The organism is Micromonospora sp. NPDC023966, from assembly GCF_040639095.1.
In the GTDB taxonomy this organism is placed as follows: Bacteria; Actinomycetota; Actinomycetes; order Mycobacteriales; family Micromonosporaceae; genus Micromonospora.
The window spans coordinates 1-55,908 of the sequence record NZ_JBEZZJ010000041.1 but is presented as its reverse complement, the minus strand read 5'-3'; the positions used below and the strand labels follow the sequence as shown (position 1 = coordinate 55,908).

Sequence of the window (55,908 nt, the reverse complement as noted above, 5' to 3'; positions counted from 1 at the left end):
GCGTGACGGCGACGGAGGCGGGCAGCCAGTGCCGGGGTAGCCCGGGCGGGATCACGACGCGCCGGCCGCGGAGGATCGGGTCGAGAACGTCCGGGAGTTGCGGGGCGGAGCAGTGATGCACGGTGGCGCGGTAGTCGGTGAGCCGGTCCGTCAGCAGATCGAGGTCGACGGTGGCGGTGCCCGGGCGGTGCTCGGGGTGCGCCGTGGCGGGGGTCGGCGGATGGTCGCCGAGGGCGGCGCGGAGCCGGCCGAGGATGAGCTCGCGTCCGGTCATCGCTCGGCCCACCACTGGCGGAAGCTCTGCGGTGGCGGCTCCGGCAGGTCACGGCTCGCGGTCCAGCCGCTCAGCGGCGGGGGCAGGCCCCGGCCGCGACGGCCGGCGAGCCGGCTCAGCTTCGCGGCGCGCTGCGCGGCCGCGTACAGGGCCGGGTGGTCCATGGTGTACGCGGCCGCGGCCATCGCCGCCGCCTCGGCGCGCGGATGCGGCACCTCGGCGCGCAGGTGGACCAGGATCGACGGGATGTCGATCATCACGGGGCAGGCGTCGTAGCAGGCCCCGCAGAGCGACGACGCGTACGGCAGGGAGGCGTTGTCGGCTGATCGCCCCCCCGGCTCGTACCGGACGAGGCGCCGGGTCTCCCGCAGGAAGGCCCGCGGTGCCGGCAGGACGCCACCGACGACGCCGGCGGCCCGGGCCTGCACCAGGATGTTACCGAGCATGGCGGCCCTCGACCGGCCCGGCGATCACCGGCAGCCCGCAGGCGCCGGCGGAGCAGGTCGTTGCGGGCGCCGTCGATCACGCGCACGGGCCGGACAGCTGCTGGGCCGGGCGGACGGCCCGCCGGTGGGACCGGGCTGTCGGGTGATGGCGCGAACCGTGGTGGCGCCTAGCCCTCGAAGGTCTGCCTGGCCACCGCGATGGCGGACATGGCCCGGGGCCACCCGGCGTAGAACGCCAGGTGGGTGATGGCCTCGACGATCTCGGCCTGGGTGAGGCCGTTCTGCTTGCCGAGGTTCAGGTGGAACGGCAACTGTTCGCTGTTGCCGCCGGCGACCAGGGCCGCGATGGTGGTCAGGCTACGGTCGCGCGGCGCGAGGTCGGCGCGTTCCCAGACGTCGGCGAAGAGCACGTCGTCGGTGAGGGAGACGAGCTTGGGCGCGAAGTTCCCGAGCATCTTCTGGGCGGGGCTCTGCTGCGCGGTTCCGGACATGTCGTACTCCTTCTCGTGATCCGTGGGTGGGCCGCCGGCCGCGCGATGACGCGACCGGCGGCCGGTTGGTCATGCGGGCTGGCGGTACTCGTCGTCGGTCACGTGCTCGCCCCACTCCGTTTCCGGCCCGTCCTGCCCAGGGGTGAGGCCGTCCCAGATGGCCAGATGGGTCATGAAGTGGTCGGGGGCGGCGCCGTGCCAGTGCCACTCTCCGGGCGGACACCAGACGGCGTCGCCGGGGCGGATGACGACGACCTCGCCGCCGCGCGACTGGGTCAGCCCGACGCCCTCGGTGACGTGCAGCAGCTGGCCGTTGGCGTGCCGGTGCCAGGCGGTGCGGGCGCCGGGGGCGAAGTGCACGGCGTTGCACCGGCCGATGGACGGTCCGGTCATGGGAACGATCTGGTCGAACCAGACGTCGCCGGTGAACCAGTCGGCCGGTCCCTTGACCGACGGCTGCGTGGTCAGGATCTCCAACGTCTCCTCCTGTGCGGTTCGCCCTGTGCTGGATGCAGCAGCTTGTTGTCGGATCCGGTCGGGCGGACGCGGCCCTCTCCGGGCGGCGCCGGCCGTCAGGGCTTGAGAAGGGCCTTGATGGCCCGGCGTTCGTCCATGGCCCGGTAGCCCTCGGCGGCCTGCTCGAGCGGGAGGGTGAGGTCGAAGACCTTGCCGGGGTCGATCTGCCGGTTGCAGATCAGGTCGATCAGCTCGGGCAGGAAGCGCCGCACCGGGGCGGGGCCACCGTGCAGGTGCACGTGGGAGAAGAACAACTCGTCGCCGGGCAGTTCGACGCCGTGGGCGACGCCGACGTAGCCGACGTGACCGCCGGCCCGGGTGGAGCGGATGGCCTGCATCATCGACTCCTGGGTGCCGACGGCCTCGATCACCGAGTGCGCGCCGAGGCCGTCGGTGAGGTCCTTGATCTTCGCGACGCCCTCGTCGCCGCGCTCGGTGACGATCTCCGTCGCACCGTAGTGGGCCGCCAATTTCTGGCGGGGCTCGTGCCGGCTGACCGCGATGATGCGTTCCGCCCCGAACTGCTTCGCCGCCAGCACGGCGAGCAGACCGACCGCGCCGTCGCCGACGACCGCGACGGTCTTGCCCGGCCCGACCTCGGCGGCCACGGCCCCGAACCAGCCGGTGCCGAGCACGTCGGAGGCCGCGAGCAGGTCCGGGACCAGGTCCTCCGAGGGGATCTCGGGCGTTGCGACCAGGGTGCCGTCGGCCAGCGGGACGCGCAGGTACTCGGCCTGGGCGCCCAGTCCACCGACCGGTTCCCGATGGATGCACGAGCTCTGGTAGCCGGCGCGGCAGATGGGGCAGGTGTTGTCGGAGGCGAAGAAGGAGCCGACGACGAACTGGCCGGGCTTGATGTTCCTGACCTCGCCGCCGACCTCCTGGACGACGCCGACATACTCGTGGCCCATCGGAGACGGCCCCTTGACCGCCTCGATGCCGCGATACGGCCACAGGTCCGAACCACAGACGCAGGTGGCGGACAGGCGGATGATCGCGTCGGTCGGGAGGAGGATCCGCGGATCCTCGCGCTCCTCCACCCGGACGTCGCCGGGGGCGTGCAGGACTGCACCACGCATGAGGTTCTTCCTTTCAAAGGTCCGGCCGCGACCCGACGGCCACCCGCCCGCATACCCAGCCAGGGCGAGGGAGTACGGCCATCCGGGAAACAACCCGCCAGGGACGACGACGATCGCCCACCGGGCGGCGGCGGCCAGCGGTTCCGTTCATCGCCGTCCAGCAAACCCCGGCGGTGCCTGTTCGGGGAGTTTCTGCTGGAAGGTGTACTGACAGGGCACCCCTCCGACGAGCCGTGACACGTACGGTCGAGGCGTGGACAACCGCACCGAGGTCCGCGAGTTCCTCGTCTCGCGCCGCGCCAAGATCAGCCCGGAACAGGCGGGCCTGCCCGCCGGCAGGAACCGCCGGGTCCCCGGACTGCGCCGCAGCGAGGTCGCGGCACTGGCCGGGGTGAGCATCGAGTACTACTCGAAGCTCGAACGAGGCGCCCTCGCCGGCGTGTCGCCCTCGGTGCTGAACGCCATCGCCCGGGCGCTTCAGCTCGACGACGCCGAGCGGGCGCACCTGCTCGACCTCGCACGGGCGGCGGACGGCAGCAGCGCGCTGATGCGGCCCCGCCGCCGCACGGCGAGGCAGTGGTCCCCGCGCGCCAGCCTGCAATGGACCCTCGAGGCGGTCACCCAGGGCCCCGCGTTCGTGCGCAACGGCCGCATGGACCTGCTCGCCGCGAACCGGCTCGCCCGAGCGTTCTACGCCGACGTGTACGCCGACCCGCAGCGCCCCGCCAACATCGCCCGGTTCACGTTCCTCGACGAGAAGGCGCACCGCTTCTACCCGGAGTGGGACCTCGCCGCCGACGTCTGCGTCGCGATCCTCCGCACCGAAGCCGGCCGCGACCCCCACGACAAGGATCTCCACGACCTCGTGGGCGAACTCTCGACCCGCAGCGATGAGTTCCGGAAACGGTGGGGAGCCCACAACGTCCGACACCACGGCACCGGCGTCAAGAACTACCACCACCACGTCGTCGGCGACCTCACCCTGGCCTACGAAGGGCTGGAGATGGCGGCGGAACCGGGGCTCACTCTCACGATCTACACCGCAGAGCCCGGCTCGCCCTCCGAGGACGCGCTTCGCCTGCTCGCCTCGTGGGCCGCCTCCCAGGAAACAGACGCCGACGCACAAACCGCCTGAACGGAGTGACGCGGCTCGAGCGGCGCGGACCGGCTCACCAGCCCGGTGTTGTGCCACTGAGCTGCGGTGGGACACGCGACCATAGGGGGCATGGGGCATCCCGACGGCCAGGATCTGCTGCAACGACGCCAGGAGATCCGGCAGGCGAACTTCCTGGAGCTGTTCGTCGACCTGGTGCTGGTGTTCGCCCTGTCCGGGGTGGTGAACCGGGTCGTACGCGACATGATCGGAGCGGACAGCGGTGTCCGCTGGCTGTCGCTCGCCTACCTGCTGGTGCTGTCGTTACCGCTGATCTGGTTGTGGATCACCACCGCCCACATCACCAGCTGGTTCAACCCCCGTCGCCGCAAGATCCAGTGGATCGTGCTGGCCAGCGCCTTCGGCCTGATGGTGATGTCGTCGTCAGTTCCCTACGCCTTCGTCGGGCGGGGGTGGGCGTTCGTGCTGCCGTACCTGATCCTGAACTGCCTGCGGCCGCTGATCCTCCTGCCGAGCGTGCGCCGGCACTCGCTGGGGAATCTCTATGTCAGGTCGGTGCTCTGGTGCCTCGCCACGGCCGGCGTCTGGTTGGCCGGCGCGGCGGTGAGCGGCGGGGCCCGCGCTGCGCTCTGGGCGGGCGCCGTAACGGTGGACGTCGTCGTCGCGCAGCTACGCTGGCCCGTTCCCGGCATGGCCAGACCGCCGGTCAGCGCCTGGGCGATGGACAGTGGCCACCACCTACCCGAGCGTTATCAGCAGCTGCTGCTGATCGCCCTCGGTGAGACCGTGCTCGCCGCCGGCGTCACATTCACCAACCATCCGGTCACCCTGTCGACCTCGGCGGCGCTGGTCGTGGCGTTCCTGTCCATGGTTCTGCTGTGGCGGATCTACTTCTACCGCTCGGGACAGGTTCTCGCCGAGGCCGTCGCCGTCGCCGGTGACCGGCTCGCCGCCGGACGCGCCACAGGCATCGCCCACGTCGTCATGGTGGTGGGCATCGTCGCCACCGCTGTCGGCTTCGAGGTCGTCCTCACCCACCCGGGCGGTCACCCCGAGCCGCCGTGGCTGGCGATGATCCTCGGCGGCCCCGCCCTGTTCCTCTACGGTCGTATCCGCCTGGAACGAGTCGTGTTCGACCGGCTTTCCCTGCGGCGGGTGATTGCCATCGCCGCTCTGGCCGCCCTGGCATTGCCCCTGTCCACTGCCCCGCCGCTGACCGCCGCGCTCGGGGCCGGGTTCGTGCTGCTGGGCGTGGCCCTGGCCGACGCCCGCCACGCCGCCCAGCGGCCGCCGGAGGCCCCCACCCCGGCCCACTGATCTGATCCGGGCTCATGGACCCGGCCCCGACCACCGTGCGTGCCCGGTCAGCGCAGCCCGGCGAACAGATCGTCCTCGCGCGACGGCGCACCGGTGGTGTCGCGGACCCGGACGAAGGTCTCCACGCCCATCAGCTCGGTGAACCGCTCCTGACCCAATTGCAGGAAGAAGATGTTCTCGGCCTGGCTGGCGTGGGCGGCCAACGATTCGAACTTCTGGGCGCCGTAGGCGCTCGTGTCGACCCAGGTGGTGATCTCGTCGTCGGGCAGCCCGAGCTGGGGCATCTCCTCCGACACGTCGGGCTCGGGAAACTCGACGCCGATCTCCTTCATGATGCGGCCGAAGTCTTCGAAGACGCTGCGCGGCACAGTGGTCCAGTAGACCTTCGCGGGGATGTCCGTCCGCTCGACCGCGGCCATGGTGATGCGGTGCGCCTGAATGTGGTCCGGATGGCCGTAGAAGCCGTTCTCGTCATAGGTGACGACGACGTCGGGCCGGTAGCGCCGGATCAACTCGGCCAGCCGGTCGGCCGCCTCCGTCACCGGGGTGTTCCAGAACGCGCCGGGCATGTCGTTGGTCGCCCAGCCCATCATCCCGGAGTCGGCATAGTCGAGCGTCTCCAGGTGGGTGACCTTCAACGCCTCGCAACTGGCCGCCAACTCGGCCCGGCGCATCGCCACCACGGCCTCCGGGTCGTGCCCCGGGTCGCCCGGCTTGACCCCGCCGGGCCCGTCGCCGCACCGCCCGTCCGTGCAGGTCACGAGCACCGTCGTGATGCCCTCTGCCGCGTACCGGGCGAGGATGCCGCCGGTGCTCGTCGCCTCGTCGTCGGGGTGCGCGTGCACGGCCATCAAGGTCAGAGATCGCTCAGCCATCCCACCACCATACGAGGGACGTCCGACGCACTAGCATTGCCGCGGCCCGGAACGGCTTGCGGAAACGAGGCGACATGCGGTGGCTCCGGCAGTTGATGGGTGGCAGGCGGGTCCAACTCGACCCGGAGCGGCAGCAGGCGCTGCTGCGGGACGTCCGGTACCGGTTCGGCGCCCGCGCTCAGGTGCGGTTCTCCGAACAGGTCGAGGCCGTCACCCAGATGCTGGACGGCGACGACGGCCTGGTGGTGGCGGCCCGGATCGTGAGCGAGGTGGCCGACGAAGCGCACGCGGACCTACAGGCCCAGGCCCACGACGTACATCGACGGACCGGTCGGCGGCTCCTGGTGCACCGCCGGAACTACCGGCCCCTGTGGAAGGAGGCCGGCCCGGCGCTGCGGTGGCCGCTGTTCGCGCTGCCGTGCGGACTCCACCCGTACGCGCAGGTGGCCGCCGCCGTCGCGGTGCTCGGCAGCCGGGCACCCCGACTCGACCGGGTGACCGACCCGAATCCGCTCGTGACCCGCGTGTTCGAGGTGCTCGACCTCACCACCGCCGGCTGGGAGTACGGCCGGGTGCGGGTGGACACCGACGCCGCCGCCCTGGCGGATCGACTCATCTCGACCGCCGGCCAGATCCTCGCCACCATGGACGACCCGCCCCGGCTGCCACCTTCGGTCCGCGAACTGATGCGCCGCAACAACACCATCGACGTTCACGACCCGACCGGTCCTCGGGTCGTCGGCCGGATCAACCTGGGCGCACGGATGCGGGAGAAGTTCCTGGTCTGAGGCGTCGCGGCGGAGCAGGGTCAACCAGCCGTGAGGGCGGCTCGGGTGGCGGCGAAGAGGCGGGCGCAGCGTTCGGCCATGGCGTCCGGAGACTGGTCGGGATGGTTGATCCACCACCGGACCAGCGCGGTGACCATGCCGCGCCAGGCGTACTTGAGGGCGTCAGCGTCGAGGGGGTCGGCGGAGCCGGCGGCGCGGAGCACGCCGGCGCTACCGGTTGCCGCGAGCCGATCGATGGCGGTCCGGTAGTGCGCCGCCCGCCGGGCGGGTTCCGTGTCGGCGGGCAGCGACGGGTCGTAGAGCACGAACCATGCTTCCCGCCGGCCCTCCAGTGCGGTGAACAGCGCGTGGAGAACCAGCAGGGGCGTGCGCGGGGCAGTGATCTCGCCTTGGCCCATCGCGGCGCGAATCGCGTCCAGCAGTTGGTCGCCCACCGGGGTCAGGCAGGCGAGATAGAGGTTCTCCTTGGAACCGAAGTACTGGTGCAGCAGCGCCTTGGTGACCCCGACCCGTGTGGCGACAGCTGCCAGGGAGGTCGCCTCGTAGCCGTGGCGGCCGAACTCCTCGGTGGCGGCGGCGAGGATCTGCTGTTCGCGGACGGCACGGGGAACGCCCTTGGTGCCGGCTCGGGAGCGGGAGGACGTTGCCACGCCCGCGATATTACCCTACGGTAAATTACCGCTAGGTTAATTCGGCGGATCGGATGGATACGGACATGGCGACAGCCCACGCTGCGACCTCCCCCCGCGCTGCCCGCGCCCGTTCCTGGTGGGGCTGGGGATGGGCGGACGAACACCCCGACGACGCCGAATGCGAAGCGATGGGCGCGCTGCTCCCCGGCACGCTCCCGCGCCCGCTACCCGTCCCGCAGGTCGCCGACCTGCGCATCGGCCGGCCCGCCGTCGAGCCGCCGCCGAGTCTCGCGCATCTGGTCACCGCCGACCCGGAAGCCCGCGCCGCACACGCCATGGGCAAGGCGTACCGGGATGTCATCCGCGCCCTGCGCGGCCGGCCCGGGCGGATACCCGATCTGGTCGCCAGGCCGGCGGACGACCAGGACGTGGCCGACCTTCTTGAGTGGGCCGGCGACCACGGCGTGGCGGTGATCCCCTACGGCGGCGGCTCCTCGGTGACCGGGGGCGTGGAATACCGCGGCGAGGCGCACCGAGCGGTGCTGTCCCTCGACCTGACCGCGATGGGCCGGGTTCTGGACATCGACACCGACAGCCGGGCCGCCCGTATCCAGGCCGGCGCCCTCGGCCCGGCACTGGAGAACCAGCTCAGGCCGCACGGCTTGACGCTGCGCCACTTCCCGCAGAGTTTCGAGTTCTCCACCCTCGGCGGCTGGCTCGCCACCCGCGCGGGCGGTCACTACGCCACCGTCCACACGCACATCGACGACTTCGTCCAGTCCCTGCGGGTGATCACCCCGGCGGGCGCCGGCACCTCGTGGCAGGTGCCCGCGTCCGGCGCCGGACCGTCTCCCGACCGGCTGTTCCTCGGCTCCGAAGGCGCCCTGGGCGTCATCACCGAGGGGTGGATGCGTCTGCAGGACCGCCCCCACCACAAGGCTTCCGCCTCGGTCGTCTTCGCCGACTTCCGCGCCGCGCTGGGCGCGGTGCGGGCGATCGCCCAGTCCGGCCTCTCCCCCGCCAACTGCCGCCTGCTCGACCCCGGCGAGGCCGCCTTGTCCGGCGCCGCCCGAAACGGTTCGTCGATACTCGTCCTCGGCTTCGAGTCGGCCGCCGTACCCGTCGACACCGTTCTCGCCCAGGCACTCGACCTGGCCCGCGCGCACGGCGGCTCGCCCTCCGTCAGCTCCGGCGGCCGGGGCGACGAGGCCGTCGGCGCCTGGCGCTCGGCGTTCCTCCGGATGCCGTACCTGCGCGACGGCCTCGCCCGGATGGGTGCCGTCGTCGAGACCTTCGAGACGGCCACCACGTGGAACCGCCTTCCCGCCCTGATCGACGCCGTCCGCGACGAGGTCGGCGCCGCCGCACGCGAAGCCACCGGGCATCCCGCCACCGTCAACTGCCGCCTGACGCACATCTATCCCGACGGAGCGGCGCCCTACTTCACCCTGCTGGCGGCAGGCCGGCCGGGCGACGAGGTCGCCGTCTGGGACCACCTCAAAGACGTCGCGACCGACGTCCTGCACCGCCACCACGCCACCATCACCCACCACCACGCCGTCGGGCGGGACCACCGCCCCGGCTACGACCGCCAGCGTCCCGAACCGTTCGCCCTGGCGCTGCGCGCCGCCAAGACCGCCCTCGATCCCCACGGGATCCTCAACCCCGGCGTACTCGTCGACTGAACCGCTCCCGGTCCAGACGAGTCGGCCGACACGATGGGCAGGGCCCGGCTCCTGAAGGAGGCGATCAGCGGCCACGTCGACCGCGAGGTGATCAGGAATCGAGAAGCGCCAGGTTGCGGTCGGGCCTAGCCTTCTCACCAGGTAGCCGGCGTCACGCCGAGCCTTGAACGGCGAAAAAGGAGCTCGAACAATGTCCGCGAAGACCTCCACCGTGTCCGACGGCTTCAGCGCTGAGGAGCGTGCCGCGATGAAGGAGCGCGCCGCCGAGCTGCGCGCCGAGGGCAAGAAGGGCGCCAAGAAGGCCGACGGGCTGGAAGCCGTCCTCGACCGGATCGCCCAGATGGCGCCGGAAGATCGTGAGCTCGCCGAGCGCGTCCACGTGACCGTGACCACCGCCGCCCCGGAACTGACGCCGAAGACCTGGTACGGGATGCCCGCCTACGCGAACGCCGCCGACAAGATCGTCGTCTTCTTCCAGGACTCGGGCAAGTTCAACTACCGGTACTCGACCCTGGGCTTCCAGGACACCGCCAACCTCGACGACGGCGACCTGTGGCCGGTGTCGTACGCGCTGCAGAAGTGGAGCCCCGCGGTGGAGAAGAAGGTCATCGAGCTGGTGAAGGCCGCGGTCTCCTGACCGTCGCCGAGCACGAGTAGCTCGGCCCAGTGGTGCGGACGGCTCCGCCCCGGCGCTCGTTGTCACGACCCAGCGAGCGCTCGGGTCCGCCCCTGTTCCGACCGCGCCAGGGCGGCGCGATAGGCGCGGGGCGAGAGACCGGTGGCGCGTTTGAAGGCGACGCTGAAGGCGCTCTCGGAGCCGTACCCCACCTCGCGGGCGATGGTGGCGTTGGTCTCCTCACCGCGGCGGATGCGGTCGGCGGCGAGTTCGATGCGCCACGCCGTGAGGTACTCCAGCGGGCCCTTGCCGATCACCTGCTTGAACCGGGCCGCCAGGGTGGATCGGGAAACAGCCACGGCGCGGGCCAGCTCGGCCACCGTCCAGGCGTGCGCGGGCCGGGCGTGCATTCGTCGCAGTACGGCCACCACGGTGGGGTCGGTCAGGCCGGCCAACCACCCGGAGGTATGACCGGCGTCCCGGGCGAGGTGCAGGCGGAGGATCCGAACCAGCATGACGATGGCGAGGTGCTCGGCCACCAGCCTCGCCCCCGGGGCGTTCCGCTGTAGTTCCGCGTCGATCTCTCCGACCGCTCGTCGCACGGCCGCGGCCTCCGGCGTCTCGGCTGCCACCTGGATGACCGGCGGCAGGCCGTCGAGCAGCAGAGCCTGGGCCCGGTCGGTGAAGGAGAACGCTCCCCCGATGAGGAACACCTCGTCGCCGTCCCCGGCGCGGGCCACCCCGTCGACGGCCGCGACGAAAAGGGGTCCCGCCGGCTCGGTCGGCAGATCCAGGTCACTGGCGAGCGTGAACGCGACCGGACGGGTCAGCAGGAAGCAGTCGCCCTCGCGTAGCCGGAGGGGATCCGGCACCCCGTCCACCGCGAGCCAGCAGGCGCCCCGCCGTACGACGTTGAACTTCACGCCGGCGGGTGGGTCGAACCGGACCCCCCACCGTCCTCCGGCGGAAAAACTGGCCGACAGGTGACTCGTCGCCCGGGTCAGCGACAGAACGTCCTCCAACGGGTCCATACCACACTCCCTCGGACGCTCACTAAACTTCTGCGGACGCCAAACTATAGGCCGTCCAGGCCCGCCGGTCGTAGCGTTGCCGTCATGACAGAGAGCACACGCCTGACCACCGGGTTCACCGCCCGGGCCACCGCCGACGAGGTCATCGACGGCGTCGACCTCACCGGGCACCGCATGATCGTCACCGGTGGCGCCTCCGGCATCGGCCTGGAGACCGTCCGCGCCCTCGCCCGTGCCGGCGCGGAGGTCACCGTGGCGACGCGCGACCCCGCCCGCGCCGACGACCTGGTGGCCGAGTTCGCCGGACCGGGCCCGGGCACGGTCCGGGCCGCCGCGCTGGATCTCGCTGACCTCGACTCCGTCGACGCCTTCGTCGCCGGCTGGACCGGCCCGCTGCACGCCCTGATCGCGAACGCCGGAATCATGGCGCTACCGCACCGCCAGCTGACCCCCGAGGGCTGGGAACTGCAACTGGCCACCAACTACCTCGGCCACTTCGCGCTCGCCCGGGGCCTGCACGACAACCTCCGGTCCGCCGGCTCCGCCCGGGTCGTGGTGGTGAGCTCCGGCGCACAGCTACGCGCCGGCGTCGACTTCGACGACCCGCACTTCGCCCGCCGCCCGTACGACCCGTGGATCGCGTACAGCCAGTCCAAGACCGCCGATGTCCTGCTGGCCGTCGGCATCGCTCAGCGCTGGGCCGCCGACGGGATCACCGCCAACGCCCTGGCCCCGGGCGTCATCATCACCAACCTGCAGCGTCACCTCGGCGAGGACACCCTGCGCTCCTTCGGGGTGACGACCGACGAGGCGGGCAACGTGGCGGTGCCGGAACACTACAAGACCCAGGCCCAGGGGGCCGCCACCACCGTGCTGCTGGCCGCGTCGCCCCTACTCGAGGGCGTGACCGGCTGCTACTTCGAGGACAACCAGGAGTCGGAGGTGGTTCCGGGCGGTCCGGACCCGATGACCGGGGTCGCCGAGCACTCGGTGGACCTGGCCGCCGCCGACCGGCTCTGGGCGTACGCCGAACAAACCCTGGCCTCCCGCTAGGACCTTCGCCGAACCCGGACTGAGGCCGGCCGGTCGGGACAGCCGCGTCCGGCCAGCCAGACGGCGGCGGTGTGGCCGGGGTTGGTCTCGATCACACCGGACCGCTCCCGGCTCCCCCGCCGGGCCCGCTCGGTCAGGCCAGCGCGGCCAGCCGGGGCACCAGCTCGGCGGGCTCGGGCATCGCGGCGATCTCGCGGCCGACCTGGGTCGCGGCGTCGCGCAGCGCGGCGTCGGTGGTCAGCCGGGTCAGCAGGGCCGTGGTGATGGCGCGGGCGGCGACCGCGATGCCGGCGCCGCGCGCCGCGACGAGTTCGGCGTTGTGCCGTCGGTCGCCGGCGCCGACCGTGGCCAGCTGGGGCACCCCGGCGACGAAGGCGCCGAAGATGCTGCCGGCGCCGCCGTGGTGCACCAGCGCCGCGCTGGTAGGCAGCGCCGCCGCCAGCGGGATCCAGCCGACGGTACGGACGTTGCCGGGCAGTGCAGACCGGGCCAGCCGCTCATCCGGCCGGACCAGGACGAACTCGGCGTCCACCCGCTCCGCGGCGGCGACCACGGCGCGCATCGGGCCGCCCGAGCCGGGCCCGGCCACGGTGCTGCGGCTGACCAACACGCGGGGGCGCTCGCCCGGCTCGCGCAGCCAGTCCGGCAGGTCGCCGCCGCCGGCGTACGAGCCGTAGCGCATCGGCCAGCCGTCCTGACGCAGCACGCTGGGCGGAGCCACCGCGACGGCGGCGGCCGGTGGCGGCAGTTCGGTCAGGCCGTGCCGGCGCAGCGCCGGGGCGAACCGGGCCACGGTGGCCCGGATCAGCTCCCGGCCGTCGAAGAGCGTGTTCTCGTGGCGGACCGTCGGGACGCCGAGCCGGGCCGCGGCGACGGCGCCGGCCACCGCGAACGGCTCGTGCACCACCAGATCCGGCCGCCACTCCTCGGCCAGCGCGACCACCCCGTCGGCGAGCTGATCGTTGACCGTGCCGAAGAGCAGCCCGGCGCCCCGGGTGCCGCCCCGGCCGGCCAGCTCGGCCCGGGCCACCAGCGGGTGGCGCAGCAGCACGCCCCGAGCGATGCGGCCGAAGTCGAACCCTGGCGCCACATCGCGCACCGGCAGGCCGGAGCGGGCCACGTCCAGCCCGTCGGCGGCGGTGGCCAGCAGCACCTCGTGCCCGGCTTCGCGCAACGCGGCGGCCAGCGGCACGAGCGGGAAGACGTGTCCGATCAGCGGCGCGGACACGATCAGGACACGCATAACGCTCGATGCTAGGCGGCCGGCGGCATGCCGTGGGGCCCGGTCGGGACACACTCCCGGTCGACTGTGGTTCCGGCGGTCCCGACGATCCGTCGGGCCTCGGCGAGGATCTCGTCGCTGACGTCCTTCTCCGTCAGGTCGGTGTATTCGAGTGTGTCGTACACGTCGTCGAGTTCGACGAGGCGTTCGGCGAGCGCCAACGTGTCATGGCCGATGGTGGAGTGTGCCCACGCCGCGAGGTCCAGGGGCGGAAGAAGCCCGGCCACGGCCCGCGAAGCCATCACCCGGACCGCGGCTTCCTGCCCGGCCCGGCTGCCCGGCGGGTAGTAGCTGAGCCCCGCCTCCGTCAGCGCGGCTTCCAGCATGTCGGGCACTTCCTCGTCGGCGTGCCGGACGTGAACGCCGGCGAGCATCGCCAGGTTGAGTCCGTCGAGGCCGGCGACCAGCAGTTCGCAGGCGGCGTCGACCAGTTGCGCCGCCATGCCCTGGCAGACGCTCCACAGTACGGCGGCTTCCTGCATACGGGCGAGGGCCTCGTCGCGTTCCACGCGCCCATCGTGGAGCACCACGCCGTGAACCGCCCCTGGTTTACCGGAGCGAGGCGGGACAGCGGGGCTCGCAGCGCTGCCGCGGCCAGATGATCGGCGCCGGCCCCCTTCCGTTCCATGAACGTTCAGCCAGCTGTCCCTGCCTCCGTCGTGATGCCGCACCTAACTTGCTTGAGGCAACGAAAGAAGGGGCTCATGGACGCACCTCTCGCAATCCGGGCTCGCGGGATCACCAAGTGTTTCGGCGACGTCGTCGCACTCGACGGCATCGATCTCGAGGTGGCGCAGGGACAGATCCACGGCCTGGTCGGGCCCAACGGCGCCGGCAAGACCACCTTGCTCGGCCTCCTGCTGGGCCTCGCCGCCGCCGACCGCGGCCGGCTCGAGATCCTGGGTACGCCGGTCGGGCGGGCGCTCGCCGCCCCCGAGGGTGTGGCCGGCTTCGTGGACGGGCCGGGTCTCTACCCCTCGCTCACCGCCCGGCAGAACCTGGCTGCGCTGGCCGCCCTTCGTGGCCACGGCGTGCGGGCGTCGGGGATCGACGACCTGCTCGACCAGGTGGGGCTCACCGATGTCGCGGACGACCGGACGCGCGGTTTCTCCCTGGGCATGCGTCAGCGACTCGGGCTCGCCGCGGCCCTGCTCACCAAGCCCCGGCTGCTCGTGCTCGACGAACCCGCCAACGGCCTCGACCCGGCCGGCAAGAAGCACGTACACGGTGTCCTCACCCGGCTCGCGACGGACGGAACCAGCGTCGTGCTGTCGAGCCACCGCATGGACGACCTCGAGGCACTGTGCTCCGAGGTCACCATCCTCGCCACCGGACGGGTCGTCTTCTCCGGGCCGCTGGGCAAGCTGGCCGCCGAGAACCGTGAACTCGACTACCGGCTGCTCACCTCCGACCCGCAGGCCGCCCGCCGGCTGGCGGTGGACACCGCCGGGATCCGCGTCGTCGACGGTGTCGGAGCGCGGCCCGACGGCGAAGTGCTCGTCGTGCACGCGCTCGTGCCCGCCCTGGACGACCTGGTGGTGCGGCTCGTACACGCGGGCGTCGCGGTGCGCGAACTCGCGCCCGTGGTGTCACCGCTCGAGGCCGCGTTCCTCGCCCTGACCGAGCAGCAGGAGGCCAGCCGATGACCGCGACCGTCGCCGACGCCCGCGTCGCCGATGCCCGCCGCGTCTCCGTGGCGCGCGGCTACCGCTTCGAGCTGGTCAAGCTCGTCTCGCAGTGGCGGATCCGCCTGCTGGTCCTCGCGTGCTGGATCGCGCCGGCGCTGTTCGTCGCCGCGGTGAGCCAGCAGAGCTCGCTACCCGTCGACACCCTCTTCGGTCGCTGGATGCACGCCACCGGGTGGGCCGGATCGCTGGTGACGCTCGGTTTCGCGGGCACCTGGGCGCTCCCGCTGCTGACCTCGGTGGTCGCCGGCGACGTGTTCGCCTCCGAGGACCGGCTCGGCACCTGGCGCCACCTGCTCGTGGCGGTCCGGTCGCCTCGGCGGATCTTCGCCGCGAAGGCACTGTCCAGTCTCACCGTCATCCTGCTGCTCGTGGCGGGGCTGGCCGGTTCCAGCGCGGCCGGCGGGGTCGTGACGGTCGGCAACCAGCCGCTGGTGGGCCTGGACGGGCACCTGCTGACGCCCGGGGATGCCGCCGGAAGGACCCTGCTCGCCTGGGTGTGCGTACTCGCCCCGACCCTGGCCCTCGCCGCGATCGGGTTACTCGGGTCCGTCGCGCTGGGGCGGTCCCCGATGGGACTGCTGCTGCCCACGCTCGTCGCGCTCGCCATGCAGCTCGCCCAGATGCTGCCGCTGCCCGTCGCCGTGCGTCTCGCGCTGCCCGGCTACGCCTTCATCGCCTGGAACGGTCTGTTCACCGGCCCGGCTCAGCTCGGCCCGCTGCTGATCGGCATCGTGGTCAGCCTGTCGTGGGCGGTAGCAGCGACGGCGCTGGCTTACCTGCTGTTCCTGCGCCGCGACTTCACCAACCTGACCTCTGACAGCTCGGGACGCCGCGTGGTCACCGTCGGAGTCCTGCCGCTGGTCGGGTTGCTCGCCGTGACGGTCGGGGTCGTCGCCGTGGCCACGCCGGCCACGGGCTCCGGAATCGAGCAGGACAAGGTGCAGCGCTCGGTCGCCACGGCGTTCGCCCACCTCTACCGCATGCAGACCGAGCAGCTCCACCGCCCCGACGTCACCGAAGCGCAGCTGAAGGCGACGGCGACGTGCAACAAGGGCGGCGGAAAGCTCGCCGCCGAAGGGCCGGGCAACGACTGGCGCTGCGTCGTCTCCTGGCACCTCCCCGACGTCGAGGCCGCGGGGACGGCCATCTACCAGCTCGACGTCACCCCCGACGGGCGGTTCGTGGCCGACGGCGACGGACCGAAGGAAGTGAACGGCTACTTCCTGGTGCGGACCCCGACCGGGGACGCACCGAACCCGCTCTGGCAGTTCGACGGCAACGTCGAGCTGCTCCACACCACGAAGGGATGACTCCATGCAGGTAACACGCCGCCGTCGGCGTGTGGAGAAGGACGTAACCGGACTTCTCCGTCGACGCATCGGCCGCCGGCTACCCCTGATGACGGCAGGCGCCACCGCTGTCGTCGTCGCCGCCGGCACCGGCATCAGTTTCGCCCAGACGCTCCAGTTCGGCACCGACCAGGTCGGCCAGCTGACCGACAAGGGCCTGGTCGTGTCCGACGACCAGTACCTCGACCCGATCGGCGAGCGTCTCGTCGTCGACAACGGCAAGATCATGTCTTCCTCGGTCAGCCCGGACGGCACACACCTGGCGGCCTCGGTCGCCGACGGTGGGATGGCACTGGCCATCGTGGACCTGAAGACCTGGAAGGTGCAGCAGCTCGTCGGCAACAACGCGGAGGCGAACCTGCGCATCAGCGGCAACGACGTGGGCCAGGAAGGGCCCACGTACTCGCCCGACGGCTCCCGACTGTGGTTGGGTCAGGCCGACGGCTACCGCACGTTCACCGTGAACCCGGACGGCACCCTGACCAACCCTGCGTTCATCCGGATCCCGCAGGACGGGGCCAAGCGCGCGCTGGTGAGTGAGGCGGTGTTCTCGCCCGACGGCTCCACCGTGTACTCCGCCGTCAACGGCCAGAACCGGGTGGTCGCCATCGACACCGCCACCGGGGCCATCCAGCAGAGCTGGGCCGTGGGCAACGCCCCACGCGACATGGTCATGGTCGGCGGCAAGCTCTACGTCAGCAACGAGGGCGGGCGTCCGGCGAAGCCCGGCGAGCCCACGATCAACTCGTACAACACCCCGGTGCCGGCCGACCAGGTGACCGCCTCCACCACCACCGGCACGGTCAGCGTCATCGACCTGGCGAACCCGGCCGCCGCCGTCGCGAGCATCGACGTCGGCCTGCACCCGACCGCCCTGTACGCGAACAATGGGGCGCTGTTCGTCACCAACACCAACAGCGACGACGTGTCGGTCATCGACACCGCGCGCGACAAGGTCGTCCAGACCATCGCCACCCGGCCCTGGCCGGAGGCGACGGTGGGCTACCAGCCCAACGCCGTGACGCTCACCGACGACGGCCACCTGCTGGTGACGCTCGGCCGCGCCAACGCGGTCGCCGTCTACCGCTACACCACCCCGCTGGAGCCGGTCAGCTACGTCGGCCTGCTCCCGACGGACTACTTCCCCGCCGAGATCACCACCGTCGGCAAGGACGTGCTGATCTCCAACACCCGTGGTATCGACGCCCGCCGCCCGACCAACAGCGCCGGGCACGGCACCCACGACACGACGTCGAGCCTGCAGCGGTTCCCGCTGCCGAGCGACAAGGCCATCAGGTCCGAGACCGGCAAGGTCTTCAGCCAGAACGGCTGGACCGGCGGCTCGGTCAAGCTGGCCAACGGCAACAAGGCGAAGCCGGTGCCCGTGCCGCAGCGGCTCGGCGACCCCTCGACGATCAAGCACGTCTTCCTGGTCGTCAAGGAGAACCGGACCTACGACCAGGTCCTCGGCGACGACCCGCGCGGCGACGGCGACCCGTCGCTGGCGCAGTTCGGCGAGAACGTGACGCCGAACCAGCACGCGATGGCGAAGCAGTTCGGGCTGTACGACAACACCTACGACATCGGCACGAACTCGGCCGAGGGTCACAACTGGCTGATGCAGGCCGACAACCCGGAGTACACCGAGTCCACGGCCGGCGAGTACATCCGCAGCTACGACACCGAGGACGACGCTCTCGGCCACCAGCGGACCGGCTTCATCTGGACCGGCGCGCAGGCGGCCGGCAGGACCGTGCGGAACTTCGGCGAGTTCCACCAGTTCCTGACCAAGCCGACCGGCTCCAGCTGGCAGAACCTGTACTGCGACACCAGGAACATGGCCGCGACCGGGCAGGACACCGCCTACCCCGTGGTGTCGTCCTCGCCGATCCCGTCGCTCAACAGCGTGTCGGTGCCCGGCTTCCCGAAGTTCGACACCAGCGTCCCGGACATCTACCGGTACGAGATCTGGAAGCGTGACTTCGAGAAGAACGGGCCGGCGAACCTCAACATGTTCTGGCTCTCCAGCGACCACACCGGTGGCCCGCCGAACGGGGCCGCCCAGGTCGCGGACAACGACCTCGCGGTCGGCCGGATCGTCGACACGATCTCGCACAGCCGCTACTGGAAGGACTCCGCGATCTTCGTGGTCGAGGACGACTCCCAGGCCGGCCTCGACCACGTCGACGGCCACCGCGCCCCGATCCAGATCATCAGCCCCTGGGCCCAGCGCGGTGTCGTGGACAGCCGCTACTACACGCAGATCACCATGATCCGGACCATCGAGCAGATCCTCGGGATCCACCCGATGAACCAGAAGGACAGCGCGGCCACCCCGATGCGTCAGGCCTTCACCAGCAAGCCGGACTTCACGCCGTTCACCGCGGTGCCCAACCGGACCTCGCTGACCGCCGGTCTGGCGACGCTGCCGGCCTGCGGTCCGGACACTCCCGCGCCGCAGAACCCCCTCGCCGCGCCCGCACCGTCGGCGACGGTGCCGGCGGACAAGCAGCAGGTGGCGGCGCAGTGGGGCGAGTGGAAGTCGCACCAGCGGCTGACCGGACCCGACGCCAGGCCCGACTACGCCAACCCCGCGCAGATGAACCACTTCACGTGGTACGAGGCGCACGACTGGAAGAAGCCGTACCCGGGTGAGGACGAGATCTTCGCGCCGGAGGACGTGCCGGGCGCCTACATCCCGGCGGCGGAGTCCGACGGCTGACGTCGGCTGATTCGCCTCAAGGGCCCCTGGCAGCGTCACCGCTGCCAGGGGCCCTTCCGACCCGGAGGACCACGAGTTCTGCCTGGTCGAGTACCGGGGCTGACGACGCCGACGGCGGGCCGCCGGTCAGGGGATCACCAGTGGTAGGTCAGGTTCACGGCCAGTGCAGCCACCGCGGTGGCGAAGAACACGGCCCATCCGACGAGCTGACGGGAACCCACTCGCAGGTGCGCGACGAGCGCGCCGACGAAGTACAGCACGAGACCGGCGGCGGCGAGGGTCCCCAGCAGTGGCACCACGAACCCGGCCAGCAGCCCCAACGAGCCCGCCGCCAGCAACGTGCCCAGCACCGGCACCCACGACCGTGGCAGGCGCTTCATGTCCACCTGGGCCTTCGGATAGTCGTGGCCGATCAGGTAGGTGACGGCGGCGATGCCGGTGAAGACCGAGGCGAGAACGGTGACCGTGACGTAAGCGGCGAACAAGAGCCCTCCTCTGTGGTTGTTCGCCTCACGGACGAGCCGGCCCCGGTGGATGTGACGTGGCTACCCCCGGTCAGTGCAGCCGGGTCGTCCAGTCCTCCGGTACCCGGCCCCTGGGACCGGGCGCAGGCTGGTCGACCGGGTGCGAGTCCGGCTCGGCGAGCTTCGGCCCGTGGGGGTGGAACTGGTCGTTGGAGTAGTCCCAGAACCACGACTCACCGGGTTCGAAGCTCTGGATGACCGGGTGACCCGTCGCGGCGGCGTGAGCGGTCGCGTGCTGGCTCGGCGAGGAGTCGCAGCAGCCGACGTGGCCGCAGGCCGCGCAGCGGCGCAGGTGGAACCACCACCCGCCGGAGGATTCGCACTCCACGCAGCCCGGGCCGCTCGGTGGCACGGCAGGGTTGATCCCCGTGCTCAGCGGCTGCGGCTCCGGCTTGGTCTGGTCACCCACGATGTGTTTCCTCCCGGTTCACGGCCTCCCCCGGTCGGGGCCGATCCGCACGTGTCCCGCCGGGTCGCCCCGACCTCGCAGTCTGGCACTCGACAGCGTCCGCCCGTACGTCGCCCCCGTCGGGTGCGCCGGCCGCCACTCAAGCCGACAGGTCTGAGGATTCGTCGGAGCGCCGACTAGTCGACCGTGACGGCGTGGCGCACCGGCACGCGGGCGGGATCCGGGCGGCGAGGCAGCAGCAGCGGGCTGGCGAGGATCAGCAGCCCCGCGACCGTGACAGCCGTGCGGGGGCTGGTGGCGTCGGCGAGCAGTCCGCCGAGCGCGCTGAGGATGGCGATGGACGCGCTGCTGCCGATCGACCAGGCCGACAGGGTGCGGGCCACGCGGTCCTTCGGGGTGTGCTCCAGTCGATAGGTGGCGAGTACCGGGTTGTACAGGCTCATGCTGATGATGATCGCGAGCTCGACCGCGATCACCGTCACGAGGCCGGCCACCCCGGGCTGGACGAAGGCCAGGCCGATCAGCCAGACCGCGCGGAGCGCGCCGACCGTACGAAGGATCCGGTGCTGGCCGTACCGCGCCACGACACGGCGGGCCAGGCGTGAGCCGATGAGTCCGCCGACGCAGGGTGCGGCGAAGGCGAGGCCGTACTGCCAGGGTGGGAATCCGAGCTGGCCGAGCAGGAGCACGGCCAGCAGCGGCTCGGTGGCCATGATCAGTCCGCTGACGAGCAGCTGGTTGGCGTAGAGCGCCCGTAGGCCGGGATGGGTGAGGAGGTGCCGCCAGCCGTCGAGCAACTCGCCGGCCCGGGCCCGGCGCTCGTCGGTGCGCCGCGGGGGTTCCTCCCGGCCGCGGATCGCCGTGATGCCCAGCGCGGAGAGCAGGTAGCTGAACGCGTCGGCCAGCACGGTGGTCACCGGCCCGAACAGGCCGACCGCCGCGCCGCCGAGCGGCGGGCCGACGGCGATGGAACTCCACGTCGTCGACTCGAAGCGGGCGTTGGCCACGAGCAGGTCGTCCGGCCGGACGAGGGCCTTGAGGTAGGCGCCGCTCGCCGCACTGGAGGCGATCTTGGCCGCGGCGACCACTGCCGAGACGACCAGCAGCTGAACGAAACTGAGCCGGCCGAACGCGTAGGCGACCGGGATCGTCAGCATGACCGCGAACCGGGCCAGGTCCATGGCGATCATCACCGGTCGCTTGCGGCGGAACTCCACCCACGGCCCGAGCGGCAACGCGATCAGCGCGCCCACGGCCGGCCCCACCGCTGCCAGCGCGGAGACCTGAGCGGGGCTGGCGTGCAACACCAGCACGGCGATCAGCGGCAACGCCCCGAACCCCAGGCCGGAGCCGTAGGCGTTGACCGCGTAGGCCGCCCACAGCCATCGGAAATCCCGGCCCAGAGACCGCCCAGCCACCGAGCCCCACCTCCGCCCCGGACAACCTACCGTCGACCGGTGCGATGAAAGCAGGCCCGGGTAGACGGATCAAACAGCGCTGCGGGCGAGCCACGACCAGGTGTCGTGCGAGCGGGTCCGCCGCGTGAACCTCGACGCCGTGCGCACCCTCGTCGCCGAGCCGGAACCAGCCGAGGATCACGAGTACATCAGGTGCAGCGTCATCCCGGCGTCGGCGTGCGCGAGGTTGTGGCAGTGGTTCGCCCACGTTCCGGGGTTGTCGGCCCGGAACGCCACCTCCCAGACGTCGCCGGGGCGTACGTCGAACGAGTCCAGCCACAACGGGCTCCCGGTCGCCGGCCTTCCGTTGCGGGACAGCACCAGGACGTGATGCCCGTGCAGATGCCACGGGTGCACGAACTGCGACCGGTTCACGATCGTGAACGCGACGACGTCGCCGAGGCGTACGACCTGCGGTGGGATGTCCGGATCGGCCGCGCCGTTGACCGTGTGGGCGTACCGCGGAAGCAGTCCGCGCAGGTCGAGGCCGCGGTCGAGAACGAGGGTGAACTCCTTGTCGAACCGGGACCAGGGCACCGGAGAAGCGGCGCCGTAGGTGAGCGGATCCAGCACCGGCCACGCCTCGGTGCTCGCCGACACCGGTCCGGTCGAATAGACCGCCCGTCCGTCGACGAACAGCGCCACCGGCGTGGCGGGTGCGGTGAACACCAGGTCGTAGCGTCCCCCGGCCGGCACCAGCACGGCGGTGTCCACGAGCGACGTGGGGCCCCGCAGGTCGGATCCGTCGATGGCGGCGACCCGGAACGGCGTCCCGGCCAGGGCGTACCGGTGGGTGGTGCTGTCGGTGTTGATCAGCCGTAGCCGCACGGGCACCCCCGCCTCGACCGGCTCGGTTCTCGGTGCGGGCAGCGGAAGGCTCTCGAGCGTGTGCACCGGCACCGTGACGTCGACGCCGGTCGCCGGCGCGGGGCGCACCACCAGGACACCGTAGAGGCCCTTGCGCACGCCGACGTCGGACACCGCGTGGGTGTGGTACCAGTACGTCCCGGCCTGGTCGGCGCGGAACCGGTAGACGAACTCCTGTCCGGGCAGCACCGCCTCCTGCGTGATGCCGGGCACCCCGTCCTGACCGTTCGGCACGTCGTACCCGTGCCAGTGCAGCGTGACACCTCGCGTGATGTCCCGGTTGCGCAGCGTCACCTCCAGCACGTCGCCGACGGTGGCGGTCAGCTCCGGCCCGGGAACCTGCCCGTTGAACGCCCACGCCGCGACGTCACGGCCGCTCACCCGCACCGTGGCGGTCCCGGCCGTCAGGGTGAACCGCCGGGTCGGTTCGCCCACGGCCCGCGCATCCCGAAGCTCATGATCATGGAGTACGCCGGGAGCGGCGCCCGGGGCGGCGGCCAGCCCGGTTCCGGTCACCAGCGCCGCGACCGCCACCGCGACGGCGCTCCGGGACACCGTCGGAGACGGGCGCGCGCCGAGGACGCGCCACGAGACCGCGGTCGCCGCGAGCACGCCGGAGACCGCGAGGAGCCCCGGGCCCGCCGACGCCGGATAGCCGTGCAGGACCGTCACGAGCAGGGCACCGCTCTGCGCGTACCCCGCGAAGAGGAGCGGGACCGCGACGGAGCGGATGTCGCGCGGGGTGCGCAGCAGCCGCGGCCCGGCGACGACCACCGCCGCGAGCGAGAGCGGGGCGGCGATGAGGACCTTCTCCGCCGCGAACCACCAGCCGGCGCGGGCGAGCGCGGTGATCGTGATCGCCCGGGCGACCGTGGCGAGCAGCGCGAAGGCGGCCAGCCCCAGGGCGAGCGGACGACGCCGGGCAGCCGACGCGGCGCCGCCGCCCAGCCACCCGGCGGCCGCGAGGACCGCGATCACGAGGTCGGCCGCGAGCAGCGAACCGGTCGTCATGCCGGCTCCCCTTCGCGGACCGGCACGGGGGTGACGCCGGCCGGCGCCGGGCTGGCCAACGCTCGGGCCCCCCGGAGCACGCCGACCACGACGTGCACCGCCACGATCCCGTTGACCGCGTGCAGCCCGGCGATGGTCAGGCCGAACGGAGTGCTGGCGCCCGCGGCGTCGGTGGCCGCGTTCGCGAACATGGCCAGGAGCGCCTGCACGACGACGAGGCCGAGCGGCAGGACCGCCAGTCCGATGAGCCGCCCCGGCGCCTTGGCGAGCACCGCGAACAGGATGGTGAGCAGGGTGAGGGCGGGGATGACGGCCGACCCGTTGACGCTGTGCAGGGCGTAGGCGCCGTCGCCCGCGGGTTTCGTGAACGCGCCCACGGCCGCGAACACGAACTGCAGGGCGAACGCGACGAGCAACAGGATGCTGACGATGACGAGGGCCTTGCGCATGATGATCTCCTAGCGAGGGGACGGGGTCAGTGCCCGGGCGACGTGATCGGTGGCCGTGATCGCGCCGTACGCGACCAGCCGCACGAGGTCGGCGTCGTCCGGATGGGACATCCGCCAGAGGGCGACGTCACCGACGGTGACCGCGCTGGGCGCGAACGCCGCCAGCAGCGCGATGCGTGTTCCCACCCGGTCCGCGCCCGGCACGTCGCGGACCAGGTCGACGGCCCAGTCCCCGGGCCGGACGGGGTGCCGGCCGTCCTCCCAGCGCACGGTGGCCGTGACGGTCTGGCGGGCCACGTCGCCCAGCAGGTCTCCGCCGCGCAGGGCGACGTTCCGCAACGCCGCGTACGCGACGCCGACCGGGCTGTCCCCGGCCCAGGCCGGCGGCACCGTGGTGCCGGGGTCGAGAAGGGACAGGCTGCGGCCCGGTTCCTTCCGCTCCCGGGCCGTCCTGGCGTAGAGGCGGCCCCCGACCGACCGCACCACGGGCGAGCGCTGCAGGCCGCCGGGCAGCAGATCCGGGTCGAGCAGTGCCGAGACGCCCCGGTTGATGAAGTGGAAGGCGAGCAGGGTGCCGGTGAGCTCGGGGCCGTACGGGCTGGTCCAGCCGGAGGCCCCGGGGCTGCGGCTGGCCTCGGCCCAGCCGGCGAGTTCGGCGTGCCACGGCTCTGGTGGCGTCCCGCCCCGGGCGATGACCTCGGCCAGCCCGTGTTCGCCCAGCGCGTGCAGCAGCATCACGTGGGCGTCGACGCAGAACCGGCAGCGGTTGGCCCGGGACACCGCCGACGCGACGAGCTCGCGGTCGACCCGGGACGCGTCCCCGGCGAGCAGGGCCTCGCGCAGCAGCGCCCAGGTCGCGGCGAGCAACTCCGGCACGGCCGAGAGCGCCTGGAAGGTGGGCACCGGCCCGAGGAACTCGTCCCGCAGCTGCCGGTAGACCTCCGCGGTGAGACCGGTCGCCGCCTTCGCGGGAGCGGGGGTGAAGAAGCGGTATGTCATGGGCTCGATGCTCGCCTCGGCGGGTCGGGAAAGCGTCGTGCCGCCGCAGGCACTTGCCCGGCCGCCGATACCGCGTCCGCAGTACGCCACAGCTACCACGGAAGGGGGATGCTCCCCGCGGACGGCCGCTCTAGAGTTCGATCATGCGCCGCGATCTGCCGTACGCCCTCGGCGGCCTCGCCCTCGGCGGCCTCCTGCTCGCCAACGCCGCGCTCGCGCCGGACGCCGCGCCGGTGCGGCCGGTCGACATCGCTCTGGTCCTGGCCATGGCGGCGGCCCTGGCGGTGTGCCGGCGATACCCGGTGGTGGCGTTGAGCGTGGTGACCGTCGCCATGCTGGCCCTCCACATCCGCGTACACGCCGGGGTTTCCGCCGCGTTCGCCGTCCTCGGCACGGTCTACGTCGCCGCGTGGCGCGGGCACCGGGCGGTCGCCGCCGTGGCCAGCCTCGTCTTCCTCGGCGGCTTTTTGGCCCGCGACGTCTCGGTGGCGCCCGCCGGCCGGCCCGGCCAGCAGATCGTCGAGCGGACCGCCCTGCTGCTGGGCTGGTTCTTCGCGGCCAACGTCGCCGGGCTCGTCGCGCGGCAGCGCCGCGCCTACCTGGAACAGGTCGAGCAGCGGGCGATCGAGGCCGAACGCACCCGCGAGGAGATGGCGTTGCGGCGCGCCGGGGAGGAGCGCCTGCGCATCGCGCGGGATCTGCACGACTCGCTGACCCACAGCATCTCCGTGATCAAGGTGCAGGCCGGGATCGCCGTGCACCTGGCCCGCAAGCACGGCGAGGAACCGTCGGCCGTGCTGCTGGCGATCCAGGAGGCGAGCAGCGCCGCGATGCGGGAGCTGCGGGCCACGCTGGCCGTGCTGCGCTCACCCTCCGACGAGGACCGCGTCGGGCTGGCCCGGGTGGGCGAGCTCGCCGAGCGGACCCGGGCGGCCGGCGTACCGGTGGACGTGACGGTCACCGGTCAGCCCCGGGACCTGCCCGTCGAGGTCGACCAGGCCGGATTTCGCGTCGTCCAGGAGGCCCTGACCAACGTGGCCCGCCACGCCGGCCCCGCCACCGCGCGGATCCACGTCGAGTACGCCCCGGCGCAGCTGACCGTCTCGGTGACCGACGACGGCCAGGCGTCGTCGGTCCGGCCGGTGACACCGGGCGTGGGCTTGCGCGGCATGCGGGAACGGGTCACCGGACTGGGCGGCCTGCTGCACGTCGCCGCCCGCGACGACGGCGGGTTCGCGGTACGGGCCACGTTCCCGCTGGACGGCCAAGCATGACCCGGGTCCTGATCGCCGACGACCAGGCGCTGATGCGGGCCGGATTCCGGGCGCTGCTCGACGCCGAGGACGACCTGGAGGTCGTCGGCGAGGCCACCGACGGCGCCTCAGCCGTCCAGCTGGCACGACGCCTGCGGCCGGACGTCGTGCTGATGGACGTGCAGATGCCCGGACTCGACGGCATCGAAGCCACCGGGCGTATCGCGGCCGATCCCGACCTCACCGCGGTCCGCGTCCTCATCCTCACCAACTACGGGCTCGACTCCTACGTCTTCGCCACGCTCCGCGCGGGCGCCAGCGGGTTCCTCCTCAAGGACGCCGACCCCGCCGACCTGCTGCAGGCCATCGCCATCGTGGCGCGCGGCGACGCGCTGCTCGCCCCGGCGGTCACGCGGACGCTCATCAGCGAGTTCGTCGCCGGCCCGCCGCTGGCCGACCCGGCGGCCGGCCGGGACGTGCTGACCGCCCGCGAACAGGAGATGGTCGAGCTGGTCGCCCGGGGGCTGAGCAACGACGAGATCGCCGAGCGCCTGGTGATCAGCCCGTTGACCGCCAAGACACACGTCAACCGGGCCATGACGAAGCTGCACTGCCGCGACCGTGCCCAGCTCGTCGTGTGGGCGTACGAGTCGGGGCTGATCACGCCGCGCCGCCGGTGACACCCCGTCGTCGTGCTGGCCGACCGAGCGGAGGTAGCGTGCCGGTCATGAGTGCGGACACCTTCCGCTCGGTGGATATCGAGCGCACCAGCCTGGGAAACTACGTCGTGCGGAACGTCCGCGGCGGGTCGTTGTCGATGGGCACCGGCGAGGACGGCAGCTTCACGCCGGTGGAACTGCTGCTGGCGGCCATCGGAGGCTGCACGTCGATCGACGTGGACCACATCACCAGCCGCCGCGCCGAGCCGACCCGGTTCTCGGTGAAGGTCACCGGCGACAAGATCCGGGACGAGGCCGGCGGAAACCGGATGCAGAACCTCATGGTCGAGTTCACCGTGACGTTCCCGGCGGACGCGGACGGTGACCGGGCGCGCGAGGCGCTGCCCCGGTCGCTGCAGCAGTCGCACGACCGGCTCTGCACCGTCTCCCGTACCGTCGAATCCGGGACCCCCGTCTCGATCGTCGTGGCCGACGGCTCCCGCGCCGACTGAGGTGTCCGGGCGCCACCCGGTCGCTCGAGGACGCGTTCGGGGCGAGATGTGGCGGTGTCACTGCCTTCGGCTCGGGTAGTTCCTTCCATGGGGTGCGGACGGATCGCGGACCACGGTTTCCTGGCCGATGGTCGCAGCGCGGCGCTGGTGGACCGCGCCGGTTCGGTGACCTGGTGGTGCCCCGCCCGGTTCGACGCCCCGTCCGTGTTCGCCCGCCTGCTCGACGACGACGCCGGGCACTGGTCGATCCGTCCCGAGGGCAGGTTCAGCACGGAACGTGCCTACCTGACCGATACGCTCGTGCTCCGCACCGTCTTCACCACCGCGACCGGCAGCGTGGCGGTGACCGACGCGCTCGCGCTCGGGCCGGGAGCGCGGGGCCATGAGGTCGGGCTGCACTCGCCGAGGGTGCTGGCCCGGGTGGTGCGAGGGCTGTCCGGCGAGGTCCCGCTGCGCATGCACTACCGGCCGCGGTTGGAGTACGGCCGGATGGTCCCCCAGCTGGCGCAGCAGGACGACGCGCTGGTCGTCATCGCCGCGTCGACCCGGCTGGACCTGCGGACGACCATCCCACTCGTGTGCGAGCTCGGGGAGGCGTTCGGGTCGTTCACCGTACGGGCCGGCGAGACGCAACGCTTCACCCTGGGGTACGCGCCGGCCTACGACGCCGGCCCGCCGGCTGTGCTCGACGCCGAACAGGCGATCGACAACGCCGCCGAGGGCTGGCGGTCCTGGATCGACCTGCACGACTACCGTGGCCGCTACCGGGAGCAGGTGCGACGCAGCGCGCTGGTGGTGCAGGGCATGACCTACCGGCCCAGCGGCGCGGTGGTGGCCGCCCCGACGATGTCCCTGCCCGAGAAGTTGGGCGGCGAACGCAACTACGACTACCGCTACGCCTGGGTACGCGACTTCAGCTTCACGCTGGAGGCGCTCTGGCGGGTGGCCTGCGCCGACGAGCTCAGCCTGCACGTCGGGTGGTTGGTGCGGTCGATGGGCATGAACGAGGGCATCGTGCCGATCATGTACGGGGTCGAGGGGGAACGGGACCTCACCGAACACCACCTCGACCACCTGGCGGGCTTCGCCGGAAGCCGCCCGGTGATGGTGGGCAACGACGCCTGGCGGCAACGGCAGAACGACGTACACGGTGAGCCGCTCGCCGCAGCGTGGCTGATGCGGCAGTTCCTCGACCCGATGCCGCCGGAGATCGCCCAACTGCTGCGCGCCATCACCGAGCGGGCCGCGCGGGACTGGCACCTGCCGGACGCCGGGATGTGGGAGGAACGCGACGCCGAACGCCACTACGTGTCATCGAAGGTGCAGTGCTGGACGGCGTTGGACCGAGCCGTCCGCTTCGGGTCCCACCTGGGCTCCGAGGCGGACGTCGCCAGGTGGGCGGCGGCACGGGACGAGGTGCGCCGAGCCGTGCTGACCCGGGGCTGGAGCGACCGGCTGTCGGCCTTCAGCGGGGCGTTCGACAGCGATGAGCCGGACGCGTCGGTGCTGCTGATCCCGTTGGTGGGCTTCCTTCCCGCCGACGATCCGAGGATGCGTTCCACCATCCGGGTGATCGAGGAGCGGTTGTCCCACAACGGCCTGCTGCGCCGCTGGGAGGGTGACCCCGCCGGCTTCCTGATCTGCTCCTTCTGGCTGGTGAGCTGCCTGGTGCTGGCCGGCGAGCGCGACCGGGCCGAGCAGCTCTTCGAGCGGCTCGCCGGGCGGGTCAACGACCTGGGCCTGTTCGCCGAGCAGATCGACCCGGACAGCGGGGAGGCCCTGGGTAATTTTCCTCAGGCGTTCTCGCACATCGGCCTCATCAACGCCGCCGGAGACCTCACCGACCTGGACGCCGGCCGCCACATCCTGTCGCCGGCGCCGCAGCCGCTCATCCCCGCCGACCAGGACAACTCACCGGGGACGTGAGATCCGGGCCGCCGATCGCGCCCCCGGGGGTGGGGGTCAGCCTGGGGCGAGGAGGCAGAACTCGTTGCCTTCCGGGTCGGCGAGGACCGTCCACGGGACGCTCTGGCGGAGGTCGATGGCGGTGGCACCGAGAGTCCGCAGTCTGGCCGCCTCGGCCTCCAGGTCGTCACCTGGGTATGGGCGGACGTCGAGATGGACGCGGTTCCACACGGTCTTCACGTCGGGTGTGCGGAGGAACTGCAGATATGGGCCGACGCCCTTGGCGGAGCGCAGGACCGCGTTGTGGTCGGTCACCTCGTGCAGGGTCCAGTCCATGGCCTCGCCCCAGAAGCGGGCCATGGCTCGCGGATCGGCGCAGTCGACCACTACCGCGGCGATCGGTCCGGTGTCCCGGTAGAGCGGTCGGGGGTCCAGCACGCAGAACTCGTTGCCCTCCGGGTCGGCCAGGACCGTCCATGGGACGTCGCCCTGGCCTACGTCGGCGGGTGTCGCGCCGAGATCCTTCAGGCGCATGACCACCTCCGCCTGATGGGCCGCCGAGGTGGTGGCGAGGTCGACGTGCACGCGGTTCTTCACCGTCTTGGGTTCCGGGGAGGCGATGAGGTCGATGCAGACGGCGACGGGGTCGGGGTAGACGAAGCCCTCGGGTTCGAGGTTGGTCACGCCGGGTCCCTCGCTGGAGACTCCCCAGCCGAGCGCCTCCGCCCAGAAACCGCCCAGCGCGGAGTCGTCCCGAGCCTTCATGTTGATTTGAACAAGCCGCGTTGCCATGGCGACGATGCTAGGGCCTGTGTCGAGTCGGCGGTGGCGCCCGGACCGGGGTGACCGTTCAGCGCGTCGAAGATCGGATTATGGCCCTAGTTTCCTTCGGGCACCTGGTCCTTGACATCGGCGTAACCGACCTTCGCCGGCGCCGCGGTCGGTGCGTAGATCACGCGGATCACGCCCGTCGGAAACACCTCGGTGGCCGTCACCCGCAGGTGGTACGGCGCGTCGCCCTCGTCGAACAGCTTGCGGCCCTTGCGTGCCGCCACCGGATGCACCAGCAGGCGCAGCTCGTCGACCAGCCCCGCGGCGAGCAGCTGCTGCACCACGGAGATCGACCCCGGGATGAGGACGCCCTTGACGCCGGCATCGGCCTTGAGGGCGGCGACGGCCTCGAGGAGATCACCCTTGATCAGCTCCGAGTTGCGCCAGGAGAACTCCAGCGGCTGGCGCGAGACGACCACCTTGCGCACGTCCCCGAGCTGCTTGGCGAACGATGCGTCTTCGCCACCTGCGGCCTCACGGTCGGGCCAGGCCCCGGCGAAGCTGTCATAGGTCTCGCGGCCGATGAGCAGCACGTCAGCGGTGTCGTAGTCCTCGCCGACGGCGCGGCCCATGTTCTCGTCGAAGTACGGGAAGTGCCAGTCGGGGTCGATCTCGGCCACGCCGTCGGCCGAGATGAACAGCGTGGAGATGACCTTTGCCATCGGGGGTCCCTTCGAGTCAGGTGGTGTCGACGGGTAGACCGTCGCAGCATCCCAAACTCATCGGCCGGCCACAGACCCATCGGGTGGAGAGCCGAGCGCCGCGCGGAACGCGCATTGCCCCTTCCGATGCCCCGCACCGGCGGCCCGGTCGCGTCGCTCGATTCCGGGCTCGCGGCACGCCGCCCTCCCCCTACCCTGAAGCTCAGCGTGAGGTGTCGGCCCGGTGTGCCGATCCGCGAGCGTGTGGAGCCGTCCGGGCATCTTCCGGGCAGTGCTCCTCAGTGGGCCGGTGCCCGGTCACGTCCGGTGCGCCTCGCACCGGATCTGAGACAGGAGCCAGACATGCGTGTGGCCGTCGCCGGCGCATCCGGCAACATCGGCTCCCTGACCGTGCCCGCCCTGCGCCGGCACGGCCACGACCCCGTTCCGATCAGCCGGTCGCACGGTGTCGACCTGGTGGCCGGCCGAGGGCTGGACGAGGCGCTGACCGGGGTCGACGTCGTCGTCGACGCGATCAGCGCGCCACCGGCCGACCGCGAGGCCACCGTGGCGTACTTCGCCGCCGCCACCCGGAATCTGCTGAGGGCCGAGCAGGAGTTGGGGGTCCGGCACCACGTCCTGCTCTCCATCGTCGAGGTGCACCGTATCGCCGGGAACGCGCACTACTTCGGCAAGCGGGAGCAGGAGCGACTGGTTTCGGCCGGCGACGTGCCGTGGACCATCGTGCCCTTCACCCAGTTCTTCGACTTCGCCGCGACCGTGGCCACCTGGACGGAACAGGACGGCACCACTTACCTCGCGCCGCTGCTCATCCAGCCGATCGCCCCGGGTGACGTCGCCGAGGTCCTCGCCGAGGTGGCCGGTGGGCCGCCCCAGGGACGCCACCGTGACGTGGCGGGCCCCGATCGTCACGATCTCGTGGACATGGCGCGCCGGACCCAGCAGGCGGATGGACGCGAGATGACCCTCGTCCCCACGTGGGAGGGGATTCTCGGCGCGGACATGGCGGGCAACGTGTTGCTGCCGGGCCCGGATGCCCGGATCGCGCCCACGACCTTCGACGACTGGCTCGCGGACCGGGCTCGGGCGCGGTAGCGACCGCCCCGCTCGGCGCCGCGGACCCGCTGGCCGGCAGCGGTCAGGATCGGCACGGGAAGCTGCTCTTCGCGCAGGTCACTCCCGTGTTGTACGCGTCGTTGAAGTGGGTGTAGTAGCCGTCGTAGAGCGGGTGCGCGCTGCCGCTCTCGGGGGCCATCTTGACGAAGATCTCGTCGTTCTCGTTCAGCGCGTCCTGGGTCCAGTTCTGGGAGCCGGTGTAGACGCGGTACTGGTAGGCGCTGCCGTACCTGCCGTAGGCCACGAAGAACTTGTCGTGCACCTTGTCCTTGCGGCGGATGGACACGCCCGCGTCGAGTAGCTCGTTGTAGACCGACTGGCTCATCGCGATGCCACCGTCGGCGTTCGTACCGATCACCATCCAGACCTTGCACCCCGCGGCGCGGAACCGGCCGACCAGGCTGACGATCTGTGGGCGGCCGGTGGTCACCGCCGCCATGGCCACGCGCAGTCGGCAGTTGGCGTCCGGGGTGAGGTCGTTGAGCCGGGTGGCGATGGTGTCGGTCTGCCCCACCCCCTCGGGTGAGGCGTACGCGTCGGCTGCTGCCGCCTGGTAGTAGCCGCGACCGGACGCGGAGTCGTAGTAGTCGTTGCCGCTGTAGTGCCGCCGGTTCCACAGGTCGGTGAAGTTCGCGTTCAGGCCGGCGGCGAGCGCCGCGTCGCCGTAGACGGTGACGGAGTTGTTGAACGCGTCCGGGCCGGTGGCGTAGGTGAGGTTGCTCGACCCGAACCAGACGACGTTGCCGCGGGCGACGCCGTTCGGGTCGGTGGTGCTGGAGAAGGTGACCAGCTTGGTGTGCATGTCGCCCGCGGCGCTGGTGCTGATGCAGCCGTGACCGCCGCTGCTGTTCAGGCAGAACTGGTGGTTGGTCAACTGCTTGATCGTCGTGATGGCGGGGTCGGTCGAGGTCGCGTTCTTACCGTCGAGGACCACCAGCACGGTGACGCCGCGGGTCTGGGCCCGCACCAGCGCGTCGGCCACCGAATCGACGCTGAGGGAGTGGATCGCCGCCCGGATCGTGGCACCCGCCGGAGTGGCGTCGATCAGCCGTTGCAGCTCGGTGAGGATGGTGTAGTCGCGTCCGGCGGTCGGGTCGGTGAAGTGCGCCCACACCGGGTAGCCGGCCAGGGTGGCCGATGTCGCGGACACGCTCGCCGCCGCCGGCGACACCACGCCCGGGAACACCGCGAGCAACCCCGCGAGCAGCGAGCACACCAGCGTGCGACGGACCCCGGCTCCCACGCGACTCGTCTTCATGGATAGGCATCGTTGAAGGAAACCTTCTGCGTGTCAATGCCTGACGGCACGATTCTTCGCGGCTGCACCCGATGTTCACCACCGGGCCCGTCGCCCGACCTCGGCTTCACACAGCGCGAGCACGCCGGCCCGGATGGGCCGGATCGGGTCCGACCTCCGGCGTCACCTGGCGACGGAGGCCAGGGCTTCCGTGACGACGTCGACGACCACCTGCGGCTGGGTCACCATGACCACGTGCGAGGCCTCAACCTCCGTGATCGTGGCACCGGCCCGCTTGGCCATCTTGAGGACGACGTCGCTGCCTGCCGCCTTGTCGCCGATCGCCACGACCGCCCAGGCGGGCAGGGCCTTCCACGCCGGCGGCCCGGAGGGTGTCGAGAACGCCAGTGACGAGACGGGCCGCTGCGTCGCGGCCATCACCGCGGCGTCGGCGTCCGAGACGTCACTGGCGAATGCGTCGTGGAACTTGGCCGGGTCGATGCGGAACTCGGTCTCGGTGCCCTGGGCGGTCGGGTACTGCAGTGGCTGGATCGCGGACGTCAGCACGCTGTCCTTCGACCCGCCCTCGATGTCCATCAGGGTCTCGCCCTCGTCGGGAGCGAACGCCGCAACGTAGACGAGACCGACGACGTTGTCGGCCATCGGCACGGCGTTGGTGATGACCGCCCCGCCGTAGGAGTGACCGACCACCAACACCCGGCCCGGCAGTTGACGCAGAGCGCTGGCCACGTAGGCGGCGTCCTCGGTGATCCCGCGCAGCGGATTGGGGATCGCCGTCGTGGTCACCCCCGCCGCCTGGAGACGGCCGATCACCGCGTTCCAGCTGGAGCTGTCGGCGAAGGCGCCGTGCACGAAGGCCACCGTGACATCAGAGGCGGTGTCGCTCATCGCTCTCCCCCCTGTTGTTTCTGCCGGCAGCGGCCCGGCAGCCCTTGATCGGCGTCCGGCGTTCGTGACGGCCCGTCGACTCGCCCAAACCGGGCGAGCAGGACCAATGCGCCATAACGCGCGCCCTGCCACCAGGCTAACGCCCCCGAAGGACCAGGAGCGGCGGTTACCGACACCCGGTCGCGTCCGCAGTTCGACCTGGATACGCAGATCACCGGACTGCCCGCGACGCCGCCGCTAGCCTCTGCCCCAGCGGCGCGCGCCGCCGTCAAACCCGGATGCTGTCGTCGTACTTCGTCGACGACAGCGAACCCCTGGTCACCATGTACCGACCGCCGGCGCTCGAACGATCGGCGCGGTGGTGCACCGGCCGCCGTCCTCGGGACGACGGCCGGCGCGTCGGCGTCATTTTCTCGGCAGCAGTTGGATGATCGCGGCCAGCGCCAGTTCCAGCGCGATGAGCGCGACCAGTCCGGCCCGGAACCCGCCGGTCAGATCCGCAGCCTGGTAGAAGACGATCCCGATCACGGCCACCCCGACCGCGTTGCCGGTCTGGTTCACGGCCGCGAGCACCCCGGCGGCGGCGCCGGTGTGCTGTGGGCTGACCCGGGCGAGCACCGTGCTGGTGAGCGGCGCGAGCGCGATGCCCATGCCGATGCCGTCCACGGCCAGCCCCGGCACGAGCCAGCCGATGCCGTGTCCGGCCGCCTCCCACATGCCGTACAGGCCCACCGCCATCACCAGCGCGCCGACGCTCACCACCTGCCGGCCGAGCCGGGCGGCGATCCGGTGGGCGTACGTCGAGGTGGCCAGGTAGCCGGCGCCGATGGCGATGAAGACGACACCCGACTCCAGTGCCGACAGGCCCCGCTCGACCTGCAGGTAGAGCGCCAGGATGAGGAAGAACGACGCCTGCCCCATCCAGAACACCTGGGTCGCCACCAGCCCCACCGAGAACGCCCGCTCGCGGAACAGCGTCAAGTCCACCAGGGGCTGCCCGCTGCGCCGCTGGGTCGACGCGAAGAGCGCGAACAGCAGCACCGACGCGGCCAGGCTGAGCCACGTCCATGTCGGCCAGCCCTGCTCGCGCCCCTCCACCAGCGGCAGCACCAGCGCCACCAGCGCCGCGCTGACCAGGACCACGCCGGCCAGGTCGAGCCGGGTCGCCGGCTGGCGGGACTCCGGCACCCGCCGGAGCAGGGCCAGCGCGGCAACCCCGATCGGCAGGTTGATCAGGAAACACAGCCGCCAGTCGAGGCCGAACAGATCCGCCCGGATCAGCAGGCCGCCGATCAACTGGCCGAAGACGGCGCCCAGGCCCAACGTCAGGCCGTACCGGGCGAACGCCTTCGGTTGCTCGGCCGGCGCGACGCTGGTGCGCACGATGGCCAGCACCTGCGGCATGAGCAGCGCCGCCGCCAGCCCCTGCAGCACCCGGGCGCCGATCAGGACGCCCGCGGTGGGCGCCAGCCCGCAGAGCACCGAGGCCGCGGTGAACAGCGCCACGCCGAGACCGAAGACCCGGCGGCGGCCGTACCGGTCGCCCAGCCGGCCGCCGGTGATCAGGCCGGCGGCCACCGCGAGTACGTAGCCGGCGACGACCCACTCCAGCGCGGCCGGACCGGCGTGCAGGTCGCGCTGCATCGCCGGCAGGGCCACGTTGACGATGAACGCGTCGATCGCGGTCATGAACGTCGAGGTCAGCAGCACCGGCAGGAAGGCTTTCGAACTGGCAGCCGGGGCGGTGACCGGCGCCGGCCGCGCGGTCAGGACGGTCATGCCGGCACCCGGTCCAGGAAGCCGTGCACGGTGGCGATCCGGCCGTCGGTGATGACCGCGACGTCGAAGCCGACGACAATCGGCTCACCGCCGCGCGGGCCGAGGTGCCAGGTGAACCGGGCCAGGTCGTGGTGCGCGTCGACCGGGCCGCCGAGGGTGAACTCCAGCCCGGCGAACTGCTGCTGCACGGCGGCGATCAGCCCGTCGATCTGATCGCGTCCGGCGACGGCGGCCAGCGGGTCGGTGTACGTCCCGTCGGTGGTCCAGACCTCGTCGATGAGGGCCCGGCGGGCGGCGGGGTCGGTGGTGTTCCAGGCGGCGAGGTACTTCTCGATCAGTTCCATGACCACGACGCTAGGGATGATCAAGCCCGCGGGAATCGGTAGCGCTTAGGTACTCCGTACCTGTGTAGGGTGCGGGAATGTTGCACGGCCGCGCCGCAGAGCAGGACCGGATCGCGGCCCTGGTGGCGCGGGCCCGGACCGGGGAGAGCGCCGCGCTGGTGCTGCGGGGTGGGCCGGGCATCGGCAAGACCGCGCTGCTGGACTGGGCCGCCGAGCTGACGTCGCCGCCGGGCCGGCCGCTGCGCGTGCTGCGGGCCAGCGCCGCCGAGTTCGAGGCCGAGTTGCCGTTCGCCGGGCTGAGCCAGCTCGTGCGGCCCGCGCTCGACCGCCTCGACCGGCTGCCGGCACCGCAGCGGGCGGTGCTCGCCGCCGTATTCGGACTCGGCGGGGGCGCCCCGGCCGACCGGCTGCTGGTGGGGCTCGCGGTGCTGTCGCTCCTGGCCGACCTGGCCGAGGACGGTCCGCTGCTCTGCCTGGTCGACGACGCGCACTGGCTGGACAGCGTCTCGGCCGAGGCGCTGCTCTTCGCCGCGCGCCGGCTGCACGCCGAGGGCGTCGTGATGATCTTCGCGGCCCGGGACGGGATGTTTCCCGCCCCGGGCCTGCCCGAACTCGCCGTCGGCGCGCTCGCGCCGGCCGACGCCGTCCGGCTTCTCGACCCGCAGCTCGCACCCGAGGTACGGATGCGGGTGCTCGGCGAGGCGCAGGGCAACCCGCTCGCGCTGATCGAACTGCCCCGCGTCGTGCGGGCCGACGACGCCGGCGGCCCGCTGCCGCTCACCGACCGGTTGCAGGCGGCATTCCACGGCCAGGTCGACCGGCTGCCCGCGGGCGCCCGGACGCTGCTGCTCGTCGCCGCCGTCGAGGACACCGGCGACCTGGACGTGCTGCTGCGCGCCGCCGCACCCCTCGGGGGCGGCCCGGCGGACCTGCGGCCGGCGGAGGAGGCCCGGCTCGTCGAGGTCACCGGTCGGCGGGTGCGGTTCCGTCACCCGCTGGTCCGCGCCGCGGTGCACGCCGCCGCCACATATCCGGAGCGGCTCGCCGTGCACCGGGCGCTCGCCGAGGTGCTCACCGCACCCGACGCCGCCGACCGGCGGGCCTGGCACCTCGCCGCGGCCACCACCGGACCGGACGAGCAGGTGGCCGCCACCCTGGAACGCACCGCCGAGCAGGCCCGCGGGCGCAGCGGCTACGGCGCGGCGCTGGCCGCGTTCGAGCGGGCCGCCGAACTGAGCGGGGACGAGGCCGCCCAGGCGCGACGGCTGCTGCTGGCCGCGGAGAGCGGCCTGCACTCCGGGCACCTCGCCGACGCGGTCCGGCTCGCCGAGCGGGCGGCCGGCCTGGTGAACGAGCCGGCCTTCCACGCCCGCGTCGCCTGGATCGAGGGCCACGCGTGGTTCTGGCAGGGCGGCCACCAGACCGCGTACGACCTCATGACCCAGGGCGCGACGCTCGACCCGGCGCAGCGGGACGCGCTGTTGGTGGCGGCGTTCCACCCGGCCTGGTACCTCGGCGAGCCGTACCTGGGCGCCTGCCTCGACCAGCTCGCGACCCTCGACCATCCGGTGGCCCGTTACCAGATCGCCGCGGTCCGGGGCCGACCGCTGCCGCTGGCCGCGATCACCGCCGAGGTCAGCGCCGAACCCCGCGACCGGGTGCAGCTCTGCGGGCTCGGCTTCGTCGCCGGGCAGGACGCCGAGACGTACGAGCTGGCCGCCGGCCTGGTCGCCCGCTGCCGGGCGGAGGGCATCCTCGGGCTGCTGCCCACGCTGCTGTTCTTCCTCGCCGAGGCGGAGTTCTTCCACGGCCGGCACCGGGACGCCGCGATCAGCCTCGACGAGGCGGTCCGGGTCGCCCGCGACGGTGGCCAGCCGCTCTGGGTCAGCCAGCTGCTGGCCGTGCAGGCGGTGCTGGCCGCGGTGGCCGGCGACGAGCCGCGCTGCCTGGAGCTGGTGGCCTCGGCGCTGGACGGCGCAGCGGCGGGCACCGAGGCGGCCGGTCGGGCGTGGACGCTGTGGGCGCTCGGACTGCTCGACCTCGGCCAGGGCCGGGCCGAGTCCGCCGTCGCCCGGCTCGCCGCCCTGCAGGAGAACCCGTACGCCCACCAGGTGTGCGCGTACCGGAGCGTGCCCGACCTGGTCGAGGCGGCCGTCCGGACCGGGGTGCCCAAGCAGGCCGAGGAGGCGTACGCCCGCTTCTCGGCCTGGGCGGAGCGGGTGGACCAGCCGTGGGCGACGGGCCTGGCGTACCGATGCCGGGCGCTGCTCTCCGGCGACGAGCAGGATTACCTGCTCGCCCTCAAGGCCGGCGGTCGCCCGTTCGAGCAGGCCCGCACCGAACTGCTGTACGGCGAGTGGTTGCGCCGCGCCCGGCGCAAGGCCGACGCCCGCGGCCGGCTGCACCGCGCCCTGCACACGTTCGACCAGTTGGGCGCGGCGCCGTGGGCGGCGCGGGCGCGCGGCGAGCTGGAGGCCACCGGCCTGCGTGCCCCGCAACCCGCCGCGTCGGCCGCCGCCGAACTCACCCCGCAGGAGCTGCAGATCGCCCGGCTCGCCGGCAAGGGATTGTCCAACCGGGACATCGCCGCGCAGCTCTTCCTCAGCCCGAAGACCGTCGCGTACCACCTGTACAAGGCGTACCCGAAGCTCGGCGTCACCAGCCGGACCGAGCTGACCGCCCTGTCGTTGTAGGCGGCCTCGGCGAAACGGGTGGGCAGCAGGCATCGACCCGTGGCCATTGTCCGGCCGGTGCGCGGGTGACGCGGGCTGATCGCGGGCCGTCAGTTCACCTCCGCCGGGCGCGGGCGGTGGCCCGGGCGTTCGCCTTCTCGATGGCCTGCACCAGCTCGTCCCTGTCCAGGTTCTGCGGCTCGTCGATGCCCACCCGGCGGGCCACGTCCTCGAGGTGCCCCTTGCTGGCGTTGGCGTCGACACCCTGGGCGGTCGGGCGGGTCCGCTCGCGGGAGGCCGGGGTGCCCAGCGCCGCCTGCGGATCCGACGGCCCCTTGTGCTCCTTGGGTTCCCAGTGGTCGCCGACCTTCTCGTGGGTGTGCTTCAACGACGCGAACGCCGTGCGGTGCGCCCGCTCCCCGTCGCCGTAGGTGTCCTCGGCCGACTCCAGCGTCTTCTTGTACGTGCGGACCGCCTTGTCGTCCGAGCGCGCGACGGTCGACGGCACGTCTCCGCGCATCTGCTCGGCCTGCTCGTGCTTGTCCGGCATGACATTCCCTCCTTCCGGTCCGTGCTACCGGCCCAGCTCGTCACGAGCGGCGTCGGTGCCGGCCGGGACCACCCGGGAGGCGGTCGCCGACACCACGTCCGAAACCTGGTCAGCGAGCCGGGCCGAACTGCCGCCTGCCGCGCGCAGCTGTTCCAGCCCCTTCGCACCGAGGACCACCGCTGTGGCCAGGTAGCCGGCGGTGAGGCCCGCGGCGGCCAGCCGGCGGGGCAGGAACACCTCCAGCAGGCGCAGGACGGTGGTGGAGGCCGCACCGGCGCCAAGGACGAGGCAACCGCCCGCGGCAGCCAGCAGCACGATCCCCAGCCCGGCCGGGAGAGCCGCCTCGGTCAGTTGCCCGCGGACGGTGCGGATCTCCTCGCGGACGACGTCCGCCACGTCCTGCGCCAGACGGTCGGTCGGGCTGCCGCTACGGCCATACCGGCCCGAATGTCCGATCGCGTCACTCATGCGCGCCTCCCCCTGAGCTGGTTCACGGGCCCTGCGGGTACCCCGGTGGCCGAGCAACACACCGGAGAGGCCGCCTTTCCTCGCTCGTGCGGCAGACGACTCTGCTCGCGGGCGGGCAGCTGGCCGGCCGGTACGGCTGGCATGCGAGAGTGTGGGCCGGGTGGCGGTCGACGGCGGACCGCACCGCCTCGGAGCAGGGAGGCAACCGGCCGATGTTCAACACCGCACGCCTGCAGATCGTTCTGGAGATCGCCCGCCACGGCACCATCGTCGCCGCCGCGGAGCGGCTTCAGTTGAGCCCGTCCGCGGTCTCCCACCAGCTCGCCACGTTGGAGCAGGAGGCCGGGGTGGCGCTGGTGGACCGGGGGCCGCGCAGTCTGCGCCTCACGGCCGCCGGCCAGCGCCTGGCGGACTACGCGCAGCAGATCGTCGATCTGATGTCGGCGGCCCGCGATGAGCTGTCCGTACACGGCGAGGGCCGACGGGGACTGCTGCGGATCGGGTTCTTCGCCACCGCCGGCACGGAGCTGCTGCCGCGCGCGCTGTCGAGCTTCACCCGGGACCACCCGCAGGTCGAGCTGGCGCTGATCCTGGGGCAGCCACACGAACTGCTGCCCCGCCTCCACCAGGGTGAGCTGGACCTGGTGGTGGTCTTCGACCATCCGCTGAGTCCGGCGCAGGAGTCGCCGTACGCGAAGGTCGAGCCGCTGATGGTGGACCCGCAGCTGGTGGTGCTTCCCGCCGACCATCCGCTCGCCCGCCGGCGGAGGCTTCGGCTCGGAGACCTCGCCGCCGAGCCCTGGATCACCACTCTCGGCGTGCAGGGCGGGGTCTCGGTGCTGGAGCTGGCGGCGCGGGCGGAGGGCTTCCCGCCGCGGATCCGCTGCCGCAGTGACCACTACGAGGTGGTGCTGGGTCTGGTCCGGGCCGGCGTCGGGGTGGCGCTGGTCCCGTCGCTCGGCCTGCGCAACCCCGGTGGCGTGGCGGTGCGGCGACTCGCCCACGCGAAGCTGTATCGGGACATCGGCGTGGCGCTGCGCCCCGGCAACCCCAATCCGGTGGTGGGCAGGTTCGTCGAGCGGCTGAGCGACGCGGCGGTGACGCTGAGTCAGGAGCTGTCGGAACGGTGGGGTCCGGCGAGCCGGTCGACCGCCGCGCCCCAGCGCCGCAGCTCCGCCACGGCGGCCCGCTCGGCCCCGGGCGCGAACGCGGCGATCACGGCGTAGACGACGGTGTGCCGGCCGGACACGATCCCGGTGTCGGCGCGTACCCCGGTGTCGGTGCCGGTCTTGTTCTCCACCCGGACGCCGTCGCTCGACCACGGGTCGTGGCCGATCGAGTCGGCGACCATCGTGCGGTCGGTGTTCCCGGCGAGCCAGCCGCGCAGCAGCTGGCACGCCTGCGGGCTCTGCCAGGTCCCCTTCGCCACATCGGCGAGGAAGGCGCAGAGTTCGCGCGCGGTGCCGGTGGCGAAGCTCTCCGGTACGCCGGGGCCGCGCTCGGCGCGGATCCGGTCGTGCACGGCGGTGTGCTGCAGCCCGGCGCGGCGGGCCAGTTCCCGGACGGCATCCAGGGTCACCAGCCGCAGCAGGGCGTTGGTGGCGGCGTTGTCGCTGACCGCGGCGACCGCCGTGGCCAGGTCGGCGACCGTCCACCACCGGGGCGACAGCTGGCCGATCAGGCCGGTGCCGCCGACCTCTCGGTCTGCTTCGAGCAGCTCGACCGGCTGGGCCGCGGCGAGCGTCCCGTCGGCGAGTCGCCGGGCCGCCTCGCCGAGGAGCAGCACCTTGCCGACGCTGGCCAGCGGCAGGACCAGGTCGGGGTCGGTCGTCAGGGTGCGGCCGTCGTCCAGCCGCCGCACCATCGCCCCGACCCGCACCGCCTGGCCGCCGTGAGCCGCGCTCACGGCCGCCTCGGCACAGCCGGCGCCCGATCCGCCACCGCCAGCACCCGGCCGGGCCGAGCGTCGGTGGCCGCACCGCCGTCCACGACCACCCGGCCGCCGACGATCACGCACCGCACGCCCTGTGGGGGCGCCAGCGGATCGTCGTACGTGGCACCGTCGGCGATCCGCTGTGGGTCGAGGACCACCACGTCCGCGGCGTACCCGTCAGCGAGCAGCCCGCGGTCTCGTAGGCCGAAGCGCGCGGCGGGCATCACCGTCATCTTGTGCACCGCCTGCGCCAACTCCAGCAGCCCCACCTCGCGAACGTAGTGGCCGAGCACCCGGGCGAAGCTGCCCGCCCACCGCGGGTGGGGTCGGCCCCCCTTCGGTACGCCGTCGGAGCACAGCATGGTCAGCGGGCTGGCCAGCACCCGGCGTACGTCGTCCTCGTGCATGGAGTGGCTGAGGATGGTGACGTCGCCGTGTTCGGCGGCGAGCAGGTCGCAGGCGTAGTCGACGGGGTCGACGCCGCGCGCGGCGGCCAGGTCGGCGATGGTGTGCCCCTGGGCGTCGGGGTTGTTCGGGGCGGACGCGACGCGGATCAGGTCCCAGCCGCCGTTGCCGACGGTGTTCTCCCAGCCGGGCAGGCCGGCGACCAGGTCGTGGCGGATCCGGTCGCGGACCGTCGGCTCGGCGGCGGCGGTGAGCATCGCCGGTACCCCGTCGGCGATCAGCCACGGTGGGAGCATCGCGTGCAGGGCGGTGCTGCCGGCGGTGTACGGGTAGACGTCGCAGGTGACGTCCAACCCGTCGGCGCGCGCCCGTTCAAGCCGGGCGAGGGTGCGGACGGTGGCGCCCCAGGCGCGCCGCCCGGCCGTCTTGTGGTGGGAGACCTGCAGCGCCGACCCGGCCGCGGCGGCGATCTCGATCGCCTCCTCGAGTGCGGATTCGACCTGGGACATCTCGTCGCGCAGGTGTGTCACGTACGGCTTGCCGTGTGCGCCCGCGACGCGGGCCAGCGCGATGACCTCGTCGGTGCCGGCGTTGACGCCCGGGGAGTAGATCAGGCCGGTCGACAGGCCGGCCGCGCCCGCGGCGAGCGCCTCGTCGAGCAGGCCGCACATCCGCCCGATTTCCGCATGGGTGGCCCGGCGCTGGGCGAAGCCGATCACCGCGGCGCGCAGCGTCCCGTGGCCGACGAGGGCGGCGAGGTGATTGCGCCGGGCCACGCCCTGCGCGTCGGCGAACTCGGCGAACGACGCGTGCGCCGACGCGGGTGGGCCGAACGTCGCGGCGATCAACTCCCGCACCGGCCCGGTGCGCTCGGGCGGGACCGGGAAGGGGCTGATGCCGCAGTTGCCGCAGATCTCCGTGGTGACGCCTTGGAGCAGCGGCGCGAGGCGCAGCAACTCCCGCTGCTCGTCGTCGCCGGCGAGCAGGTCGGAGTGGGTGTGCACGTCGACGAAGCCCGGCGTGACGACCAGCCCGGTCGCGTCGATGACCTCGGTGGCGGGAGCGCGGCTGCCCGGTGGCAGCAGGACGAGCCGCCCGTCGCGGATGCCCACGTCGGCGGGGCGGGCCGGCGAGCCGGTTCCGTCGATCACGTCCCCGCCGGTGATCAGCAGGCGCAGCCGCGCCATCAGAGCACCTTGGACAGGAAGGCACGGGTACGGTCGTGCCGCGGCGCGGCGAGCACCTCCCGGGGTGGTCCCTGCTCGACGATCAGGCCCTCGTCCATGAAGACGAAGTGGTCACCGACCTCCCGGGCAAAGCCCATCTCATGGGTCACCACGATCATGGTCATCCCGCTCGCCGCGAGGTCCTTCATCACCTCCAGCACCTCCCCGACCAGTTCGGGGTCGAGCGCCGAGGTCGGCTCGTCGAAGAGCATCAGCTTCGGCGACATGGCCAGCGAGCGGGCGATGGCGACCCGCTGTTGCTGGCCGCCGGAGAGCTGGGCCGGGTAGTGGTGGGCGCGGTCGGACAGCCCGACCCGGTCGAGCAGGTCACCGGCCCGCTGCCGTGCGGCGGCCGTCGGGACGCCCTTCACCGCGACCAGCCCCTCCATCACGTTCTCCAGGGCGGTGCGGTGCGGAAAGAGGTGGAAGCGCTGGAAGACCATGCCGATCGACTCGCGCTGGCGGCGCAGTCGCGCGTCCGGCAGTGGCCGCAGCCGGCCGCCGCGCTCGGAGTATCCGATCAGCTCGCCGTCGACGTAGACCCGGCCCGCCTGCGGCTCCTCGAGGTGGTTGAGGCAGCGCAGCAGGGTGGACTTGCCGGAGCCGGACGGGCCGACCACGCAGACCACCCGGCCGCGTTCGATGGTCAGGTCGATGCCGCGCAGCACCTCCAAGCGGCCGAAGCTCTTGCGCAGGGCGCGGCACTGCACCATCGGCGGGGTCATCGCGCGCTCCCGGTGAAGCGCAGGTTGCGGGCGATCCGTCCGCGCAGGGGTACCGGCGCGGTGGCGCCGAAGCCGCGGCTGAACCGGCGTTCCAGGTAGTACTGGCCGATGCTGGCGACGGTGGTCAGGACCAGGTACCACAGGGACGCGACGATCAGCAGGGCGATGACCTCGAAGTTGGTCAGGTAGAGCCGTTGGGCGACGGTGAGCAGGTCGGCGCCGGCGATCACCGAGACGAGCGAGGTGGTCTTGAGCATGGAGATGAACTGGTTGCCGGTCGGTGGGACGATGATCCGCATCGCCTGGGGCAGCACCACCCGCCTCATGATCTTCATGCGGGACATGCCCAACGCCGCCGCGGCCTCCTGCTGGCCGGGGTCGACCGAGCGCAGGCCGGCCCGGACGATCTCGCTCATGTAGGCGCCCTCGTTGATGCTGAGCCCGAGCAGTGCCGCGACGAACCCGGTGACCAGCGTGTTCGTCTCCCAGGTCACCAGCTTCGGGCCGCCGAACGGCACGCCCAGCCCGATCTCGGGGAAGATCAGCGCGATGTTGAACCAGAAGATCAGCTGCACCAGCAGCGGCGTGCCGCGGAAGAACCAGACGTAGCCCATGGCGCCGGCGCGCAGGATCCGGCTGTCGGAGATCTGCATCAGCGCCACAATGACGCCGAGCACCACGCCGATCGCCATGGACGCGACCGTGAGCTGGACAGTGACCCAGAGCCCTTCGAGGATGACCCGGTCGAACTGGTACTTGACGACGATGTCCCAGTGCAGGTTCGGGTTGACCGCGATGGTCCAGGCCAGCCAGGCCAGGATCAGGGCGGCTGCCCCGGCAGCCACCCAGCGCCCCGGTCGCAGCGGGTGGCTGATCCGGTTCGCCTCCGGCGTCTCCGGGCCGGCGGGCCCGGCCGAAGCCGGGCCCGTGACCGTCGCATCCACCGGTGTGCTCACTTCTGGTCGTTGACTGTCGCGGTCTTCACACCGCTGCCCTGCACGCCCCACTTCTCGAGGAGCTTGGCGTACTCCCCCGCCTCGATCAGCTCCTGCAGCGCCCGCTGGACGGCGTCCCTCAGCTGGCTGTCCTTCTTGTCGATCGCGATGCCCCACGGGCCGGCCTCGTACTGGGCCTCCAGCACCTCGTACTTGCCGCTCTGCTGGGCCAGCAGCTTGGCCACGGGGTAGTCCACGATGGTGGCCACCGCGCGCCCGGCATCGATCTGCAGCAGACCGGTCGGGGCGTCCTCGCTCTGCGAAATGGTCATCTTCTTGGCACACGAGGCGTTCTGCTTCTCGCCGATGGCGAGGTTGGAGCTGCCCTTGGCGAGCACCACGGCGCGGCCGCACAGGTCCGCCAGGTCCTTCACGCCGGCCGGGTTGCCCTTCGCCACCATGATCGCACCACCGGCCTGGAAGTAGTCGACGAAGTCGACGGCCTTCCGGCGTTCCTCGGTGTCGCTCATCGAGGACATCGCCAGGTCCCAACGGTCGGCCTGCAGGCCGGGGATCAGGCCCGGGAAGCTTGCGTTGGTCATCTCCAGCTTCAGGCCGAGCCGCCCGGCGATCGCCGCCGCCAGCTCGGGGTCCACGCCGATCAGGTCCTGGGTCCCCTCCTTGTACATCTCCATCGGCGGGTAGCCCTCGGCGGTGGCGACCCGCAGGACGCCCTTCTCCTTGAGGGCGGCCGGAACCAGGTCGGCTGCCTTGGCGTCGGCGGCGGCCGAGGCGGAGCCACCGGCCTGCGGCGTCTGACCGCTGGTCGAGCGTCCACAGCCGGCTACGGCGAGCGAGAGTGCGGCGAGACCGACGACAATGCGAAGCGCACGCTTCCTGACCACCGGAAACCTCCTGCCAGAGACGATGGCGGGGACCCTATCCGGGATCGGTCAGCGTGAACAGCCCGAATGCTTTGCAGGGTGAGCATCGAGATCTTCGATGCTCACCCTGCACGCCATGGCGTCGCGACGCGGGCGCGCGCTACTGCCGCGACCGTGCGTGCTACGAGCCGGGGCGCCGCCCGCCGCCGGCACCCACCGGTTCGATCGCCTGCCGGAACTCCTTCGGAAGCTGGGCCACCGCGTTCTCGAACTCGTCGCGGGTGACAGCCTCACGCAGCGTGGTGAGCACCGGGCCGACCCCGGCCTCGGCGAGCGCACGGTCGACGTCCGGGCGGTCCGCCACCCGCTGCACGAAATCTGCGAACCCCAGCGACGCCTTGACCTGGTCCTGTCGGAGCGGTTTGCGCAGGCAGTCGTCAAGCCCGTCGGGCAGCTGGTAGGCAAGTTCCTCAGCCTGGCCGGCGCTGATCCGATCTGCCAACGCCTGCAACGTCGCGCGGCTGACTGTCGCCGCCTGATCGGTGGGCACCTTTGCCCGGGTGGCCACCGCATTGATGAAGTCCTGGTATTCCACCTGATTCCTCCCCGTCGAATCACCACTTACCAGCCGCTTCGGTACGCCTTCCCCACACCCTCCCGCGGCGGTGGGTGACCCTGCCTCATCCCGATCGGGCGACCCCGGGAGGCGTGGCCGCGGAACGGTCGGTGCCGGGGCAGGTGCGTACTACGGGCCGGGTCGCTGCCCGCCACCGGCGCCAACCGACGCGGCGATGACGAGCACGAGTGGCGCGATCAACAGCACCGGCGACCATGCGGGCAGGTACCTGGCCATCAGGGCACCGACAACGGCACCGGTGATCAGCGCCAACAGGACCTGGGCCTTGGGCCGCAGGCTCTGCCACGGGCTTCGGGCAGCGACCCCCGCGATCAGACTCGTGAGCGTGCCGGTCAGGTACGTGGAGGAGAGGCCCGGTACGCCGAACCGCTGAATGGCACTGCTCTGGATGCCGAGCGCCGCTGCCGACAGCATCAGGAGCCCAAGATCGACCTGCTCCGAACGACTGGGCAGGTTGACCACCCACACGACGAGAAAGACGACGAACACCAGGAGTTCCAGGACAAGCGTGTGGGTGACCCGGCGTGGCCAGACGGGGTCGTCCGGCTGCGCCGAGCCGGCGAGGCGGGCGCCCGCGAGGACACCGGTGATGAAGCTGACGATGGCGCAGCCGGAGGTCAGGGCAAGGTCGGCGTCGCCGCTGCCCGCCGAGAGCCCGAGCAGGACCATGTTGCCGGTCATGACGCTCGAGAAGGCCCCGCCGAGGGCCAGGAAGCCGATGGCGTCGGCGCTGCCGGTCAGGAAGGTGAGCACGACGACGAGGGCCTGCCGCCGCCGGGCGAGGTTCCGGTTCCCCTTCACCGCGGCGCGAAAGCGCATGACGGGTGGCGATGTTTTCAGCACGGTCGGCTATCCTCCCCAAATTGTTCTTCGTATACGCTCTGCCTGGACGATTCACGGAGAGGCGGTCAGGTTGGCTGATGACCTGCGAGGCAAGCTCGGCGCTCAACACCTGCCGCTACGCGACCAGGTCCTCGCCGCACTGCGGGCCGCCATCATCAACGGCGACTACCTTCCCGGAGAGCGGCTGACCGAGGATCGGCTTGCCGAGGACTTCGCCGTCTCTCGCAACCCCGTCCGGGAGGCACTGCGCGTCGCGGAGGCGGAGGGATTCGTGTTGATCCTGCCCCGCCGCGGGGCGGTGGTCGCCTCCCCGAGCAGCGCGACCATCGCGGACATGTTCGCCGTCCGCCAGCGCCTGGAGTCGCTGGCCGCCCGGCTGGCGGCCGAGCGGGCGACGGCGGCGGACGTGGCCGCCCTGCGGCGCCTGCTGGACCAGGGCCGCGAGGCGACACAACTGCAGGACCTGGCCCGGGTCGCCGAGCTGAACAGCGCCCTGCACCTGCGGATCCTCGAGATCAGCGGCAACCCCTGGCTGTTGTCGATCGCCAAGGCGCTCTACCTCCATGTGCAGTGGGTCTTCCGGCTGGGCGCCGCGGAACGGGCACCACACTCTTGGGCCGAGCACATCCAACTGGTCGACGCCATCGAGTCGGGTGACGGTGACCGGGCCGAGCGGGCCGCACTGGCCCATCTCGACGCCGCTTCCGCAGCCGCGTACGAGAACGCAGAGGCCGGATACGGAGCCCGCTGAGGCCTCAGCGGCCGCAGGCGTAGCCCTGCATCCCGCGCGGGTTCGCTCCGGCCGCCAGCACGCCGGTGTCCGGATCGCGGGTCACCGCACAGAGGCGACCGAGGCTCCACCCGCCGGACAGCCGCACCTCGTGCCCGTACGCGCGCAGCGCCACCAGGACATCCTCGTCCAGCCGGTCCTCCACGACGAGAACGCCGGGCTCGATGTCGCGCGGGTAGAACGACGCCGGCAGGCTGATGGTGTGCCACATCGGCGCGTCGATGGCTTCCTGCAGAGACCGACCTCCGCCGAGATGGCGCAACAGGAACAGCAGCTGCCACTGGTCCTGCTGGTCGCCGCCGGGAGTGCCGAACGCCAGGACGGGTTTCCCGTCGCGGTGCACCATGGTCGGGCTCAGCGTGGTGCGCGGCCGGCGTCCCGGCGCCAGCGACGAGGCGAGACCTTCCTCCAGCCAGAACATCTGGAGCCGGCTGCCGAGGGGGAAGCCGAGGTCCGGAATGGTGGGAGAGCTCTGCAGCCAGCCACCGCTCGGCGTGGCGGAGATCATGTTGCCCCAGCGGTCGACCACGTCGACGTGACAGGTGTCGCCGCGGGTCACCCCGTCCGACTGCACCGTCGGCTCGCCCGTCGTGGGGTCCGCCAGGTCGACCCGGCGTCCGGCACTGCGTCGCACGTGAGCCGGGAGACGCGGCTCGGCGCCGTCGGGGCGGCCCGGTCGCAGCTCCGCTGACGCGCGTTCCCCGATGAGGCCGGCCCGCTCCCGCGCGTACTCGCGGGAGAGGAGCGCCTTCGCGGGCACGTGACCGTCGCCGTACCAGGCCTCACGGTCGGCGAAGGCGAGTTTGAGGGCTTCGGCCTGGGCGTGGATGCCGGCCGCGGTCGACGGGTCGTACACCCCGGGGTCCTCCAGCGCGTCGAGGACCGCCAGGGTCTGCAACAGCACAGGGCCCTGGCCCCAGAAACCGGTCTTGGCCACCGAGTAGCCGTGCCAGTCGAGGGTGACAGGTTCCTCCCAGGTGGCCGAGTAGGCGGCCATGTCTGCGCCGGTGACCAGGCCGGCATGCGCGCTTCCGCTGGAGTCCTGGAAGGGTTCCCGGCTGAACCGGTCGACCGCCTCGGCAACGAAGCCTTCACCCCAGGCGCGACGTGCGGCCTCGATCTGCGCCTCCCGGTCCGAGCCCGCTGCCCGGCCGGCGTCGACCAGTCGTTGCAGGGTCTGCGCGTACGCCCGGTTGGTGAACAGCTCCCCCGCCACCGGCGGCCTGCCGTCGCGCAGCCAGAGCTGGGCGGAGGTGGGCCAGTGCTCCTCGAACAGCGACTGCACGGCGGCCACGGTGTCGCCCACCCGAGCGACCAGCGGGTGGCCCGCGCCGGCGTAGCCGATCGCCGGCTCCAGCACCTCCTCGAGGGAGAGCGTGCCGTGGTCGCGCAGCAGCAGGAGCCAGGCGTCCACGGCGCCGGGGACGGCCGCGGCGAGCGGGCCGGACCCGGGGATGAGGTCCATTCCGAGAGAGCGGAAGTGCGCGATTGTGGCGCCGGCCGGCGCCGGCCCCTGCCCGCAGAGCACCCTCGGGGTCGGGTCCTGCGCGGTGGCCACGATGGCGGGCACCTCACCGCCGGGCCCGTTCAGGTGTGGTTCGACGACGTGCAGGACGAACCCGGCGGTGACCGCGGCGTCGAAGGCGTTCCCACCTCGCTCGAGGATCCCCATGGCGGACTGGCTCGCGAGCCAGTGCGTCGAGGACACCATCCCGAAGGTTCCCTGCAGGGTCGGCCTGGTGGTGAACGTCATGACAACACCTCACTCGGGTCGGCGGCCCGGACGTCGGGCCGGGTGCCGTCGGGCTGGACCAGGTGGCAGGCGGCCATGCCGCCGGCGAACTCCACCTGTGCGGGTACCTCCGTGGCGCACCGGTCGAACGCGAGCGGGCACCGGGTGCGGAAGCGGCAGCCGGACGGCGGGTCCAGCGCGGACGGCAGGTCGTCGCCGAGCAGCACCGGTTGACGCTGCCGTTGGCGGACCGGGTCGGCCACCGGCGCGGCCGCCAGCAGCGCCTGGGTGTAGGGGTGGGCCGGGCGCGTGAAGACCCGCTCGCGCGGGCCCTTCTCCACGAGTTGACCGAGGTACATGACGGCGATGTCGTCGGCCAGGTACTCGACCGCGGACAGGTCGTGGGTGATGAAGAGGCAGGCGAACCCGATGTCCCGTTGCAGGTCGGCGAGGAGGTTGAGCACCGACGCCTGCACCGACACGTCGAGTGCGCTGGTGGGTTCGTCGGCGATGAGCAGCTTCGGCTCGGAGATCAGAGCCCGGGCGATGCTCACCCGCTGACGTTGGCCGCCGGAGAGCTCGTGCGGATACCGGCGCGCGACTTCCGCCCGCAGGCCCACCCTGCCGAGTTCCTCGGCGACGCGGGCCTCCCGGTCGCGGCGGGTGATCCGCTTACCGGACAGCCGCAACGGCTCGGCCACGATCTCGCCGACCAGCATGCGCGGGTCCAGCGAGCCGGCGGGGTCCTGGAAGACGATCGACACGTCACTGCGGTGCCGGCGTAGCTGTCGCCGGGTCAGCTGGGTGACATCGATCCCGGCGATTCGCACCACGCCCGCGGTGGGCTTCTCGAGCCGCACCACGCACCGGCCCACGGTCGACTTCCCCGAGCCGCTCTCCCCCACCAGCGCCGTGACCCGGCCCTTGGGAATCGTGAGGGACACCCCGTCCACAGCCCGCACCGGCCCGAAGTGCATCACCAGGTCCTCGAGTTCGAGGGCGTTCGGTTGCGGCGTCATGCGGTTGTCTCCTGGGGCTGCGTCCGCGGCGACGGGCAGGGATGCCAACAGGCCGCGAGGTGGCCCGTCACCGGGACCGCGGACCCGGTCCTGACCAGCTGCAGGGCCGGGGCGGAGTCGAGGCACTGTTCATCGGCGGCCGGGCAGCGGTCGGCGAAGGTGCAGGCGTCGGGCTGGGTGGACAGGACCGGCACGAGACCGGGAATCTCCTGCAGCCGCTCGGTACCGGCGTGCTTGCCCGGCGTCGGCGAAGCCGCCAGGAGCCCGGCCGTGTACCGGTGGTACGGATGCGCGAACAGGTCGGTGACCGGTGCCCGCTCCACCACCCGTCCGGCGTACATGACGACGACGCGGTCCGCGATGTCGGCGATCACGCCGAGATCATGCGTAATGATGAGGATGGTCGTGCCGAGCCGGTCCCGCAGGTCCCGGAGCACCTGCAGGATGCCGGCCTGCACCGTGACGTCCAGGGCGGTGGTGGGTTCGTCGGCCACCAGCACCTTCGGGCCGCAGGCCACTGCCATCGCGATCATCACGCGCTGGCGCATGCCCCCGGAAAGCTGGTGCGGGTAGTTGTCGACGCGCTTCCCGGCGGACGGGATTCCGACGAGCGAGAGCAGCTCGACGGCGCGGGCCCGGGCGGCCCGCTTGGACATCCGCTCGTGTACCTGCAGAACCTCCCCGATCTGCCGCCCCACGGTGAGCACCGGGTTCAAGGAGGTCATCGGCTCCTGGAAGATATAGGCGATCTCCTTGCCACGCACGCGGCGCAGCACCGACTCCCGGGCGCCGACCAGCTCGGTGCCCTCCAGCCGCACGGAGCCGGAGACCCGGGCGCTGTCGGGCAGCAGGCCGGCGATGCTCATCGCGGTGACGCTCTTACCGCAGCCCGACTCGCCCACCATCCCGACGATCTCCCCGGACGCGAGATCCAGACTCACCCGGTCCACCGCCGAGACGGTTCCGCCCTCGGTGGTGAACGAGACCGAGAGATCGTGTACTTCCAGGACGGGTGTGCCGACTGCGGCGGAGGCGGTGCCCGCCCGTTCAACCGTGGTCATCACCGGTCTCCCTTCGGGTCGAGGGCGTCCCGAAGGGCGTCGCCGAAGACGTTGAACGCCAACGCCAGACCCATGATCACGACGCCGGGCAGGACCGCGGCCCAGGGCGCGCGGGCGGCGAACTGCTGGGCGGTGGCCAGCATGGTGCCCAGGCTGGGGGACGGGGGCTGGATGCCGAGGCCCAGGAACGAGAGCACCGCCTCGGCCAGGATCGCGGTCGGGATCGCTACGGTGGCCTGCACCAGGATCACCGACGTCGCGTTCGGCAGGATGTGCCGGGCGAGCACCCACGGGTCGCTCGCGCCGTCGACGACCGCCGCGGCGACGAAGTCCAGCGACTTGAGCCGCAGGGTGTCCGAGCGCACCACGCGGATCACCCCCGGGATCTGCGCGATCCCGATGGCCACGGCGGCGTTGGTGAGACTGGCGCCCCGGATGGCCGCCAACCCCACTGCCATGATCAGGAACGGGAACGCGAGCAGCAGGTCGGTGAAGCGCGAGATCACCGCGTCCCAGGCCCGGAAGTAGCCCGCGGCCAGCCCGAGCGGCACCCCGATGATCAAGGAGGTGGCCACCGCCAGCAGTGCCACCTGCAGGGAGGCCCGCGCCCCCAGCATAATGCGGGACAGGACGTCCCGGCCCAGGTCGTCTGTCCCCAGCAGGTGACCAGGGGTGCCCGGCGGCGAGAACGTGTGGGCGAAATCGGTCTGCTGGACCTCGTGCGGAGCGATCCAGGGCGAGAGCAGGGCGACGACGGCCGCGAGCGCGAGGACGACGAAGCTCACGACGGCGAGCGGGTTCCTGCGCAGTCGCCTGAGGACCCGGGTGCGCCGGCTAGTGCCGGCGGGGCCGGCCTCCGCCATCGGTACGGTGAGGACGGTCATGTCGGGTCCCCCGTCACCCGGATACGCGGGTCGATGACCGAGTAGAGCAGGTCCACCAGGAAATTGATCACGATGTACGCCGTCGCGGTGAGCAGGACGACCGCCTGGATCACCGGATAGTCCCGCTGGAACACCGCGTCGATGGTCATCTTGCCGAAGCCCGGCAGCCCGAAGATCTGCTCGGTGACGACCGCTCCGGAGATCAGGCCGCCGAGCTGCAGGCCCACGATCGTCACCACCACGATGAGGCTGTTCCGGAGGGCATGCCGAGTGATGACGGCCCGTGGCCGGAGACCCTTCGCCTTCGCCGTACGGACATGGTCCGAGGAGAGCGCCTCCAGCATCGCCGAACGCGTCTGCCGCATGATGATGGCGGCGAGGCCGGCGCCGAGAATCACGGTCGGCAGGATGATGTGGTGCAGGTTGCCCACCGGGTCCTCCAGCAGTGGCACGAATCCGGAGGCCGGGAAGAGCCCCGCTGCCACGGAGAGGTAGAGGATCGCCAGCAGTCCGAGCCAGAAGTGCGGCACCGACAGTCCCACCAGGGCCAGTCCGTTGGCCAGCCACTCGGCGGGACGCCCGCGGCGCACCGCCGCGAGCACCCCGGCCCCGACACCCAGCGCGGCGGCGAGGAGGATCGCCAGGAGGGACAGCTCGACCGTGACGGGCACGGCGGTCGTGAGCATCGACGAGACCGGTATCCCGGTTCGGATCGAGACCCCGAAGTCGCCCTGCACGAGGCGCTCCACGTACTGCGCGAACTGGATCGGCAGCGGCTGGTCGAGCCCGTAGTGGTGCCGGATGGCCTCCAGTGCCTCCGGGGACCGGTCCTCGCCCGCGAGGGCGAGGGCCGGGTCCCCGGGCAGTGCCCGCACCCCGAGGAACACCACGATCGTCGACAACAGCAGCGTCAACGCTGAGTGCCAGGCGCGTGTGATCAGATACCGAGCCACGGGGCGACCTACTTGGTGAATCCGGCGAAGGCCGCGCGGATCACGCCGTCGGGGAAGACCTGCAGGCCCTGGATCTTCTTGGAGACGGCGGTCAGGTTCCGCTGCCGGTAGAGATAGATCAGCGCGTCGTCCTGCTGGAGGATCGTCACCGCCTGCCCGTAGAGCTTCTTACGCTCTTCGAGGTCGTTCGACTGCCGAGCCTGGGTCAGTGCGGCGTCGAGCTGCGGGTTGCTGTAGCCGGAGACGTTCTGGCTGCCGCCGGTGCCGACGAAGTTGGTGATGTTGGCGTCCGGGTCGATCCGCCCGCTCCAGCCCAGCTGCAGCAGCTCGAAGTTGCCGCGGTCCTGCTCGTCGAGGAGTGAGGAGTACTCCACCGGGTTGATCTTGAGGTCGAATCCGCCGTCCTTGACCATGGCCTGCAGCGCCTGCGCGAGGCGCAGCGAGTCGGGCGAGTTCGAGATGAGCATCGCCACCGGGTACGGCGTCTGAACGCCGGCCTCGGACAGCAACTGCTTGGCCTTGGCGGGATCGTGCTGGGGGCACGCCTGCGCTTCCTCCGACGAGAACGGGCTCGCGGGCGAGATCGGCGAGCAGGCGGGGGCGTTGAGTCCGTTGAAGACGGCCTGGACCAGTGCCTTCCGGTCGAGGGCGTACTCGAAGGCCTGCCGGACCTTGGCGTTCTGGGCGATCGGGCGGTTGATCGGCTTCGGCGTGGTGCCGACGCCGTCGACGTTGCCGATGTTGAAGGTGAGCCCCTGGTACCCGAGCGACTGGGACTGCAGGACGCTGAGCGAGGAGTCTCCGCGCAACGCGCCGTAGTCCTGCGTGGAGATGCTGTCGGCAACCTGAGCGTCGCCGGAACGCAGGTTGGCGGCCCGAATGCTCGCGTCGCTGAGGATGTGCCACGAGATGGCGTCGAGGTTGACCTTGGTGGCGTCGTAGAAGTTCGGGTCTCGCACCACGTCGATGGAGTTCTGCGGTACCCGCTTGGCGAACTTGAACGGCCCGACGCAGACCGGCGCGGTGGCGAAGTTGTCGCCCAGGCTCTGCAGCGCCTTCGGGCTCATGATCATGCCGGCCCGGTCGGCCAACGCCCCGACCAGGGGTGCGAACGGCTGCTTCAGGTGGATCACGACGGTGTTGGCGTCGGGCGTGTCGACGGTGTCGATCGGACCGAGCTCGCTCTTTCGCGCGGACCGGGCGTTGGTGAGGTGCCGTTGCAGGGTCGCCTTGACCGCGGCGGAGTCGAACTGCGTGCCGTCCGCGAAGCGCGCGCCCTGGCGCAACGGAATGGTGACCGTCTTGCCGTCGCTGCTGGTGGTCGGGAGTGCGGTTGCCAGCTGCGGCACGACCTGCGCCTGCTCGTTCACGTCGTAGAGCTTCTGGCAGATCGCCTGAAAGACGTAGCGCGAGTAGAGGCTGCGCGACAGCGTCGGGTCCAGCGCGTCGGGCTCCGCGGAGAGGGCGATGACCAGCTTGCCGCCCTTCTTCACCGCAGCCGGGTCCGCCGGCGTACCGAAGTTGTCCTGGCCTGTCGCCTGGTCCTCGCCGGACTTGGCGCCGCCCTCGTCGTTCGACACCGGCGAGCACGCTACGACGGTGCAGGCGACGGCGACCGCCGCCACAGCTGCCCGGAACGGATGGAGCCTTCGCAGGCCCGTTTCACTGAGGTTCGTCATTGGGGGCTCCTCGAGTGGGCGATTCGGGGAGCGTATGTTGTATACGAATGGCTCCGCAAGACCTCCGTCAATGACCATCGCGATCGCACCCTGCGAACCTGCTGCCAGGCCGAAACGAGGTGCGCGTACTCCACGTACAGCTCGTTACGGAGGCGGCGCGCCTCTGCCGTCGCTGGATCAATCGGCCACCGGTGGTCGTAAGCGCTCCGGTCCTCCAGCGCGGCGGCGATCTCCTCCACATCGAAGTCTGGTCGGTCCCCTCCCTGCCGGATGTACCCGGGATCGGCGCCGGGGCAAGCCCCACGGCGACCAGCCATGACACCCGACCGGCCGAACTCTCGCTCGGCTAGTGCCGTGACCACAAACGTTCGCCGGGTCGGTTGCCGGAGAGTTTTGTCGTACTGGTGGTGTTGGGTGTGGTTGTGCCTCGTCGTCGGGATCCTGGTATGCCGCCGGCCGTTCACCGCACGGCTCGTATCGCGTTGCGGGTGACGTCAGGGCAGCGGCGGCGGTGTTTCGGGCTGCTGCGTTCGGCTGGTGACGTGTGGGCGTGTGTGTTGGAGGTCAACGGGTGGCGGCGTCGTCGCCGGGATGTGCCGCTGGTGGGCTATCAGGAGTTGTGTCGGGTGTT

Annotated in this window: 54 protein-coding genes (1 of these 54 only partly in view); 17 read left to right on the top strand and 37 right to left on the bottom strand. The window is 71.9% G+C overall.

Annotated features, from left to right (window positions below; translation table 11 throughout):
• The 5 genes from AB0F68_RS31200 to AB0F68_RS31180 all read right to left on the bottom strand — a co-directional run.
• Positions 1–274: the beginning of an LUD domain-containing protein gene (locus AB0F68_RS31200; RefSeq protein ID WP_357344742.1), read on the bottom strand. The gene continues 410 nt to the left of window position 1, outside the view; the window shows 274 of its 684 coding nt (coding positions 1–274); it begins with the start codon at positions 272–274; its stop codon lies beyond the left edge, outside the window.
• Positions 271–720, bottom strand: a complete 450-nt coding sequence (locus tag AB0F68_RS31195) for a lactate utilisation protein LutB domain-containing protein (protein WP_357344740.1) — start codon at positions 718–720, stop codon at positions 271–273. Before AB0F68_RS31195 ends, AB0F68_RS31200 begins: the two co-directional genes overlap by 4 nt.
• A gap of 167 nt (positions 721–887) precedes the next feature.
• Positions 888–1,211: a carboxymuconolactone decarboxylase family protein gene (locus AB0F68_RS31190; protein ID WP_357344738.1), complete on the bottom strand. Its 324-nt coding sequence runs from the start codon at positions 1,209–1,211 to the stop codon at positions 888–890.
• Positions 1,212–1,280: 69 nt separating this feature from the next.
• Positions 1,281–1,688 carry a cupin domain-containing protein gene (locus AB0F68_RS31185; protein ID WP_357344737.1) on the bottom strand — a complete coding sequence of 136 codons (408 nt, stop codon included), beginning with the start codon at positions 1,686–1,688 and terminating at the stop codon, positions 1,281–1,283.
• Positions 1,689–1,783: 95 nt separating this feature from the next.
• A complete protein-coding gene (locus AB0F68_RS31180) occupies positions 1,784–2,806 on the bottom strand; it encodes a zinc-dependent alcohol dehydrogenase family protein (protein WP_357344735.1) in 1,023 nt (340 codons plus the stop codon).
• Positions 2,807–3,059: 253 nt separating this feature from the next.
• Here AB0F68_RS31180 and AB0F68_RS31175 point away from each other — a divergent pair, with 253 nt between their 5' ends.
• Both AB0F68_RS31175 and AB0F68_RS31170 read left to right on the top strand, forming a co-directional pair.
• Positions 3,060–3,941, top strand: coding sequence for a helix-turn-helix transcriptional regulator (locus AB0F68_RS31175; RefSeq protein ID WP_357344733.1), 882 nt, complete (start codon positions 3,060–3,062; stop codon positions 3,939–3,941).
• 90 nt (positions 3,942–4,031) lie between these two features.
• The gene (locus AB0F68_RS31170) at positions 4,032–5,237 is read left to right on the top strand and encodes a low temperature requirement protein A (RefSeq protein WP_357344731.1); all 1,206 of its coding nucleotides are present in this window, start codon (positions 4,032–4,034) and stop codon (positions 5,235–5,237) included.
• A 47-nt stretch (positions 5,238–5,284) separates the two neighbouring features.
• Here the strand turns inward: AB0F68_RS31170 and AB0F68_RS31165 are convergent, their stop codons facing one another.
• On the bottom strand, positions 5,285–6,112 hold the full coding sequence (locus AB0F68_RS31165; protein ID WP_357344729.1) for a PIG-L family deacetylase: 828 nt from the start codon (positions 6,110–6,112) through the stop codon (positions 5,285–5,287).
• Positions 6,113–6,186: 74 nt separating this feature from the next.
• Here AB0F68_RS31165 and AB0F68_RS31160 point away from each other — a divergent pair, with 74 nt between their 5' ends.
• A complete protein-coding gene (locus tag AB0F68_RS31160; RefSeq protein WP_357344727.1) occupies positions 6,187–6,900 on the top strand; it encodes a hypothetical protein in 714 nt (237 codons plus the stop codon).
• Positions 6,901–6,920: 20 nt separating this feature from the next.
• Here AB0F68_RS31160 and AB0F68_RS31155 read toward each other — a convergent pair whose 3' ends face one another.
• Positions 6,921–7,550, bottom strand: a complete 630-nt coding sequence (locus AB0F68_RS31155) for a TetR/AcrR family transcriptional regulator (protein WP_357344725.1) — start codon at positions 7,548–7,550, stop codon at positions 6,921–6,923.
• A gap of 65 nt (positions 7,551–7,615) precedes the next feature.
• Between AB0F68_RS31155 and AB0F68_RS31150 the strand changes: the two genes are divergently transcribed.
• Positions 7,616–9,217, top strand: a complete 1,602-nt coding sequence (locus AB0F68_RS31150; RefSeq protein ID WP_357344723.1) for an FAD-binding oxidoreductase — start codon at positions 7,616–7,618, stop codon at positions 9,215–9,217.
• A gap of 190 nt (positions 9,218–9,407) precedes the next feature.
• On the top strand, positions 9,408–9,854 hold the full coding sequence (locus tag AB0F68_RS31145; protein WP_357344721.1) for a hypothetical protein: 447 nt from the start codon (positions 9,408–9,410) through the stop codon (positions 9,852–9,854).
• 62 nt (positions 9,855–9,916) lie between these two features.
• Here AB0F68_RS31145 and AB0F68_RS31140 read toward each other — a convergent pair whose 3' ends face one another.
• Complete coding sequence (locus AB0F68_RS31140; protein ID WP_357344719.1) at positions 9,917–10,864, bottom strand: AraC family transcriptional regulator; 948 nt, start codon at positions 10,862–10,864, stop codon at positions 9,917–9,919.
• An 84-nt stretch (positions 10,865–10,948) separates the two neighbouring features.
• On the opposite strand from AB0F68_RS31140, the gene AB0F68_RS31135 reads away from it, so the two are divergent.
• Positions 10,949–11,917 carry an SDR family NAD(P)-dependent oxidoreductase gene (locus AB0F68_RS31135; protein WP_357344717.1) on the top strand — a complete coding sequence of 323 codons (969 nt, stop codon included), beginning with the start codon at positions 10,949–10,951 and terminating at the stop codon, positions 11,915–11,917.
• Between the two features lie 133 nt (positions 11,918–12,050).
• Here the strand turns inward: AB0F68_RS31135 and AB0F68_RS31130 are convergent, their stop codons facing one another.
• Together AB0F68_RS31130 and AB0F68_RS31125 are read right to left on the bottom strand one after the other, a co-directional pair.
• Positions 12,051–13,160, bottom strand: coding sequence for a nucleotide disphospho-sugar-binding domain-containing protein (locus AB0F68_RS31130; protein WP_357344715.1), 1,110 nt, complete (start codon positions 13,158–13,160; stop codon positions 12,051–12,053).
• An 11-nt stretch (positions 13,161–13,171) separates the two neighbouring features.
• Positions 13,172–13,708, bottom strand: a complete 537-nt coding sequence (locus AB0F68_RS31125; protein WP_357344713.1) for a hypothetical protein — start codon at positions 13,706–13,708, stop codon at positions 13,172–13,174.
• Positions 13,709–13,903: 195 nt separating this feature from the next.
• Here AB0F68_RS31125 and AB0F68_RS31120 point away from each other — a divergent pair, with 195 nt between their 5' ends.
• The 3 genes from AB0F68_RS31120 (at position 13,904) to AB0F68_RS31110 (ending at position 18,958) form a co-directional block, all read left to right on the top strand.
• Complete coding sequence (locus AB0F68_RS31120; protein WP_357344711.1) at positions 13,904–14,845, top strand: ABC transporter ATP-binding protein; 942 nt, start codon at positions 13,904–13,906, stop codon at positions 14,843–14,845.
• Positions 14,842–16,197 carry an ABC transporter permease gene (locus tag AB0F68_RS31115; RefSeq protein WP_357344709.1) on the top strand — a complete coding sequence of 452 codons (1,356 nt, stop codon included), beginning with the start codon at positions 14,842–14,844 and terminating at the stop codon, positions 16,195–16,197. Before AB0F68_RS31120 ends, AB0F68_RS31115 begins: the two co-directional genes overlap by 4 nt.
• An 88-nt stretch (positions 16,198–16,285) precedes the next feature.
• A complete protein-coding gene (locus tag AB0F68_RS31110) occupies positions 16,286–18,958 on the top strand; it encodes a bifunctional YncE family protein/alkaline phosphatase family protein (protein WP_357344707.1) in 2,673 nt (890 codons plus the stop codon).
• Positions 18,959–19,092: 134 nt separating this feature from the next.
• On the opposite strand, the gene AB0F68_RS31105 is transcribed toward AB0F68_RS31110, so the two are convergent.
• From AB0F68_RS31105 to AB0F68_RS31080, 6 genes are all read right to left on the bottom strand, one after another.
• Positions 19,093–19,443, bottom strand: coding sequence for a DoxX family protein (locus AB0F68_RS31105; protein WP_357344705.1), 351 nt, complete (start codon positions 19,441–19,443; stop codon positions 19,093–19,095).
• A gap of 70 nt (positions 19,444–19,513) precedes the next feature.
• A complete protein-coding gene (locus tag AB0F68_RS31100; RefSeq protein ID WP_357344703.1) occupies positions 19,514–19,891 on the bottom strand; it encodes a UBP-type zinc finger domain-containing protein in 378 nt (125 codons plus the stop codon).
• A 176-nt stretch (positions 19,892–20,067) separates the two neighbouring features.
• Positions 20,068–21,309 carry an MFS transporter gene (locus tag AB0F68_RS31095; RefSeq protein ID WP_357344701.1) on the bottom strand — a complete coding sequence of 414 codons (1,242 nt, stop codon included), beginning with the start codon at positions 21,307–21,309 and terminating at the stop codon, positions 20,068–20,070.
• A gap of 177 nt (positions 21,310–21,486) precedes the next feature.
• On the bottom strand, positions 21,487–23,226 hold the full coding sequence (locus AB0F68_RS31090) for a multicopper oxidase family protein (protein ID WP_357344699.1): 1,740 nt from the start codon (positions 23,224–23,226) through the stop codon (positions 21,487–21,489).
• Complete coding sequence (locus AB0F68_RS31085) at positions 23,223–23,675, bottom strand: DUF6220 domain-containing protein (protein WP_357344698.1); 453 nt, start codon at positions 23,673–23,675, stop codon at positions 23,223–23,225. The genes AB0F68_RS31090 and AB0F68_RS31085 overlap by 4 nt, the downstream gene beginning before the upstream one ends.
• A 9-nt stretch (positions 23,676–23,684) precedes the next feature.
• A complete protein-coding gene (locus AB0F68_RS31080) occupies positions 23,685–24,674 on the bottom strand; it encodes a carboxymuconolactone decarboxylase family protein (RefSeq protein WP_357344696.1) in 990 nt (329 codons plus the stop codon).
• Between the two features lie 143 nt (positions 24,675–24,817).
• Between AB0F68_RS31080 and AB0F68_RS31075 the strand changes: the two genes are divergently transcribed.
• The 4 genes from AB0F68_RS31075 (at position 24,818) to AB0F68_RS31060 (ending at position 29,024) form a co-directional block, all read left to right on the top strand.
• On the top strand, positions 24,818–25,948 hold the full coding sequence (locus AB0F68_RS31075) for a sensor histidine kinase (protein ID WP_357344694.1): 1,131 nt from the start codon (positions 24,818–24,820) through the stop codon (positions 25,946–25,948).
• Entirely contained in the window at positions 25,945–26,607 is a 663-nt protein-coding gene (locus tag AB0F68_RS31070; protein WP_357344692.1) for a response regulator transcription factor, read from the top strand. Before AB0F68_RS31075 ends, AB0F68_RS31070 begins: the two co-directional genes overlap by 4 nt.
• A gap of 47 nt (positions 26,608–26,654) precedes the next feature.
• Positions 26,655–27,098 (top strand): OsmC family protein, encoded by a 444-nt coding sequence (locus tag AB0F68_RS31065; protein ID WP_357344690.1) that lies wholly within the window; start codon positions 26,655–26,657, stop codon positions 27,096–27,098.
• 87 nt (positions 27,099–27,185) lie between these two features.
• Positions 27,186–29,024, top strand: a complete 1,839-nt coding sequence (locus tag AB0F68_RS31060; protein WP_357344688.1) for a glycoside hydrolase family 15 protein — start codon at positions 27,186–27,188, stop codon at positions 29,022–29,024.
• A gap of 36 nt (positions 29,025–29,060) precedes the next feature.
• Here the strand turns inward: AB0F68_RS31060 and AB0F68_RS31055 are convergent, their stop codons facing one another.
• Together AB0F68_RS31055 and AB0F68_RS31050 are read right to left on the bottom strand one after the other, a co-directional pair.
• Complete coding sequence (locus tag AB0F68_RS31055; RefSeq protein ID WP_357344686.1) at positions 29,061–29,795, bottom strand: VOC family protein; 735 nt, start codon at positions 29,793–29,795, stop codon at positions 29,061–29,063.
• A gap of 86 nt (positions 29,796–29,881) precedes the next feature.
• The gene (locus AB0F68_RS31050) at positions 29,882–30,496 is read right to left on the bottom strand and encodes a dihydrofolate reductase family protein (protein ID WP_357344685.1); all 615 of its coding nucleotides are present in this window, start codon (positions 30,494–30,496) and stop codon (positions 29,882–29,884) included.
• A 342-nt stretch (positions 30,497–30,838) separates the two neighbouring features.
• Here AB0F68_RS31050 and AB0F68_RS31045 point away from each other — a divergent pair, with 342 nt between their 5' ends.
• Positions 30,839–31,591: an NAD(P)H-binding protein gene (locus AB0F68_RS31045; RefSeq protein ID WP_357344683.1), complete on the top strand. Its 753-nt coding sequence runs from the start codon at positions 30,839–30,841 to the stop codon at positions 31,589–31,591.
• 43 nt (positions 31,592–31,634) lie between these two features.
• Here AB0F68_RS31045 and AB0F68_RS31040 read toward each other — a convergent pair whose 3' ends face one another.
• The 4 genes from AB0F68_RS31040 to AB0F68_RS31025 all read right to left on the bottom strand — a co-directional run bounded on the left by AB0F68_RS31040 (position 31,635) and on the right by AB0F68_RS31025 (position 35,881).
• Positions 31,635–32,870 (bottom strand): phospholipase D-like domain-containing protein, encoded by a 1,236-nt coding sequence (locus AB0F68_RS31040; RefSeq protein WP_357344681.1) that lies wholly within the window; start codon positions 32,868–32,870, stop codon positions 31,635–31,637.
• 162 nt (positions 32,871–33,032) lie between these two features.
• On the bottom strand, positions 33,033–33,758 hold the full coding sequence (locus tag AB0F68_RS31035; RefSeq protein ID WP_357344679.1) for an alpha/beta hydrolase: 726 nt from the start codon (positions 33,756–33,758) through the stop codon (positions 33,033–33,035).
• Between the two features lie 405 nt (positions 33,759–34,163).
• Positions 34,164–35,537, bottom strand: a complete 1,374-nt coding sequence (locus AB0F68_RS31030; protein ID WP_357344677.1) for an MFS transporter — start codon at positions 35,535–35,537, stop codon at positions 34,164–34,166.
• The gene (locus AB0F68_RS31025) at positions 35,534–35,881 is read right to left on the bottom strand and encodes a nuclear transport factor 2 family protein (RefSeq protein WP_357344675.1); all 348 of its coding nucleotides are present in this window, start codon (positions 35,879–35,881) and stop codon (positions 35,534–35,536) included. The genes AB0F68_RS31030 and AB0F68_RS31025 overlap by 4 nt, the downstream gene beginning before the upstream one ends.
• 77 nt (positions 35,882–35,958) lie before the next feature.
• On the opposite strand from AB0F68_RS31025, the gene AB0F68_RS31020 reads away from it, so the two are divergent.
• Positions 35,959–38,574, top strand: coding sequence for a LuxR C-terminal-related transcriptional regulator (locus AB0F68_RS31020; protein ID WP_357344673.1), 2,616 nt, complete (start codon positions 35,959–35,961; stop codon positions 38,572–38,574).
• A gap of 94 nt (positions 38,575–38,668) precedes the next feature.
• Here the strand turns inward: AB0F68_RS31020 and AB0F68_RS31015 are convergent, their stop codons facing one another.
• Together AB0F68_RS31015 and AB0F68_RS31010 are read right to left on the bottom strand one after the other, a co-directional pair.
• Positions 38,669–39,103 carry a ChaB family protein gene (locus tag AB0F68_RS31015; RefSeq protein WP_357344671.1) on the bottom strand — a complete coding sequence of 145 codons (435 nt, stop codon included), beginning with the start codon at positions 39,101–39,103 and terminating at the stop codon, positions 38,669–38,671.
• A gap of 24 nt (positions 39,104–39,127) precedes the next feature.
• A complete protein-coding gene (locus AB0F68_RS31010) occupies positions 39,128–39,571 on the bottom strand; it encodes a phage holin family protein (RefSeq protein ID WP_357344669.1) in 444 nt (147 codons plus the stop codon).
• An 86-nt stretch (positions 39,572–39,657) separates the two neighbouring features.
• On the opposite strand from AB0F68_RS31010, the gene AB0F68_RS31005 reads away from it, so the two are divergent.
• On the top strand, positions 39,658–40,797 hold the full coding sequence (locus AB0F68_RS31005; protein WP_357344667.1) for a LysR substrate-binding domain-containing protein: 1,140 nt from the start codon (positions 39,658–39,660) through the stop codon (positions 40,795–40,797).
• On the opposite strand, the gene AB0F68_RS31000 is transcribed toward AB0F68_RS31005, so the two are convergent.
• The 7 genes from AB0F68_RS31000 to AB0F68_RS30970 all read right to left on the bottom strand — a co-directional run bounded on the left by AB0F68_RS31000 (position 40,680) and on the right by AB0F68_RS30970 (position 47,159).
• Positions 40,680–41,477 (bottom strand): serine hydrolase, encoded by a 798-nt coding sequence (locus AB0F68_RS31000; RefSeq protein WP_357344665.1) that lies wholly within the window; start codon positions 41,475–41,477, stop codon positions 40,680–40,682. The genes AB0F68_RS31005 and AB0F68_RS31000 overlap by 118 nt on opposite strands.
• A complete protein-coding gene (locus AB0F68_RS30995; protein WP_357344663.1) occupies positions 41,474–43,096 on the bottom strand; it encodes an amidohydrolase family protein in 1,623 nt (540 codons plus the stop codon). Before AB0F68_RS30995 ends, AB0F68_RS31000 begins: the two co-directional genes overlap by 4 nt.
• Positions 43,096–43,860, bottom strand: coding sequence for an amino acid ABC transporter ATP-binding protein (locus AB0F68_RS30990; protein WP_357344661.1), 765 nt, complete (start codon positions 43,858–43,860; stop codon positions 43,096–43,098). The genes AB0F68_RS30995 and AB0F68_RS30990 overlap by 1 nt, the downstream gene beginning before the upstream one ends.
• Complete coding sequence (locus tag AB0F68_RS30985; RefSeq protein WP_357344659.1) at positions 43,857–44,816, bottom strand: amino acid ABC transporter permease; 960 nt, start codon at positions 44,814–44,816, stop codon at positions 43,857–43,859. Before AB0F68_RS30985 ends, AB0F68_RS30990 begins: the two co-directional genes overlap by 4 nt.
• Complete coding sequence (locus AB0F68_RS30980; protein WP_357344657.1) at positions 44,813–45,700, bottom strand: ABC transporter substrate-binding protein; 888 nt, start codon at positions 45,698–45,700, stop codon at positions 44,813–44,815. The genes AB0F68_RS30985 and AB0F68_RS30980 overlap by 4 nt, the downstream gene beginning before the upstream one ends.
• 160 nt (positions 45,701–45,860) lie before the next feature.
• Positions 45,861–46,274 carry a DUF2267 domain-containing protein gene (locus tag AB0F68_RS30975; RefSeq protein WP_357344655.1) on the bottom strand — a complete coding sequence of 138 codons (414 nt, stop codon included), beginning with the start codon at positions 46,272–46,274 and terminating at the stop codon, positions 45,861–45,863.
• 150 nt (positions 46,275–46,424) lie between these two features.
• Positions 46,425–47,159, bottom strand: coding sequence for a YoaK family protein (locus tag AB0F68_RS30970; RefSeq protein WP_357344653.1), 735 nt, complete (start codon positions 47,157–47,159; stop codon positions 46,425–46,427).
• 70 nt (positions 47,160–47,229) lie between these two features.
• Between AB0F68_RS30970 and AB0F68_RS30965 the strand changes: the two genes are divergently transcribed.
• A complete protein-coding gene (locus AB0F68_RS30965; RefSeq protein WP_357344652.1) occupies positions 47,230–47,910 on the top strand; it encodes a GntR family transcriptional regulator in 681 nt (226 codons plus the stop codon).
• A 4-nt stretch (positions 47,911–47,914) separates the two neighbouring features.
• Here AB0F68_RS30965 and AB0F68_RS30960 read toward each other — a convergent pair whose 3' ends face one another.
• From AB0F68_RS30960 to AB0F68_RS30935, 6 genes are read right to left on the bottom strand one after another with little or no spacing between them, the layout of a single operon-like run.
• The gene (locus AB0F68_RS30960; protein WP_357344650.1) at positions 47,915–49,702 is read right to left on the bottom strand and encodes a gamma-glutamyltransferase family protein; all 1,788 of its coding nucleotides are present in this window, start codon (positions 49,700–49,702) and stop codon (positions 47,915–47,917) included.
• On the bottom strand, positions 49,699–50,700 hold the full coding sequence (locus AB0F68_RS30955; RefSeq protein WP_357344648.1) for an oligopeptide/dipeptide ABC transporter ATP-binding protein: 1,002 nt from the start codon (positions 50,698–50,700) through the stop codon (positions 49,699–49,701). Before AB0F68_RS30955 ends, AB0F68_RS30960 begins: the two co-directional genes overlap by 4 nt.
• The gene (locus tag AB0F68_RS30950; RefSeq protein ID WP_357344646.1) at positions 50,697–51,761 is read right to left on the bottom strand and encodes an ABC transporter ATP-binding protein; all 1,065 of its coding nucleotides are present in this window, start codon (positions 51,759–51,761) and stop codon (positions 50,697–50,699) included. The genes AB0F68_RS30955 and AB0F68_RS30950 overlap by 4 nt, the downstream gene beginning before the upstream one ends.
• Positions 51,761–52,645, bottom strand: a complete 885-nt coding sequence (locus AB0F68_RS30945) for an ABC transporter permease (protein ID WP_357344644.1) — start codon at positions 52,643–52,645, stop codon at positions 51,761–51,763. Before AB0F68_RS30945 ends, AB0F68_RS30950 begins: the two co-directional genes overlap by 1 nt.
• Positions 52,642–53,598 (bottom strand): ABC transporter permease, encoded by a 957-nt coding sequence (locus tag AB0F68_RS30940; protein ID WP_357344642.1) that lies wholly within the window; start codon positions 53,596–53,598, stop codon positions 52,642–52,644. Before AB0F68_RS30940 ends, AB0F68_RS30945 begins: the two co-directional genes overlap by 4 nt.
• An 8-nt stretch (positions 53,599–53,606) precedes the next feature.
• On the bottom strand, positions 53,607–55,178 hold the full coding sequence (locus AB0F68_RS30935; protein ID WP_357344639.1) for an ABC transporter substrate-binding protein: 1,572 nt from the start codon (positions 55,176–55,178) through the stop codon (positions 53,607–53,609).
• Positions 55,179–55,908: the final 730 nt, after the last annotated feature.

Bases quoted from the DNA above. Each gene is read 5' to 3' on its own strand.
- AB0F68_RS31115 (WP_357344709.1), top strand. From the start codon at position 14,842: ATGACCGCGACCGTCGCCGACGCCCGCGTCGCCGATGCCCGCCGCGTC.
- AB0F68_RS30960 (WP_357344650.1), bottom strand. From the start codon at position 49,702: ATGACGTTCACCACCAGGCCGACCCTGCAGGGAACCTTCGGGATGGTG.
- AB0F68_RS31135 (WP_357344717.1), top strand. From the start codon at position 10,949: ATGACAGAGAGCACACGCCTGACCACCGGGTTCACCGCCCGGGCCACC.
- AB0F68_RS30995 (WP_357344663.1), bottom strand. From the start codon at position 43,096: ATGGCGCGGCTGCGCCTGCTGATCACCGGCGGGGACGTGATCGACGGA.
- AB0F68_RS31020 (WP_357344673.1), top strand. From the start codon at position 35,959: ATGTTGCACGGCCGCGCCGCAGAGCAGGACCGGATCGCGGCCCTGGTG.
- AB0F68_RS31165 (WP_357344729.1), bottom strand. From the start codon at position 6,112: ATGGCTGAGCGATCTCTGACCTTGATGGCCGTGCACGCGCACCCCGAC.
- AB0F68_RS30950 (WP_357344646.1), bottom strand. From the start codon at position 51,761: ATGACCACGGTTGAACGGGCGGGCACCGCCTCCGCCGCAGTCGGCACA.
- AB0F68_RS30955 (WP_357344648.1), bottom strand. From the start codon at position 50,700: ATGACGCCGCAACCGAACGCCCTCGAACTCGAGGACCTGGTGATGCAC.
- AB0F68_RS31025 (WP_357344675.1), bottom strand. From the start codon at position 35,881: ATGGAACTGATCGAGAAGTACCTCGCCGCCTGGAACACCACCGACCCC.
- AB0F68_RS31085 (WP_357344698.1), bottom strand. From the start codon at position 23,675: ATGCGCAAGGCCCTCGTCATCGTCAGCATCCTGTTGCTCGTCGCGTTC.
- AB0F68_RS31065 (WP_357344690.1), top strand. From the start codon at position 26,655: ATGAGTGCGGACACCTTCCGCTCGGTGGATATCGAGCGCACCAGCCTG.
- AB0F68_RS31075 (WP_357344694.1), top strand. From the start codon at position 24,818: ATGCGCCGCGATCTGCCGTACGCCCTCGGCGGCCTCGCCCTCGGCGGC.
- AB0F68_RS31150 (WP_357344723.1), top strand. From the start codon at position 7,616: ATGGCGACAGCCCACGCTGCGACCTCCCCCCGCGCTGCCCGCGCCCGT.
- AB0F68_RS31070 (WP_357344692.1), top strand. From the start codon at position 25,945: ATGACCCGGGTCCTGATCGCCGACGACCAGGCGCTGATGCGGGCCGGA.
- AB0F68_RS31120 (WP_357344711.1), top strand. From the start codon at position 13,904: ATGGACGCACCTCTCGCAATCCGGGCTCGCGGGATCACCAAGTGTTTC.
- AB0F68_RS31035 (WP_357344679.1), bottom strand. From the start codon at position 33,758: ATGAGCGACACCGCCTCTGATGTCACGGTGGCCTTCGTGCACGGCGCC.
- AB0F68_RS31045 (WP_357344683.1), top strand. From the start codon at position 30,839: ATGCGTGTGGCCGTCGCCGGCGCATCCGGCAACATCGGCTCCCTGACC.
- AB0F68_RS31080 (WP_357344696.1), bottom strand. From the start codon at position 24,674: ATGACATACCGCTTCTTCACCCCCGCTCCCGCGAAGGCGGCGACCGGT.
- AB0F68_RS31060 (WP_357344688.1), top strand. From the start codon at position 27,186: ATGGGGTGCGGACGGATCGCGGACCACGGTTTCCTGGCCGATGGTCGC.
- AB0F68_RS31160 (WP_357344727.1), top strand. From the start codon at position 6,187: ATGCGGTGGCTCCGGCAGTTGATGGGTGGCAGGCGGGTCCAACTCGAC.
- AB0F68_RS31015 (WP_357344671.1), bottom strand. From the start codon at position 39,103: ATGCCGGACAAGCACGAGCAGGCCGAGCAGATGCGCGGAGACGTGCCG.
- AB0F68_RS31110 (WP_357344707.1), top strand. From the start codon at position 16,286: ATGACGGCAGGCGCCACCGCTGTCGTCGTCGCCGCCGGCACCGGCATC.
- AB0F68_RS31130 (WP_357344715.1), bottom strand. From the start codon at position 13,160: ATGCGTGTCCTGATCGTGTCCGCGCCGCTGATCGGACACGTCTTCCCG.
- AB0F68_RS31090 (WP_357344699.1), bottom strand. From the start codon at position 23,226: ATGACGACCGGTTCGCTGCTCGCGGCCGACCTCGTGATCGCGGTCCTC.
- AB0F68_RS31170 (WP_357344731.1), top strand. From the start codon at position 4,032: ATGGGGCATCCCGACGGCCAGGATCTGCTGCAACGACGCCAGGAGATC.
- AB0F68_RS30945 (WP_357344644.1), bottom strand. From the start codon at position 52,645: ATGACCGTCCTCACCGTACCGATGGCGGAGGCCGGCCCCGCCGGCACT.
- AB0F68_RS30990 (WP_357344661.1), bottom strand. From the start codon at position 43,860: ATGACCCCGCCGATGGTGCAGTGCCGCGCCCTGCGCAAGAGCTTCGGC.
- AB0F68_RS31145 (WP_357344721.1), top strand. From the start codon at position 9,408: ATGTCCGCGAAGACCTCCACCGTGTCCGACGGCTTCAGCGCTGAGGAG.
- AB0F68_RS31030 (WP_357344677.1), bottom strand. From the start codon at position 35,537: ATGACCGTCCTGACCGCGCGGCCGGCGCCGGTCACCGCCCCGGCTGCC.
- AB0F68_RS31190 (WP_357344738.1), bottom strand. From the start codon at position 1,211: ATGTCCGGAACCGCGCAGCAGAGCCCCGCCCAGAAGATGCTCGGGAAC.
- AB0F68_RS31140 (WP_357344719.1), bottom strand. From the start codon at position 10,864: ATGGACCCGTTGGAGGACGTTCTGTCGCTGACCCGGGCGACGAGTCAC.
- AB0F68_RS31050 (WP_357344685.1), bottom strand. From the start codon at position 30,496: ATGGCAAAGGTCATCTCCACGCTGTTCATCTCGGCCGACGGCGTGGCC.
- AB0F68_RS31055 (WP_357344686.1), bottom strand. From the start codon at position 29,795: ATGGCAACGCGGCTTGTTCAAATCAACATGAAGGCTCGGGACGACTCC.
- AB0F68_RS31040 (WP_357344681.1), bottom strand. From the start codon at position 32,870: ATGAAGACGAGTCGCGTGGGAGCCGGGGTCCGTCGCACGCTGGTGTGC.
- AB0F68_RS31195 (WP_357344740.1), bottom strand. From the start codon at position 720: ATGCTCGGTAACATCCTGGTGCAGGCCCGGGCCGCCGGCGTCGTCGGT.
- AB0F68_RS31180 (WP_357344735.1), bottom strand. From the start codon at position 2,806: ATGCGTGGTGCAGTCCTGCACGCCCCCGGCGACGTCCGGGTGGAGGAG.
- AB0F68_RS31010 (WP_357344669.1), bottom strand. From the start codon at position 39,571: ATGAGTGACGCGATCGGACATTCGGGCCGGTATGGCCGTAGCGGCAGC.